Below are 57671 nucleotides of genomic sequence, written 5' to 3'. Positions count from 1 at the left end.
GCGCAGATGAGAAGGGCTACGATAAGGCAACAGGCAAGGTTCTCGTTGAAGTATCACCTGACTTCTACAGACCTACAGACGTTGTTAACCTCTGGGGCGATCCAACCAAGGCAAAAGAGCAGCTCCACTGGAATCCACAGACCACATCCTTCGAGGATCTTGTAAGGATCATGGTTGAGCACGATATGGCCAAGGTTGCTGTTGAAAGAGCTAACGAGCACGTAGAATTCAACCTTGCCGAGTTCCTCGAGAAAGGTATTGATAAGTAATAGAGGTACAAAGATATGATGGAAAAAAATGCAAAAATCTATGTTGCAGGCCACAGAGGAATGGTTGGCTCTGCCATAGTAAGAGAACTTGAAAAACAGGGATATAACAACATAATCACAAGAACTCACAAAGAGCTGGACCTCACAAGACAGGATCAGGTTGAGAACTTCTTTGCTGAGCAGAGACCCGAGTACGTATTTCTTGCAGCTGCCAAGGTTGGTGGAATCATGGGTAATTCACAGGCCCTTGCAGATTTCATGTACGAGAACATGATCCTTGAGATGAACGTAATAAACGCAGCATGGAAGAACGGATGCAAGAAGCTTGAATTCCTTGGTTCCTCCTGCATCTATCCAAGAATGGCTCCTCAGCCCATGAAGGAGGATTGCCTTCTTACTTCCGAGCTTGAGAAGACCAACGAGGCATATGCACTTGCTAAGATTTCAGGCCTTAAGTACTGCGAGTACCTCAACAAGCAGTACGGAACCGACTACATCTCAGTAATGCCCACAAACCTCTACGGACCAAACGATAACTATCACCCAACACATTCACACGTACTTCCCGCTCTTATCCGCCGTTTCCACGAGGCGAAGGAGCAGAACCTTCCATATGTAACCTGTTGGGGTGACGGAAGTCCTTTAAGAGAGTTCCTCTATGTTGATGATCTTGCTAACCTCTGTGTATTCCTTATGAATAACTATAGTGGTAACGAGACAGTTAACGCCGGCACAGGAAAAGAGCTTACGATCAAGGAACTTACCGAGAAGGTAGCCAAGATCATCGGCTACACCGGAGAGATCCGCTGGGATCCCACAAAACCCAACGGAACACCAAGAAAGCTTCTTGATGTCTCCAAGGCAAAGGCTCTTGGCTGGACATACACCACTGAGCTCGATGACGGAATAAAACTTGCTTACGAGGATTTCCTTAACAATCCTATGAGAGCAGAGAGATAACTAAATATTTAACCAATAAAAAGGCCCGCCACTTTCAAAGTAACGAGCCTTTTTATATATTCGAAACACCCCTACCTAAGGTATTTAGAATCAATTAAATTCACAGACTATATAAGTTTCTCCGTTGGCGCCTTTATAATAGGCGATTCCGACACTGGTGCAGCTCTTTCTCATTACGTTAGCCTTGTGAGTAGGACTAAGGAGCCATGCCAGAACAACATTCTCAGGAGACTGCTGCGCATCATTTACTGCGTGGGCAAGATTTTCTGCGTTAGTTGCCTGGGATACCGTATACCATGCCTTTCCGTTTGGACGGATGTGAGAAAACTTCTTGGAGCATTCTGCAGCTCTGGTCCTGGCGACATTCGTAAGAGTCTGATCCATGCTTACTTCCGCAAGACCTTGCTGGGTCCTTGCACTGTTCATCAGCGCAACAATATCATCCTCCTTAGCAGCTCTCGCTGTGACAGGTTGAAATAATATTCCAAGCATAAAGACCAGGATCACCGAAAGAATCGCTCTTCTCATAATGTATCCTCCAAGCGCAACTTGTACGCTTTTCATTAATTTATGATACATTATTTCGTCGCAAAAATCAGAGAGGTATAGTCTTTTGTCAGAAAATTTAGTTTATCTTAACAAATTGCCAAATAATTTATAATCTTTTAATCATTGGCTGGCAGCCTTAAATCCTTCTTTAATTTCTCCCCCAATAAGTTCCACTTCACCGGTTATATCATGGGTTGCAGAAGGGAATGGATCATAGCCGACCTGATCTCCCGATACGGGATAATAGAAGGTTTCATCCCCCATTTTAAAGGTATCAACTTCATAGCTGCCATAGTCCTGTTGTCTTAGCAGATACTCTGGGTTAAAGTGCCTGTTATCTTCCAGCGCAACAATCGCACATTTATAGATAAACCAGGCTAAAAAGACGATAACGAAGGCCTTCACCACAGTGTCTTTTACCTCATCCTCGAAGAGCCTGTTGTAGACGAGAATAAATGTCCTTCCCAGGATCACTGCCGGCAGGAGCCAGACGTATACGATTCCGTATCTGATAAGCGGAGCGCTCATGAACCAGAATGCAAAACATCCGATAAGAGTACCTCCGATTGTAAGAAAGTCCGCCATGCTCAGCATACTTCTGTGGCTGATCTCAAAGACCTTGGAGTCATTAAGGCCCTTTAACTTCTCGGTCTTTTCTCCGGCAAAGGCAAGCACAAAATACACAAGGTAAATAACATAGACTACTATTGAAAGCAGCGCCAGTATCAGCATTATCTTATCTAAACCCGTAATACTTGCAAACCAGTTCGGTATCCACTCAGACATTGGTGCACTTGCGTAAGTTGCAACGTCGTTGTAGCCTCTTCCAAAGGTCCTGATCTCAAGAGCATCATAGGCTGCAAGACCTTTGGGAATCTCCCAGTAAAAGCTGAAGAAATCAAGGAAGGTTACAGGATATAACAACCATCCCGACAGGATGATATTCCTTATGAGGAACGGGAGCACAATTACAAAGGCAAGCGCCACCGAAACCCAGAATGCCCTCATCTTCTGTTTTGTCCTGTTGTGGAAAAGCTTATAGATCGGAACTATTGTCAAAAGAAGCATCGGCGCTGCGGAAAGTTTGATGGTAATAGCAAATACTCCCAAAAGGGCCAGCAAAATATATGGCAGATAGGATCTCTCATGCCTTACGTTCATATCCAGCCAGTGGATGATAATGTAGAAAACAAGGCAGGAAAGGAAATAATCAGAAGCCGGAGCCATCATCTCATCATAGATGGTAAAGAGATAGTAAATTGCTGCAAGGCGTGCAAAGTCTGAGATCACAGGATGACCCCTTCTGATGAAGTTCTTGATATCAACGCACTGCCATGCAAGGAGAAGTGCAAAAAATCCGGACATGACATGGTAGGACTGTCCCCCGAGAAATCTAAAGCTGTAAAGAGCAGACAGCGGAAAAGCAGAGCTGTTATAAGCAAGTCTCACATGGAGATTGCCAAGCCCTCTTACGATTCCATATTCTTCTATCCAACGGATTGCCTGGGCGTGATAGAGATCAGAGTCGTAGTGCATATACCCGTGTGACGTCCCATAGGCCATGATCAGAAAAACTGCAAGATATACATAGAAGTTTGCGCCGGCTTTCAGCTTGCCAAGCATACTAAGAAAATCATCACTGAGCTCCTCGCGATAATAAACAGCGATAAGGACGCTGAGTGCAAGCAAAACCAAATTGGCACCTAAAGAAACCTTTGTAAATAGACTGACTATCTGCGCATAAACTGTAACCAGAACAATTCCGGTAATGATGTAGCTCTCTCTGAACTTAAAGTCGTATCTTCTGCTTTCTCTTTCGTGTTTCTTGTTCTTTTTGCCGGGAAGCATACCCGGCATATTGACCAAAGACATCAGAAAGCCGTATCCAATAAGATATGTTGTAGCTATGACATACATCCAGATAACAAGCACTGTCAGCATAGTTATTTATGCCCCCAATAGGTAAGTGATTAAAGATTGCAAACGACGATTCCTACAATTATGCCAAGAAGTGCGCCGAAGAAAACCTGCGTCGGTGAATGTCCAACGAATTCCTTGAGCTTTTCCTCCGGAGAGATATCACTGTTTTGTACAAACCAGTCCATCATGTTGTTGATGACCTTGGCCTGTTTGCCGGTCTCGCGTCTTACACCCATGGCATCATGCATGACGATGAGTGCAAGAATAGCTGTAACTGCAAATTCAAAGGTATCAGGTCCAAAGTAGAAAGCTGTAGATGTCACCATCGCCATTACTGTTGCCGAGTGTGAACTTGGCATTCCGCCATCTCCCAAAAGCCTTTCGGGATTAAAAGTCTTATTTACCGCAACATATATAATGGTCTTCAAAACCTGAGCTACCAGCCAGCCACAAAACGCAGCAATAAGTATTTTGTTGCTAAATAAACCGCTAATAAAACTCATCAAAGCATCTCCTTAAGGTAAACTTCGATTGCATCATGCCAGTCAGCAAACATAAAGTCAGATGTAAGCTTGAACATATAGTTCTCAAGAATACTGTATGCAGGTCTCGGAGCTGCCTGAGGGTTCTTCTCAGTGTATTCCTTGGTTGTTACGTGGTTAACTCTGGTTGACTTGCCGGCGATCCTGAAGATCTCCTCCGTAAAGTCTGCCCAGTTGGTGTCACCCTCACAGGTACCATGGAATACTCCGTAGTTCTCGGTTCCGAGAAGGAAGTGGATTGCCTTTGCCAGCTCTTTTGTACTGGTTGGTGTACCGAGCTGATCCTTAACAACGCTTACCTCGTCGTATTTCTCTGAAAGAGAGAGCATTGTCTTAACGAAATTCTTGCCGTCTCCGTAGAGCCATGCAGTTCTTATGATAAAGAAATCCTTGGCGAACTGCTTTACCATTTCTTCGCCGGCAAGCTTTGTCTTTCCATATACACTGACAGGTCCTGTCTTATCAAACTCGGTATAAGGTCTTGTGCCATTTCCCTCAAAGACGTAGTCGGTTGAAACATGAACAAGCTTAGCACCAACCTCAGTTGCTGCTATTGCAAGGTTTCTCGGGCCGATTGCATTTATCTTGTAAGAGAGGTCGATATCACTCTCCTGCTTATCAACAGCAGTGTAGGCTGCGCAGTTGATGATGGCGCTTGCTTTTGTCTTTCTTGCAAGGTCGACTACCGCATCGACATTAGTGATATCAAGCGGAATGATTCCTTCTCCCTGGAATACATCTGTATTGATAAGCTCATACTTATCCTTTGGAAGCTCTAAGTTGATTGCTCTTCCAAGCTGTCCGTTACATCCGGTTACAATGATTTTCTCCATTTTAATCACCTTTCAGTTTTATCTGACGAAACACTTAGCGGACGACATCTCTGCCGTCCGCCTATTATTTACATTACGTTTACAGATATCAATCTGCGTACTCTACTCCGTTAACCTTGAACTTGGAGAATGACTTACCCTTAAGCTGAACAACAAAGATCATTGTTCTACCTGTGTTGAAGGTAACCTCATTACCGTTGTCATCAAAGTATTTTGTAGGTGCGTAGTCATCTGTCTTTTCCCAGGTAACGTGGATCATCTTGCCCTTGGTGATAAAGTAACCATCGTTGGTTGTATCGTGCATCTGATAAGCAAGGTATCCGTTGTCATCACGAGTCTCGTGATATGTTCTCTGGATCACGATATTTGCAAATGAAAGCTGCTCACCTGTAAGAGCATCCTTCTGAGCTGAGCCGTAAAGAGTCTTAAGATATACGCCCTTCTCTTCATCATAAGTAAGGGTTGACTTTGTTACAGGGAAGCATCCTGACATATCGATCTCAGTTGCCTCTACAGCATCTGAGTAATCCTCAAGTGTGTTGGGATTTGTATATCCTGTAAACTTAAAGTGTGGCTCACCATTAAATGAATCTCTGTGCTCAAGTGAGAAACCGGCCTTGCTGATAGCACTTGATACGTGAGATCCGTCTGTGAAAGCTGTGTGCTCTGAAGTACTTCCCTCAGGTACTCTGAAGAATGCGCCGTAATCAGAACCCATAACACCACCGACACCGTTTAAGTTATCTACATCTGAACGTGTAAGAATTGTCTTAACATAGAGCTCAGGTCCGCCGTAGTGAACGATAACCGGATCATACTCAAGAGCAGCATATACGAAGTAATCACGGATACTACGGATATTACCGATACGCTCAAGATTCTGCCAGTCCTCAACGATACCCATCTGACGGCTCATGCTGCCTTCTTCCATGATCTCATAGAAAACTGCCACATTGCTAAGTCCGTACTGTGGCTGAGCTTCCTTGTTGATAGGGTACATAACTGCGATAGGTCTTGTATTATTAACAGCTTCATCAACCCACTGGTTTGTGAAGTAGCTTCTTACCATTCCTTCTGCAGGAGGAGCATCCTCATCGATAACCTCTTCCTCTTCAGATGTTGCCTCTGTTGCTGCAGGTGTTACATCCTGAACATCTTCAAGCTTCTCAATACTAAGTCCGACAACAGCTTCATCGCTGGCTTTTCCGCAACCAAAAAGCATTGTTACAGCAAGACCTGCAACTAATGCAGCTTTTAACTTTTTCATTTCCCAAAACTCCCTCTTTAAAATTTTAACTCATGTGATTTTAACACAAGATAGTTCACTCGCCAAGTCCTGTTTCAATGGCCTCAATAAGCGCCTGCATAGCCTCTTCTTCATCCGGGCCTTCGCATTTAAACTCCAGTTCATCGCCGCATTTGATGCATGCACCCAGGACGCTCAAAACACTCTTTGCATTGGCCGTGTTATCACCGTAATTAAAAGTAATATGCGATTTATAGTTCATCGCCACCTTGCAAAGATTGCCGGCAGGACGAAGATGTAATCCTGTAGGATTGGTAATGACAACTTTTTTCGTTACCATTAAGCATTTCCTCCTAAATTAATTCTGTTCAACTGTCACATAGACACTCACTGTTCCCTTTTCGCTGACGCCCTCGGGCAAAGCCCAATCCACATCTGCGCTGTAGGTTCCTGCTGTGAGTTCGGTAAGATCATTAGCTGCGAGTATTTCATCTACACTTACACTTCCCTGAAGAGAATTCTCTGAAATGGCATTAAGAGCAGCAGAAAGCCCCTGAAGAGTAAGTGATACGGTGTCATACTCACTGTCATCGACATAGACCTTAAAGCCCTCGGCTTCTCCGTTAACGCTTATCTTGGAAACATTCACGTCGTAAGTTCTGCTCTCGACAGGTGATACATGTATCACCACAGAAACAGATCCGTTAAAGTCTTTATCCGCCAGAGTTACTCCTGATGGAAGGAACTGGCTCAAATTATAGGTATAAGTCAGATTTGAATTAAGCCCATCAACATTTATGTTGGGATCATCAACAATGATCTCGTTTACGGATGAAAGAGTGCTGCTTCTGCCTGCTATCTGCACAGCATCAGGGGTACTCTCAATCTCTTTTGTAAAAATGTATCCGTTTGCCGGCACTCCTGTCACATTATAAGTGATCGGCACATACTTGGTCTCATAGATTACAACGTTGACTCTTACTGTCTTGATGTTCATGGAGACAAGTGAAGCATCTACAGGCTCTCCCTCGGAATCAAGCAGTACAATATCCGCATCGGTTCCTATGTTGGAGGTAAATCCTGTGACATCGACATCTACCGTGGCAGAAGCGACACGATTTACAACGGATTCAGGTCCGCTTATCCTCACCATGTTCTGCTCGGTGGAGACGTCTCCGATAACATATCCGTCAGCCAGTGAACCTGAGGTTGTTGCTCCGAGAGCAAGGGATTTTGATGCCTTTCTCTCTACGCTGAGCTTGACCATGTCGGAACTGGTGTCTATCTTCTCAATCTTGTCAAAGTACTTGTTGGTCTTAACATCGATATTAACGGTATTGAAGCTTGAAAGCTCCTGCAGATCCGCTGTTGCAATAATATTGTTAAGACTCAGGGAATCTATTATTGATCTGGGCGCATAGATTGTCACACTGCTGATGGTATCACTGCCATCAAGAATGGTGTAAACCTGGCCCTGATCGGTAATAAGATTGGTGTTTTTTAGTGTTACGGGAATATTGTTGTACCTCACCGAAGTGATGGGGTCGTTTATGTTGGTTACAAGGAACCACACAACCATCGCAAATATCAGTGAAGCAAGCTTAAGTCCCCAGTTGGCCGTCAGTCTCTTCATTTTCTCACCTTGGCCTTTCTGGCAAGGTACTTGATGGGTGCTTCTTCCTCATGCTTGTCCTGGATAACTCTCAGGCGCTCCCTTAGCCTGTCACTGTCAAGAGCTCTTTCAAGCTCTCCTTCATATGCAACGCTTATCTTACCTGTCTCCTCTGAAACTATGATAACAAAGCAGTCTGAAGCCTCAGACACACCGATTCCTGCACGGTGTCTTGTTCCCAGTTCCTTACCGATTCCCATGTTGTCGGAAAGCGGAAGATAACAGGTTGCCGAGGTGATCCTGTCACCACGGATTATTACTGCTCCGTCGTGGAGCGGTGTATTATGCTCGAAAATATTGATGAGGAGCTGACTGGTTACTATTCCGTCCACATCAATACCGGTTCTCTCATACTCAGTAAGCGGATGATTCTGCTCAATAACGATAAGCGCTCCGGTCCTGACCTTGGCCATCTCAACGCAGGCTCTTGTGATCTCATTGAGAGTCTTGTCCGAGAACCTTCCGGAACTCTTCATATCACCAAGGGACAAGACATTGGAAAAGAAATTCTTCCTTCCCAGTTCTTCCAGCGCCTTCCTGAGCTCGGGCTGGAGTATTACCACGATAGCTATGATGGCGATACTGAATACCCTCTCAACAATCCACAGGATCGTCGACATGTTTAAAAGCGCACAGAGCAAAATGAACACAAGAATAACTATGACCCCCTTTAAAAGAGACCATAGTCTAGTACTTCTTGCCCATACCAGAATGTGATATATCAGAAACGCAATGATAAAAACTTCCAATACATCAGAAAATCTGATGGTTGGCATGTGAAGGCTTGTTCTGTTGAAGTCAAAAATAAAATCTAACTGATCCATGACATTCCCCAAAAACTAATCAGTGCTGCTCTCTTGCGCGGTTAATCTTTTTTACCTTCCTTTCGGGGGTTGCGACAGTAACCTTGGGCACTGCCTTGACATAGTAATAATACTCGTCATCTTCAAACTGAACCTTCTCGGTTCTGCTGTAATCCATGTTAAACGCAAAGAACTCAACCACCAGCATCAAGAGTGCTGAGATGATAGTTCCCAAAATAACCCCGGCGATCGATATCTGTGTATCTGACATGATATCTCCGATGAGGGTAAAGATCATAAGTCCGATGGATCCTGCTGCGATGGCAATCTTCCAGCAGTGATCGATTGAAGATCTTCTGATGATGTAAACCAGTATCAGGACAATGGCAAATACAACTATCATCACCATCATCTCCTTGTTGCCGATGATTCCATTGACAATTGTAGAGAATCCGTTGGCTGCCTCCACTACTCCGTCACTGCCAAAGCTTGTGGCATTTGAAGAGAAGTAAGTGATCATGTATGAGATTACAAGTCCGAAGGAAACAGAAACTACTGACGCCGGTGTTCCCAAAAGTCCCATAGCAAGTGGCATAACATATGGGATATGCATGAAGAAAAAGATCGGTGTCAGAAGAACCGCCAATGTGTCCTTAGGCGAAAATCTGAAGTACAAAAGGAACATCAATATAAATATAACCAGTGCGATGAGCGCACACTCCATCGCAAGGGAATACAGATGTCCCAGGATAAACGCTGCTGAAACAAATACAATAAAATTAGCCGGAAGAATTGCGCACAAAAGTGAAGCCATCATGACAATGGCGATATTTGTAAGTGCGTCCATATATCCGAGCTTGCTGTTGATAACCAGGATAGACACAAGTGCCAGAAGGAATTTCCAGACGTATGTGATGTAAGTTTCATACTTGATGTAAAAGCGCTTTATATACTGTTTTAATTCCAATAGTGATGTCATGTCATTGTTCCTTTTCGTAAATTCTGGCTAATTTCTTAAGATCTGCATAATATGCCTTCATACTCTTACGCATCTTGCTGTAACGATAGGAATAAATGACATATGATACAAGGGAATACACGCCAACAAGCAGGAGGTAATACATCAAGTACCTCCTGCCGATGGCTAATAGATTTTCAGTATTGTATAAATTCGATAAAACGGTTTCAAAATTGCATAAAACATAGGTCGCGACAACTACTCCAAAGACAATTGTGGCGCTTATCAAAGATTTGAGAACATTGAATCCAATGTAGTCACTCTTAAAGTATGAATTGATTGCGTCGTTCTTCTTGCCCTCGCGATCTATGAAGGCAGCCATTTTGGTCATCAAAATGACTTTTTCTTCGTTTAACATCGCTGCTCCTTAAGTATCCAGGAAGCGCATTCCGGCCTTAGGCTCCTTCTTAACAGGCTGCTGAAGTGCAGGCTTTGGTTTTGCAAAGGTGCTGTTGAGTGTATTAGCCATGCTGGTCTTACACTTAGCACAAAATCTTCCTGTTGTTATAGGCTCTCCACAGCCCTCACAGAGAAGCTGGATTGGAGAATCCTTAGAGAACATAAGTCTCTCTTCACGAATCCACTGCTGGATCTGCTTGGTAGAAACCTGGTTTTCTTCAGAGATCATTTTCAAGCTTGCAGTAGGATTGTCTTCTATGTACTGTTTTACCTTTTGGAAATCTTCCTCGATGGCCTTCTTACAAGGGTCACATATCGGCTGACCTCCGATGTAATTAAACATCTTTCCGCATCTTGCACAATTCCGTAAGTTCATAAGCTGACCTCCATATATTTAAGTAGTTTGCCCGATAGCAAGGGTCAAACAGTAAATTTTTTGAACTCCCGCCATCCGAAACTCATGGGCGATCTCATCAATAGTACTTCCAGTTGTATAGATGTCATCGATAATAAGTACGCACTTAAATTTTACATCATTTTTGGCTATAATAAAAGCTTTTTTCAAATTATTACGGCGTCCGCGAGCGTCCAGTTCCTTCATTGGAGCTGTGTTTCTGACCCTTCTTACCAGACCCTTAAGGACGGGTATATGCAACTGTGCAGAAACTGCTTCGGCATATACTGCTGCCTGATTGTAGCCTCTCTTTCTCTCTTTTGCAGGATACATCGGTACCGGAACTATGGCTTCTATACCGAGGCCTTTAAGTTTCCTGCCCAGAATCCCAGCTGTAGCCCATCCGTAGAACTCGGCATATTCCTGCCTCCCCATGTACTTGAACCTGTATATGGATCCCGATATGGTCCTGTAGGCAAAGACAGAGTAGCCTCTGTCAAAGTTATGCTTCGTCCGTCTGCAGTCCTCACAGTACTCCTGTGTGTCATCCGAAAGAGGCTTCCCACATTTTGCACAGGTTGCGCCTTTTACATATTCAATTTTTCCAAGGCACTTTCTGTGAATAAGTCCTGCCCTTTTTATGTGCCCATCTCTGATCTCAAAGGCCGGAACTACCCCGTCGCATACCGGGCACCTTCTGGGGTATAAAAGATCCAGTGCCCGTTTAAAACTCTGATGTATCAAATATTTCTATGATCCTGTCTTTCAATCCTGTATATCTTTTGAGCTGCTCCTCGTTCTCCACCATGCTCATAAGAGTCTGGCTGCTGCCGAGGATGCATACCGTACTTCTGGCCCTTGTAACTGCCGTGTACAGAAGGTTTCTGTTGAGTAGTACTCTTGGCCCACCCAGTATCGGAAGCACAACCGCCGGGTATTCGCTTCCCTGAGACTTGTGAATGGTTATGGCATAGGCAAGCTCTATCTCATCGAGATCCGCAAACGGGTATCTGACCTGCCTTCCCTCATCAAATTCCACGATCACATCCTGTGAATAGTCGTTTATCTGCTTGATGACTCCCATGTCTCCGTTGAACACTCCGGTTCCGGAATCTATGGCGATGTTGAACTTGCCAACAACCTCCCAGGTAGCCTGATAGTTGTTTCTTATCTGCATGACCTTGTCACCCTCGCGGAAGGTGCAATCACCGTAGGTGTGCTCCTTCTTGTCAGGGGACGGAGGATTTAAATGCTCCTGAAGAATAAGGTTTAGCTGCTGCGCCCCAAGCGGTCCTTTCTTCATGGGGGTCAGCACCTGAATATCGTAAGGTCCTGCGTCCACATAGGATGGAAGCTTGTCTCTTATGAGCTGTACCATATGCTTGTAGATAACGCCTGCTTCGCTCCTCTCAAGGAAAAAGAAATCCTTGCTCTTGTTATCGAGAACCGGCTTCTCTCCGTCGTGGATCCTGTGAGCATTCATGACGATGTCGCTCTCCTCGGCCTGCCTGAATATCTTTTTCAGATAGGTGGTCGGGAATTTACCACTGTCTATAAGGTCCCTAAGAACCTGTCCCGGGCCTACGCTCGGAAGCTGTGAGCTGTCTCCGACCAGTATCAGGTGTACTCCCGGCACCAGTGCCTTGAGCAGTGCGTAAAAGAGATGAATATCCACCATAGACATCTCATCAATGATGATAGCATCCGTCTCTAAGGGGTTATCTCTGTTTCTCTCAAAGTGTACGCCGGAGGACTTCACTGACATGTCATCGGACATCTGTCCCGAAACCTCAAGCAGTCTGTGAATGGTCTTGGCTTCATACCCGGTTGCCTCGGTCATTCTCTTGGCAGCTCTTCCTGTAGGCGCTGCCAGCATGATGTCCAGCCCCATCCCGGCATAATAGCTAATGATGGTGTTGATGGTAGTGGTCTTACCTGTTCCCGGACCTCCCGTAATAATGACAACACCATTGGTAATGCTCTGCAGCACTGCATTTCTCTGAAGGTCGTCAAGCTCAATTCCCTTGCTCTCTTCAAGCTTCAATATTAGCTTTTTGTACTCCTCTTCCTGAGCAGGTGTTATGTTCTCCTGAAGATTAAGACCTTCAAGCATGGCTGCACAGCCCTGTTCCTCATAGTAGAAGCTTGCTGCGTAAACCTGATCATCGCCTTTGCAGATGAGCTTACGATCCATCATCAGATTGGATATGTGAGTCTCTATATTGTCCCTTCTGATCTCGTATCCGGGCCTTGTCTGAAGCACCTGTATGGTCCTTGCTATAAGCTCCTCCATAGGAAGATAGGTGTTTCCATCCGCAGCTGACTGAGAGAGAGCATAGAGGATTCCGCTCCTGATACGGTAGTCGGAATCAACAAGGATTCCTGCTTTCTCAGCGATCTCGTCGGCAGTCTTAAATCCGACACCGTTTATATCCTCAGAGAGCTGATAGGGATTCTCCTTGATAACGCTGTATATGCGATTCCCATAAGTGTTAAATATCTTGACCGAAAGGGCATTTCCAATGCCAAACTGCTGCAGAAAGATCATGGCATCGCGCATTTCTCTTTTGCTGGCCATCTGCATTCCGATGTCCTGGGCCTTATTAAGGCTTATGCCCTTGACCTCCGCAAGCCTCTCTGGCTCATCCTCAATGATCCTGAAAGTGTCATCTCCGAACATCTTGACAATACGGGCAGCAAGAGCTTCCCCCACGCCTCTGATGGCGCCGGAGCCCAGGTATCTCTGCATTGAAGCTGCATCATCGGGTATTGATATCTCGTAAGAAGAAGCCTTGAACTGACTTCCGTAGACCGGATGGTTGACGTATTCACCCTCTATCTCGATGGTATCGCCAACATCGACATCACGAAAAGAGCCGGTACAGATGATCTCGGTATCGGCTGTAACAAGATTTAAAACCCCATAGCCATTCTCGGCATTTTTATATAAAAAGTGTTCTATGTATCCCTTTACTTTTTCCATAGACTGAATTATAGCATAGAAAAAGTCGCCAAGACTTTAAGATTTTCTTAAGATTTGGCGACTTTTATAATTTTATTAAACCTGCTCCGGACCCTGTGTCTTTTCTGCTTCAGGAGCTGTAGGAATGTCATAATTTCTTTTCAGATTCTCGTAGAGCATCTGGGCAAAGCCATTACTCTGGGTATCTACCGAATCAGCACATATCTCCTGGAGAGTCTGATTCTTGAAGTAGTCAACCAACGTCGAGGTGGATTTGTCCTGATCGTCGGGCTTGAGAGCATCCACGGACTTCTGCATCTCTTTGTAGATCTGCTCCATAAAGTAGGCTTCAAATCCCTTACAGGCCTGCCAGAGTTCATCGTCGGTAGACTTAGCTGAAGTGTTCTCAAGCTTTTTCTGAAGAGCGATGGTGCTGGCGTTCTTGCTCTCCTGCATTGCATATTCACTTATTGCCGATGCGTTTATACCGCTGACATTAAAGCTCGCCATAACTACCCCTAACTACAGCTTATCTCTTAAGAGAGTTAGCTGTCTGCATCATCTCATCTGTTGTCTGGATCGCAGTTGAATTCATTTCATAGGCACGCTGTGCAACGATGAGGTTAACCATCTCTGTTGCTACGTTTACGTTTGATCCTTCAAGATATCCCTGAACCAGCTCGGATCTCTTAATGTTTCCGGCTGCCTGATTCTCATTGATAGCTGCTCCGCTGGCTGCCGTCTCCTGCCATGCCACGCTTCCTACTCTCTGAAGACCTTCTCTGTTAGGGAACTGCCAAAGACCTATCTGCTGTCCGCCAACTTCCTGAGGAACGCCCTGTGCATCGGGATAATAGATCTTGCCGTCTCCGCCGATGGTGATACGGCTGGCAACCATGTTTCCGTCTACCTGAATAGGCTGATCATTGATTCCAAGAACCTTGTTACCTTCTGCAGTGGTAAGAACAAGAGGTGATCCGTTTCCGCCGGAAAGAGCCCATGTGAAGTTACCGTTTCTTGTATATAATACTTCTCCGTCAGTTGCTCCCTGGTACTTGAAGAAGCCATCGCCACTAATGGCAATAGCTGCAGGATTTGCATTCTCCTGAAATGATCCCTGGGAAAAATACTGATTGATCGTAGAAGTACGAACACCAAGGCCTACCTGTGATGTGGTGGGCTTGGGTGCGCCGTTTGCTGTTGTAGTTATAGTCTGTAACTCTTGATATAAAAGAGATTTGAACTGAGCGCCCTGTGCCTTATAGCCCGTTGTGTTAACGTTGGCGAGATTGTTGGATATAGTATCCACATTCGTCTGCTGGGCGTTCATTCCTGTAGCTGCTGACCATAAACTTCTTACCATATTCAGTCACCTCCGATTCAGTAAGAGCTGTTACCATCCGTGGCTCTTTGCTGAACAATGCGTCATCCGTGACTTCAATATAGTTCTCTGTTTATTTATCGTCATACTGCGTGAGCTAAATTATTAAAAATTTATAAAATTTAACTCAGGGTTCCGATCTGGTTAACTGCCTTATCCAGAGTATCATCAATTGTGGTGATCATCCTCTGGTTAGTGTCGTAGTTTCTCTGAACTGCGATCATGTTAACCATCTCATCAACTACAGAAACATTGGACTGCTCCAAAAATCCCGCATAAACCTGGCCTGTAGCCTCTACCTGAGCAGCATCGTCCGTAGGAATAAATCCGTTCTCGCCGTAGTGCTCAAGTGTTGTATAGGTACTCATTCCATTTCTCTGAACAGTCTTTTCAAAGTCGAAGACACCTATGGTAGCAACAACCTGTCCGTCCTGAACCACCTCTCCATTGGTAGAAATCTGTACAGGAAGGTTGGGATCAAGTTCAATGTGTCCCTGATCCTGTGAAAGAACAAAGTCGCCGTCCTGAGTAACCAGAACGCCTTCACTGTTAAGAGTGAAGTTACCGTCTCTTGTATAGAGCACCATCTGCTCGTAGCCGTTATCTCTCATCTGATCAAGAGAGAGCTTGCCTGCCTTGTAGGCTGCCAGAGTCCTGTCGTTCTGATATCTTGAAAGTCTCCAGTTGTTGGTATTATTGGTACCGGTTGTATCCTCGTCCTCGTTTTCATCCTCAGCCTTCATGGCGTATTCGACTGCGAAAAATCCGCTTCCGCCGATGGCCATATCGAAGGTGTTATGAGTCTCCTTCATGGGGCCCTCGGTCCAGTCTACATAGCCCTCGCCGATCTTAACCCCGGGATTAATAATGCCCAGTCCACGAGCAGTGAACGGGGCATCAGTTATGTCTTTAATTTTGAGCGCAAGCTGATCCTTGAAAGACTGTGCAGTTGCGCCTTCCTTCTTGTAACCATTGGTATTGGCATTGGCAAGATTGTTGGTGAGCACATCCATCCTGTGCTGCTCATTGATCATCCCTGTGTAAGCAGTGTAAAGACCCTTTACCATACAAAGTACCTCATGCCATCCTGGCCATTACTACCGCTCGGTCCATGAGCAGTGCATATGTGATGATTAATCCTCGCGGTAACCGGATACAAATTCAATGTAACGGCCTGTTCCGATAGCAACGGCTGTCATTGGATCCTCAGCGGTCATTGTGTTGATACCTGTCTTTGAATAGATAAGGTCCTCAAGTCCGCGAAGAAGTGCTCCACCACCGGTAAGAACAATTCCTCTGTCAGCGATATCTGCTGCCAGCTCCGGAGGTGTATTCTCAAGGACGCTGTGGATAGCCTCAATGATCTGACTTGTAGGCTCTCTGAGCGCCTCTTCTGTCTCTTCTGATGATACTCTTACTGTCTTGGGAAGACCTGTTACAAGGTTTCTTCCTCTTACGTCCATTGTGTCATTCTCAGCTCTTGGATAAGCTGAACCGATCTTGATCTTGATATCCTCGGCTGTTCTGTCACCGATAAGAAGGTTGTGTTTCTTACGCATGTAACGAACAATTGCCTCGTCGAAGTCATCGCCTGCAACCTTAACGGATGTGCTGACAACGGTTCCTCCAAGAGAGATAACAGCGATATCTGATGTACCACCGCCTATATCAACGATCATGTTTCCACATGGCTTTGTAATGTCAATCCCAGCTCCGATAGCTGCTGCAATAGGCTCCTCGATGGTCTCAACATCTCTTGCTCCGCAGAGTCTTGTAGCATCTTCTACAGCCTTCTTCTCGACCTCTGTTGCTCCGGAAGGAACGCAAACAGCGATAAAGGGCTTTCTGTGGATCCTTCTGCCGATAGCCTTCTTGATGAAGTATCTCATCATCTGCTCGGTTATCTTGTAGTTGGAAATAACGCCCTGACGAAGAGGTCTTACAGCTACGATGTTACCCGGTGTACGACCAAGCATAAGTCTTGCATCCTCACCGATAGCCTTGATCTCTTCTGTATCTCTGTCATAAGCCACAACTGATGGCTCTTTTAAAACAACTCCCTTACCCTTGATATATACAAGTACAGAGGCTGTACCTAAATCGATTCCGATATCTGCATACTGCATAATTCTCAAATACCCCTTTCAACGCATTTATGAAAGCGCATAAACGCGGATAATAACAATAAGTCTATGATTTCATTCCACATTATAACGCAAAGGATGACAATTTAAAAGAGGGCATTCATCCTTTATATATATCGGATGCCCCCTTTCATAACTTAACCTTCATTCAAAAGATTGTATTTAAGCTCTGCCAGTTTCCAGTCAACTTCGTTATCGATGTCCTGAACCTCAAGTTCCGAGAGCTCCATTGGAAGGATATCTCCCACCATTATCCCGCGGTTCTTGAAAAAGCTCTCGCTCCTTACCACATAAAACTGCCCTGCATCGTGGAAGTGCGGCTCAAGATCCTGGCTCCTCTTGGAAAGGTTCTCAGGCTGCCTGAAGACCAGCTTTCCGTCGTGGACCTCCATAGCCCTCTGGGGCGGATAGGAGAACCTTACAACGGGGATAAGTGAGTCGGCGTCTGATTTTGCCAGCTCCTCAACAGCGTCTTTTAACCTCTTTGCTGTTATAAACGGCGCCGTAGGATAGATGCAGCAGAAGATGTCAAACTCCTCTCCTCTTTCCTTGTAGGTATTGAGCACCTCTTCGATGACATCAACCGTTGTGGCAAAGTCGTTCGCAGTCTTCTCGCTCCTGAAGAAGGGCACCTTGGCTCCGTACTTTTTGGCAATCTCTGCAATCTCCTCATCATCTGTGGAGACCATCACTTCGTCGAATACTCCTGATGCGAGCGCCGCCTCGATGGAGTATGCGATGATGGGCTTTCCGTTGAACTCCTTGATATTCTTACGGGGAATCCTCTTGCTTCCTCCCCTTGCTGTGATCATAGCCAGTGTTTTCATAGATAAATCCTCACTTATTTTTTGTTAAAAGAGCTTTTGCAATCCTTACAGCTCCTCGGCCGTCAGTAACGCCGGAAAGGGCATTCTTCATGGCCGACAGTTTTTCTTTATTCGTCAAAAGAGCTTTCACCTGATTGCAGATATTCTGCAAGGTCTCTTCTCTGTCTCCCTCTTTGGTAACATCTCCTGCAAAAGACATTCCGCCTGTTCCCTGCCAGAATGATACGTTGAACTTCTGATTGTCAGCCACCTGATAGTAGATGACAGGGAGGCAAACAGCCGCGCACTCCGTCAGCATGGTGCCTGCTGCAGCGATGGCAAGGTCGCAGCTCCTCATCAGATCTGCCATCTGCTTTACGTTCTTTAAAACTTCCACGTTTTTATATCTGCCTGCGTAGTCTTCAAGTATATCAATGCCGGATACCATGTTGCCTGCAACGACCTTGAAATTTGCCTTTGATATAAGGTCCTGCTCCTCCATGGCCTTTATCACACCGGAGAGCATTCGGTAATTGTCCGTTCCTCCGGAAGTGACAAGGATGTTGAAGGCATCGCTTTTTGTATTGATGCGATCTGTATCTGAGTAAAACTGCTCGCGAAGTGGTGCGTAAGACAGGCCAAGAAGCAGCTCTGTTGGCGCTTTCCTGTATCCGCTCTGTCCCTTGTAGAGCTCTTTATAGTTCATGCTCTCATAGTATCCGCTGTAGTTAATGAGTATATCTACCGGATAAGGCTCTTTTCCCAGATCGTCCATGTAGGCGATGGGGCAGATATCCTTAAGCTCTTCAAAATATCTGGCAGTGACCTGATAGGAATCCACAAGAAGGGCTTTAATTTTGCGCTCATCAAGTTCGCGTCTAAGTGCCGGGATCTCTTTTTCCATGTCCTGCCAGTTACTGCCAAGAACTATCGTATCGATGCCGGAAACGCCTTTCGCATATAGGTTAACAAGCTCCCCTGACTCTTCGTCCGCCACAAAAAAGGTCACAGACTCTCCCTGCTTTACTATTTCTTTTGCGATAGTAATGCAGCGCATGACGTGACCTGTTGCGATTATTCTGTTGGCATCTGCTCTAATACCGATCATCAGTCAATAAGCTCCCAGCTAAGGGGTGTGCCTTTCTCTATGTCCTGAGACGCCTTTCTGCCAAGGACTTCCTCGTAGTGCTTGGTGTGCATTCCGATTCCCGGGCGGATGGATCTCACGTTTTCTTCAGTTATGGTCTCGCCCTTCCTAATGTCTTTTACCACGAAAAGAGATCTTGAAAGGCCGCGTTCCTTGATCTGCTTGTCAGTAAGCTTGTATTCGTAGCTTCCGAGGGCTTCTTCCATGATGCGCACTTCCTTGACCATCTGGGCAAACTCAGAGGGTTCCATGGAGAAGGCATCGTCAACGCCTCCGGCTGAGCGGTTCAGAGTAAGATGTTTCTCTATCATCCTGGCGCCGAGGGCGATGCTTCCAACGGGAATTGTTCCGCCGGGTGTGTGGTCTGAGAGGCCGACAACGCAGTCGTATTTGTCCTTAAGATTCTGCATCATGCGAAGGTTCACAAGGTTGTAGGGTGTAGGATATGCGCTGACGCATTTAAGAAGGATCACCTGGTCGTTACCCTCTTCCTTGCAGGTGTTAAGAGCGAGCTCTATATCCTCCTCGTAGGCAATTCCTGTCGCGAAGATAATGGGCTTGCCGAGCCTTGCGATCTTCCTAATAAGGGGAATGTCGTTTATCTCAAAGCTTGCGATCTTGTAGGCAGGGACATTTAAGTTTTCAAGATAATCTACAGATGTGGGGTCAAAGGGTGATGAGAACGCCTCCATTCCGAGTTTTTTGGCCTCAGCAAAAAGACCTTCGTGCCACTCCCAGGGAGTGTAGGCCTCCTCGTAGAGGTTGTGAAGGGTTCTTCCGGCCCAGAGTCCGTCGCCGGGTGTCATGAACCAGGGCTTGTCGCAGTCGATGGTTATGGTATCAGCTGTATATGTCTGGAGCTTGATGGCATCCGCGCCTGCTTCCTTGGCTGCGTGGATGATCTCTATGGCTCTGTTGTAGTCACCGTTGTGATTGCCGGAAAGCTCAGCCACTATCATGGCAGGGTGGTTTTCTCCAACAGTTTTGTTTCCGATCCTGATCTCTTTATTGAACATAGTTGTTTATCACCTCAAATTTCTTTTGTGAAGCAGTAGGAATCTTCTTCCTCTGACTGGGTATAGCCGTTTGCGATAAAGCACTTGCAGGAAGCTTTGTTGCCTTTAAGGACACTGCCTTTGAGGACGGTTATCCGCTCTCCTGCCGGCGTTTCTGAAAGGGTCTTTTCAAGAAGGGCGAGAATTTTTTTGCCATAGCCCTTTCCGCGGGCTTCGGGAGCTATCATGTAGCTGATCTCGCCGGTGGTTCCCTCTATGTCTATCCTGATATTGCCGGTTTTTTTGTTGCCGTTCATGAGGATGTACATGAGCGTGTTCTCACGGCCCAGGCGCTTTCCGAACCATAGCATGTGACTCTCAAGGTCGATCTCGTCCTTGTTAAAAGAGTTTGCGCGGGTATCGGGGTCATTTCTCCAGTTAAAGACATCCTGTGCATCTTCAATTGTCGCATTACGTAAAAACAATGCCATTTTATTTTTCCTTTTGGGCAGCAGTGCTGCTCCGAGTTACTTGTCGAGATTTTCTGTCTTTCTGTGAATGGACGGATCCTCGTATTTATCAAGGAAATCCAGGCCCAGATAGACAATCTCTTTTGCAAAATAAACATTCTCCATCTGAGTGATGACGGAGATCACTTTATCAACTTTAAAGCCCTCGATGTCGCCAAGAACTTCCATTGGGAACTTGTCTCTGATGACAACGGTGTCAGGGAACTCTTTTTCATAGTCAAGGACATCCCTGGGATGGGGCTTGATGATAACGCGGTTGTCCTCCTTGTACTCATCTATGATGTCGCCAAAGAGCTTCTTGCGGACATCCATCTCGCACAGGGGCTCTGTAAGGATCATTACCTGCGGACGAGTATCGCTGCCGTCTCCGACGAGCTGTGACACTACGCTGTCTTTGTTCTCAAGGAAGATATTAACCAGGATGGCATGATCTTCCGGGGTGAGCTTCTTGTCTAGCTCTTCTCTGGGCTCCTCCACTACATTTGGCGGAAGCGAATGATTGGCGCTGATATCGTTAACTTCATAGTCTATACAATATCTGCTGTATCCACTCTCGATAAAAATAAGTCCCAGTGCTGCCATGGCGCGCTTAAGGGGCCATGCACCTCTGTTGGCGTTGCGGGCCTGATCGTCAAGCCTTCCGGAATTAAGGCCATCCTCAACAGCGTGATAGCGAATCTTCTTGTAATTCAGGTAATAGCCAATCGGGTCCGAGTCGCAGAACACATACACGTCACTGTATGCTGAGAGGTCCGTCGGAATGTGTGGTTCCTGGAGCTTGCCAAGAAGTTTGGTATAGGTGATCCTCTGAAGAAGATTGGCAACAATGTTGCCCTTGTCCCTGTGATAGCTCATGACTTCTTCGCTGGTCACATCTTCCTTCTCATCAAACATGAAGACTCTATCGAACACTCCGGCTCTCTCGAGGCGCTCTTTTAACCTTCCGAAGTCATTGGACATTGTGCTTAGCATGATGTCCGCCTTGGCGCTTGAGTCATGTCTTTTCACCAGCTCTTTTACCACAGCTATGTAGGCGTGGTAGTAGGTGTGGCATATGTAAATTCTTGTGTTATCTCTTTTACTCATATCAACAATTATATTCTAATTGCACAAAATAAAAAAGATGAGTCACTGGGGACGTTTCAGATTGACTCATTTTGAGTCAATCTGAAACGTCCCCGGTGACTCATTTTGAGACGAACTGAAACGTCCCCGGTGACTCATTAATCCTGTACGACTGCGTATTCTACTGGCTGGCCGGAGAAGTACTCGTCGAAGATTCTGGTAAGATTGGAGTCGTCCTTAACCTCTTCGGCAGTAGCTCCGTCCTTGGCGTAGTAGTAAGTAGCGTTGCCTGCTGTGTCGAAGACTTCGGATGCTTCCTCGGCTACAACGAGCTTATTATCCTTAACTGTGTACTTGAAAACCTCATGATGTCCGCCGACGTAAATGTAACCGTCATTGAGGGTAACAGGATAAGCTGTTCCGATTGAAGCTACCTGACCGATCATTACGATAGAATCATTATCATATACAAACAGTGATGAATCGATGGCATTCTTGGTGTCATTCTCTCCGTTGTAGCATGCGCTTGAAACGAAGAATACGTCTGTATCTCCGACAGGTTCATTTGCATATCCCATGCCGGGCTTGAAGTCATCGATCATCTTGGTGAAGGTTGCGTACTTACTAAGATCAACCTTTGAATAATCGATAGGAATAAGGTCTGAGATGGGCTTAAGGTCGAGATTTAAGTATCTCTCCTCAGTCATCTTAAGTCTGTCTGTGTAATCCTCCTCGGTCATGCTCTCCCAGGTCGCTCCGTCATCGTAGCTTACAAACCATGGATTCTTCTCATCTTCGTAGCCGTCATACTTAAGCGTGAACTGCTGTATAAGATTTGTTGTGCCGGGTTCGATCTCATATAAAGCCACTTCGTTTTCATTTGCACCGCCGGAAGCAACATTTGCAAATCCGCTGTACTCAAGGGCATAGCATCTGTTTCTTGAAGTTCCGCTGATAACGTGTGCCGGCTCTCTGTTTACCATGGTGTAGATGTCGTACACCACGGTAGGCTCGCTGCTATCTCCGATAACACCGATGATGAGATCGTCAACACCATCGCTTGAGATATCCCTGTAAGCATAGCCAATCTTATCAAGTGCCTTCTCGCCCTCGTTCTGGATGAGTGCACCATACTCCGGGCTAAGGCCATTCTCCTCAAACTTGGCTGCATCCCAGCCCTCTGTGCAGGCCTGAACAAATGAATCAAGTGTAACAAAGTACAGGTCCTCACCCTTGATGCCTGCACCGTACATATAGTAATAACCATCATTTGCCTGAATGGATTCGATAATGCTGTCTGTTGCCAGATAAAGCTTGTTGTAATCCTCAGCTGATTCCATATCGGGATATGTCACGTAATCCCACTGTACATCTGATGGATAGCCCTTTAAGACATCTACAGTCTGTCCCTCGGGAGTCAGGATCTCGCCAACCTTTGTGTACATTCCGCCTGCAATGTAGTTCTTGTCTACATCTGCAACTACGGAAAATGCATATCCACCAAAGCCTGCCTCGTTACTTGCCTTGTCGTAGAAGCTGATCTCGTTACCGTTTATGTATGCAAGAAATTTGCCCTTGAATTCCTCGGGCATTGTTATTGAATAAAGATCTGTTGAAAGAACCATGTCCTCAACATAAGTAATGTCCTGACCCAAATCAGCTTCTGCAGTTTCTGTCTCGGGAGCCTGCTCTGCAACCTCCTGCGCTGCCTCAGTCTCCTGTGCCTGCTCTGCAGGTGCTTCTGCTACCTGCTGTGTTCCGCAAGCTGTAAGTCCAAACATAACACCAACCATTAAAAGTGCAATTCTTCTCTTCATAATAAATCTGTCTCCTCTTCTCTCTTAAGCGACCGTTGTGGCCTATCATTTTTCTCAACAAAATGATAATAGCATTAGATTTATCACAGAATTATCACACCAATCTCAAGGTGCTTTAAAGTTCATAAACAAAAATGGTATAAGGACTGCTCTCATCCGTGTAACTGCCAACCAGATTAAGGCCGATATCTGCAGCATTACTGATTTCAAACCTTGCAAATATATATTTGCAGTCAAGACTCCTTAGCTCATCCATGTCGGCAACAAGTCTCTTGTCTACGGGATCCATAACGCGAAGTGGTGCGTAGGTGTTTTCATCATCAGCTGAGATAAGGTTGACCCTTGCTCCCCATCCGACGAAGTATGAAGCAAGCGAAGGTGAGCCTTCAAAAGCAGGCTCAATAACCTTGGTCCACTTATCCTTGTACTCCTGAGCATACATGCCGAGATATCCGTCAACGGAAGCAATACCGTTGTAGTTGAGGATAGCGGGATGGAAGCCGTAGGTAGCAGACCATTCGCCGTTATAATCAATCTCGTCCTTGATCTTTTCAAAAAGCTTAGCTGAATAGAACTCGTTGTAATTAACCGTGCTGGTCTCTTTGTGCTTAATAACCTTGTACGCCTGGTTGTAGCAGGTGTAGTAGAAATCGTTGTAAACCTGCGGAACAAACATTACAACAACCACTGCCAGGGCGACAATAACGTTTGCCAGCAGCTTAAGGTTCTTTTTCCCATAATCGTACATGCGGATGCAAACAAGAAGAAGCTCTGCGTACCACAGGAAGGTGTTAAAGTAAGCTGTACGTGCAAACTCAAAGCCTGTAAGGGGCGGAAGCAGCATTTCAAAGAGATGCCTGAAAGGTGCAAACTGATACAGACCAAAGATCAACACGTTGAAGATGATCCAGAGCATCACCAGATTAATTGGATCTGTCAGTATCTCTTTTGCCTTACCTGCTCTTACGTGGCCGATGTTGATAAGAACCATTGCAATCAGCACCACTCCCAGCACAATGTAGGTATGTGAATCCTCCGAGTGGAAGGATGCGTTCACAAATTCACTAAAGGCAGTAGCCATGGCCTGTCCGAAGGACAGATCGCCGTGGTCCATGGTGGTCCTGATGGTGACAGTATCCGTTCCGAGCATCTGCCCGAAAAGCCTGTACTCGAGAAGGATATATCCCAATGAGAGAACAACGATTGATGCGAAGGTGCTCTTTGGGAATTTCCTGTCCCTGATCCACAGGATGATAACCGCACAGACCATGTAGCTCAGGATAAAGAAGCCATGGTATGAGAAGTAGGAAATCAGCGGATAGAAGAACACTGCCACATACCACGGAAGTCTCTCTTTAAAGCTCTGCGCGAAGTAGAGCTTTCTCAGGAAAAGAACTATAAAAGGCACCGAGGTAAATGCAATACCATAGGTCGGGAAAACCGGTATCATTCCGAAAGCTGCTGCGATGACGATAACAAGGGGCTTATAGTTTTCGTAGCGCTCCTTATATATGTCTTTGGCCAGGAGGATGAAAGACAACATTCCGATGGCTATCTTGGCAGCGTAGCCGGCAAGGTACGCCCAATAGGTGGGCAGAATTATGTAAAAGAAATTGTAGAGATTAAACTCAGAACCGAAGAGGTCCCTTGGCACTCCGTGAAGAATGGGAGCGTCAACTCCGTGGGCAAACCAGAGATGCGCCTTCTTTAGCATCTCGTAGTGGCCCATAAACAAATCTAAATTATCGTGGATCTGAAAATAGCTCTCCCCACGAAATACAAGGAACACTGCCGCTTGTATAAGAAGCAGTGTTCCTGTTAAGTACATATACCAATACTTTTTTATCTTATGATTCATAGTCCTCACCAACTGTGAACTTAGGAGTCCATTTTCCGTTTACTTTCTCAAAGAGATCTCTGTTGACGTACTTATCAACAACTTCCCAGAACTCTGCCTCGGTGATAGACAGATACTTGCAGGCCTTGGCGATGTACTGCTGACCGCAGAGTCCGTCGTACTCATTTACGTACCACTTTCCGTCTTCTCTTGAGAATCGGCCCTCTCTGATGTCGTAGCAGATCTCATCTGTAGCGTATCCGAAACCGAACTTTAAGTACTTGATCATCTGGTTAGGAATCTGAAGATCGCAGTCGAGAGCTGTGTATCTTCTGTAGCGGCCAAGATCATGAAGATCTCCTGATCTTCCGGTAAGTCCTCTTGCAACAGCAAAGTCTGCGTTGCTGACCTGTGACCATTCTTTGGTGTAGTACTGAAGGAATATAGCCTTGATGCCCTTAGCCTGCATCTCCTCAACGGTAGGAATCTTGTAGAGGAAAAGATCTTTTTCAGTAATGTTGTTTGAAAGATCAACGAAGCTGTCTACGCTGGCTCCACGGATTGTCTCAAGCTGCATTACAGAGAAAGCGTTACCTGTTGCTTCCTGGTTCTTGGCAGCGCCAAGAGTAAGAGCTGCGTTCTCGCCCTGGATGATAAGAGGGATGTTGAACTTAACAGCCATGATGTATGAAGAAGCCCAGAGGCAGTACTCTGAAGCTGCGATGATATTGCCGCGCTCAAAGAATGACTTTCTTGCGAGCTTCTTGGCAACGATAGGATTTGGACGGATTGAGATGATGTCAAAACCAAGGTTGTTTAAGTTATTGATGTTCTTGCGACCGATCTCTGTGATCTCGTCAGGCATGCAGTTGATAAGAAGGGGATTAAGTCCAAGCTTCTCCTTGGCATATACTGCCTGGAAGGTTGAATCCTTACCTCCGGAAACACCGATGATACAGTCATAGATATTTCCTCTCTTCTTGGCCTCTGCCTTGGCTTCCTCAGCAAAGCCCCTGAGCTCTGCCTCTCTTGCAGCCCAGTCTATTGTAGCCTTGGATTCCTCGTATCTGCAGGCAAAACAGATCTGCTCATCATCGAATATGATGCCCGGTCTTGTATCCGGCTGAAGGCATCTCTTGCAATATCTCATCTTCATGTCTAAATCCTCCGAAAATCTTATGAATAAATTATCCCGTTAAGTATACAATTATTGTTTTCTTCTGTCTATTCCCGCAGCCTTGTAGTATTCAGCCTTATCACTGTACATCATTCTGTCCGCCACCTTCTCAAGGTCTTCTACAGAAAGTTCAGGATGATCTTTATGGGCTGCATAGCCTACGGCTATTGTAAGTACATTCTGATATTTGCCATGCCAGGATGCAGCCTCATTCTTCATATCAGTCAAAAGAGCTTTTGAGTCATCGGTATGTACAATAGCAATAAACTCATCACCGCCGGTACGATAAACCTTGCCCCTCGAGGCAACTGCCTTTAACAAACATTCAGAACAAGCCTTTATGAGCTCATCTCCTGCAGCATGACCCTTGGTATCATTGGCGGCTTTCAGTCCGTTTACATCAATTGAGAAAACAGAGAAATCGTCCTCGATCTCTTTTTCATGATACACAAGTATATCTTCCTCGTAGCATCGTCTGTTATAGAGTCTTGTGAGCTCATCCGTCATCGCTATACGAATAAGGTGCTCTTCTCGTCTCTTCTCTTCTTCTATGCTTTGGATAGTAAAGACAACGATCATCGGTCTGCCGTCATCGCCTCTTTCAGCCACAATGTACTGAGCTCTGAACCATCCGCTGTACTTGTTGATGAACTCACCGGATATGATCTTTTTGTCTCCAAGCCTGTCCTGAACAGTAGTTATATTTGTAAAATTGATAAACGCTTGTGCCTGGTCCTCTACAATATCCCCCATAATCTGGCGGGTCATATAAGTGTGGTCATACACAGCAAAGTCAAGCTTCTTCTCGTGGAGCTTGTCATCTGCATTATCGTCTCTTAAAGGGCGCTCAGTCATCTTGTAGAAGTCAATGAGGTTAACCTTGTCATAAATCTCCGCCATTGAATCCAGAATGTCGAGCTGCTCTGTCATCTGAGTTTCATGCTCTATCAGATCTTCCTGCTGGACCATTGTGTCCCGGAAATAGGTTGACGCCAGTCTTCCAAGGGCAAGACCTGCGAATGTCATGATAATGGTCTCTATGGTATATCCGCCAATTGCATTAAGAAAATACGCCAGCGTTGTCTCATAGTCTGACCTCATACCGGAAAAATAAGGCGCTACCATCCATGTAGAAAGCAGCATCAGACAGTAGTTGGATATTACAGCGAAAATATATATCCTGGTATCACAAAACAGCAGGCTAAGGAGCGGCACTAAAAACCAGGTCAGATAAACCGCGACACGTCCATAGGTCATATGAGCCAGGAGCATGTTAAAAGCCAACAGTGCAGTAATACTAGTCACCACAGAATCCGGCCACTTCTTAAGCATCAGATAATGTCCAAAGGCAAGTATCGCCACTATCACAGATATCTGAATGCATATATCATAATCCACATTCTTGAATATATCTCCTGCGACTCCAAGCGCTATTGCCGGTCCTGTAAAAATGCAGAACCACAAAACGACATTGAGGGATTTGTTTACTGCTATTCGATTTTTCCTTAAAAATTCTGCATAGGATTTTGTTTTCTGGGGGGCATTATCCATATTAGTCCTCCTGTAGTGGCTTTATATCAGATCTTTAGAACGTATCCGTCTGGTTGAGCCATCTGTGATCGTAAAAGAGCCAGCTCTTATATGGCAGTACTCTTACGCCCATCTTGTCTGCTTCTCTAAGGAAATACAAAAAGTAAAGAACGCAGAAGGCGATTACTGCAGTTGTAACTGCCTTTTTCTTTTTTGGGTTCTTTATGCTGCAGATGATATTTGGCAAAAGAAGCATCTGCGCCGTTGTCAGATAGTATGAAAATCTCGTTACCAGAGGAAGCCAGTAACAGTTCAGGTAAAGAGCAGTTCCCATGATGTTCATGTTGAAATACATGCGATTGTCGATGCGGTTTTTGATGGCATCTTCGTAGCAGATGAGGCATATCACCAGGACAAAAATGCATCCTGCTATCGGAGCTGCATAATCAATAATTGTATGAACTTCCTCGATATACACGGTATTTCTGTATGAAGGATAGAGCTTAAGTGCAATATCCATTATCTGTTTGTTAAAGAGTCCTACCACAGCAGCAAAGACTGCCAAAAGAGCTATCGCCCATTTCTTCCACTGCACCCTTGCCAGAAGGTACATAGGAATTACTACCAGCACAGACTTGTGGAAGGTTGCTGCAAACAGTATCAGTACAAAGAACTTGATGATACCCTGCCAGTCTATATCCACCAGATAGCGCAGTGCAAAGGTGGCGATGGCCAGCGCAAAGTAATACCTGACAGTATTAAAGCTCTTGTAGTAAAGGCCAAATGTCATGAATATGAAAAAACCCCAGGCAAAGCTGTCGCTCTGATCCCTGATCACTTTCAGGAAAACAGCTACTATGGCGGCTCCGAAAACTCCGAACATCAGAAGATAATCTTCCTTGCCTGAGAGTGTGTATAGTATCCTCACAGCCAGATTAAATCCGGGTTCGGTAACAACATATCCCCTCTGGAATATCTCATGGCAGGTAACCACGTAGGTTCCGTAGTCATTGCCAACCTCGTGGCGAAGAGCTGCAAGGGTTGTAAGTATCACAAACACAGAAACAAGACACAGAGCATTAAGAGCTCTCTGCCTTGTAGTATATCCCATCAATATTTCACCATGCGCTTTAGAAACTGTCTGAACATGGCAAGCCAGCACGATGGTGATGGCAGCTATCAGCACGTAAAGAACCATTTACTCCATCACTCCGACTATTTTTATATCCTGCTTCCTAAGGGTATAGACCACCTTGTCCATAACCTCTGTCTTATCTTTTCCGGATCTGAGCTTAAGGATAACTCCGTCCGCTGCTCTCATTCTGTCGAATTCATCAAGATCATATCTGAACTGATCTGTGGCAAGCTCTATATAGTTGCCATCATACTGCAAAAGATGTGATCTGTTGGCGTTGTACTCGTCGGTATCTCTTTTGCCAAGGTAAGGGATCTGTGGGTATCTGATGACCCAGTCTCTCTCGGTGTAGATGGCATCGTCAAAAATTCCGTATAAAAGAACTGCAAACAGACTTACGAAAAGACCTATGAGAGCACCTAAAAATGCTGCATTGCCCTCTCTGGTATACTCGTCATACTCCTCAATCTCCGCATCTGTCCAAAGATCGATTGATGCTATCATGTCCAATACATCTGCAAATGCAGGAAGTGCAACCTTGTAGGCATCAGAAATGCTCTGTATCATCTCCTTGTCTGTACCTGTAACAACAACGGTGAGAATCCTGTAATCTCCGAGGATCTCTCCCTTGACGGACTCAAGTATCTGAGCCTTGGTAATGCCGGGGGCAACTTCCAGTACCTTGTTCACAACAGGGTCATCTCTTAATATTCCGTCCCAAGTATAGGCATTGAAATAATCCGGTCCCTGAGGAAATGCCTCGTAATCAAAGTTTATATAATAGTCGTTTCTTATGCGGTAAACTGTATTGCCACTCTTTACATTGCTATAGATCACATAGCTGACAAATCCCAGCAGCGCACCGAGTGCTGTTACTGCAATGACAATCCAGAATCTCTTTACAAACTGTCTAAAGAACCTTTTAAGGTCTATAGGTCTTGTATCAAAGTCCTTTGTGGACATGTTTTCCCTCCCCCGGATGGCAAAATTTACTCTATTTTAATAATAAGAATTGAGCCGTCCCAATGCAACAACCTATTTACTTAAGGAGTCTCTTTATGTATGCGCCTGTATAGGACTTTTTGCACTTTGCAACTTCTTCAGGAGTTCCGGCAACAACCACTGTACCGCCCTTGGAACCTCCCTCGGGGCCCATATCTATGATATAGTCTCCGGTCTTGATAACGTCCAGGTTGTGTTCAATGACAACAACGGTGTTTCCCTGATCAACAAGAGTGTGCATGATCTTAACAAGCTTCTGGACATCTGCAAAATGAAGACCTGTTGTGGGCTCATCCAGGATATAAACGGTCTTGCCTGTTCCAACCTTGGAAAGCTCAGTTGCAAGTTTGATCCTCTGAGCCTCACCACCGGAGAGCTCTGTGCTGGGCTGACCCAGCTTCACATAACCAAGTCCTACATCGTAGAGAGTCTGGATCTTGCGCTTGATGGTCTTAACATTCTCAAAGAACTTGAGAGCCTCCTCTACTGTCATATCCAGGACATCGTATATGTTCTTGCCCTTGTATCTGACTTCCAGAGTCTCGTGGTTGTATCTCTTACCTCCGCAGACTTCACAGGGCACATAAACATCAGGAAGGAAGTGCATCTCGATCTTGATGATACCGTCTCCTCCGCAGGCTTCGCATCGTCCGCCCTTAACGTTAAAGGAGAATCTTCCCTTCTTGTAACCCCTTGCCTTAGCGTCGGGAGTTCCCGCAAAGAGATCTCTAATCATGTCAAATACGCCGGTATAGGTTGCAGGGTTTGAACGTGGTGTTCTTCCGATAGGCGACTGATCTATGGCAATTACCTTATCAACCTGCTCAAGTCCCTCAATGGCCTTGTGCTTGCCGGGGATAACTCTTGCCCTGTTTAGATCTCTTGCCAGGTGCTTGTAGAGGATCTCGTTGACAAAAGAGCTCTTGCCTGACCCGGATACACCGGTAACAATGGTCATTACTCCAACCGGAACATCTATGTCGATGTTCTTAAGGTTATTTTCCTGTGCACCTTTTATCTTGAGCCAGCCCTTTGGCTGTCTTCTGGTAGCAGGAACTTCTATCTTGAGTTTTCCGGACAGGTACTGGCCTGTCACAGACTCTTTTACCTTCATGATATCCTCGGCAGTTCCGCAGGCAACGATCTTGCCTCCGTGTGAGCCGGCTCCGGGACCAACGTCAACGATGTAATCCGCAGCTCTCATGGTATCTTCATCGTGCTCAACCACGATAAGGGTATTGCCAAGGTCTCGCAGGTTCTTAAGTGTATTAAGGAGCTTGTCATTGTCCCTCTGATGGAGACCGATACTGGGCTCATCTAGGATGTAACATACTCCGCAGAGGCCTGAGCCAATCTGGGTTGCAAGCCTTATTCTCTGAGCTTCTCCGCCGGAAAGAGTTCCCGTTGCTCTCGAGAGAGACAGATAGTCCAGTCCCACATCTACAAGGAATCCAACTCGTGCCTTGATCTCCTTGAGTACCTGGGCTCCTATCATCTCCTGCTGAGTTGTGAGCTTCATGTTCTCGAGATAGCTTTGAAGCTCATCTATGGACATGGAAGTGATCTCGTAAATATTCTTGTCATCTATGGTTACAGCAAGCGACTCCTTCTTAAGTCTCTGACCGCCACAAAGCTGGCAGGGAGTAATTCTCATAAACTCCTCATACTCTGCCTTCATAGCTTCAGAGAAAGTCTCTCTGTAACGCTGTTCTACGTTCTTGATAAGGCCGTCAAATTTGATGGGGTAATCACCTTCGCCCCTCTGACCCTTATAGTGAACCTTAACGGTTCTGTCAGAACCGTAAATTATCATATTCTGAACTTCTTCAGACAGATCCTCGAAAGGTGTATCAAGGCTGAATTTGTATTCCTTGGCAAGTGTTCGGAGTACGGCGTTACTAAAGCTTGAGTCCTTGTTGGCTGACTGCCATCCCATTACAACGATACATCCGTCATTGATGGACAGACTCTTATCGGGGATCATGAGATCGGCATCAAATTCCATCTTGTAGCCAAGTCCCACACAATCAGGGCATGCGCCGAAAGGATTGTTGAAAGAAAAGCTTCTGGGCTCGATCTCAGGGATACTGATTCCGCAGTCAGGACACGCAAAGCTCTGACTAAAGCTCAGTTCCTGTCCGTCAACTACGTCCACAAGAAGAAGTCCCTCTGTAAGCTGAAGGGCATTCTCTATGGAATCGGTAAGTCTGCGGCGAAGATTCTCATTGTCATCTCTGACCACGATTCTGTCTACGATGATCTCGATGTTGTGCTTGATATTCTTGTCCAGCTTGATCTCTTCTTCGGAAATGTCGTACTGGCTGCCATCAATCCTGGCTCTTACATAACCTGCACGCTTAGCTCTGTCCAGGGTCTTCTGGTGTTCACCCTTTTTACCTCTGACAACAGGTGCAAGGATCTGGAGCTTGGTTCCGTCACCCAGGGCCATGATCTGATCGCACATCTCATCCACTGTCTGTCGGCGGATCTCTCTTCCGCAATTGGGGCAGTGAGGAATACCAATCCTCGCGTAGAGAAGCCTGAAATGATCGTAGATCTCAGTAACTGTTCCAACGGTAGATCTGGGGTTCTTGTTGGTGGATTTCTGGTCGATGGATATTGTGGGGGAAAGTCCCTCGATTGCCTCAACATTGGGCTTGTCCATCTGTCCCAGGAACATTCTGGCGTAGGATGAAAGAGACTCCATGTAGCGTCTCTGACCCTCTGCAAAGATGGTCTCAAAAGCAAGAGACGACTTACCTGAACCTGACACACCGGTCAGGACTGTAAGAGTCTCCCTCGGGATCTTTACATTTACATGTTTTAAGTTATGTTCACTGGCACCACGAACCCTGATATAGTCGTGTATATCAGAGGGAAGAATCCTCTTGGTGGTATTCTTTTTGGTCATTCTGTTATCTGACATTTATATCTCCTAAACTCTTGAATGCTCACAGCCCTTGCGTAATCTCTGTGTGCACCTTCTTAAGATCGATGAGCTGATCACGCAGCATTGCAGCCGTCTCGAAATCCAGCTCTGTAGCGGCCCTTTTCATCTTCTTCTGAACCTGGGCGATGAGCTTCTCCAGTTCGTCTCTGTCCATGGATTCCGGGTCCTTCTCAAACTTAACTTCTTCCTTGGCAACTGCCTTGGTAACTGCAATGAGGTCACGAACTGCCTTCTTGATGGTCTGAGGTGTTATGCCATGTTCCTCGTTATATTTCTGCTGAATTGCGCGACGTCTCTTGGTCTCATCTATAGCCTTCTTCATGGAATCGGTCATGTTGTCGGCATACATTATTACGTGGCCTTCAGAGTTTCTGGCTGCACGTCCGATGGTCTGAATGAGAGAAGTCTCAGAACGAAGGAATCCCTCTTTATCCGCATCTATTATGGCAACCAGGGATATCTCCGGAATATCAAGCCCCTCCCTTAAAAGGTTGATACCCACAAGAACGTCAAAGACATCAAGTCTCATATCCCTGATGATCTCAGCTCTCTCCAGAGTATCAATATCCGAGTGCAGATACTTGACCCTGATCCCTGACTCTGCAAGGTACTGGGTCAGATCCTCTGCCATGCGCTTGGTTAGCGTGGTTACAAGGACCTTGTTCTTGTTGTCTATCTCTTTCCTGATCTCACCTATAAGATCATCTATCTGTCCCTCAACAGGGCGTACGTCGACCTCCGGGTCCAAAAGACCTGTCGGCCTTATTACCTGCTCTGCACGAAGAAGCTCATGTTCCTCTTCATACTTACCCGGAGTTGCCGAGCAGAACAGCATCTGATCGATGTGCTGCTCAAACTCCTCAAAATTAAGAGGTCTGTTATCAAGAGCAGATGGCAGTCTGAAGCCATAGTCCACCAGTGTAAGTTTCCTGCTCCTGTCGCCGTTGTACATGGCTCCGACCTGAGGAATGGTCATATGGGACTCATCTACGATGATCAAAAAGTCATCGTCAAAGAAGTCAAGAAGTGTCAGCGGAGGCTCGCCGGGTTTGGCAAAATTAAGGTGCCTTGAGTAGTTCTCAATTCCGGAACAGAACCCCGTCTCCCTCATCATCTCAACATCAAAGTTGGTGCGCTCAGCAATTCTCTGAGCCTCTATAAGTCTGTCCTCACCCTTAAAGAACCTGACCTGTTCCTCAAGCTCTTTCTCAATGTTGTCACAGGCTGCGTTGATCTTCTCCTGAGGTACAACATAGTGCGAAGCAGGGTAGATCATGACATGAGTCAGTTCGCTCTTGACCTTGGAAGTTACAGGTTCCACCTCACAGATCCTGTCTATCTCATCTCCGAAGAACTCAATCCTAATGAGGTAATCATCAGCGTTAGCGGGGAAAACCTCAACCGTATCTCCCCGAACCCTGAAGCTGCATCTTCCAAGTTCCATGTCATTTCTGTCGTACTGGATCGCCACCAGGTCCTTGATCAGTTCATCTCTGTCCTTGGTCATGCCGGGGCGCAGAGATACTGACATGCCCTTAAATTCCTCAGGGCTTCCAAGGCCGTAGATGCAGGACACACTGGCAACAACGATCACATCCTTCCTCTCTGCAAGGGATGCTGTTGCAGAAAGTCTTAGCTTGTCTATCTCGTCGTTGATCGCAGAATCCTTGGCAATATAAGTATCAGTCTGTGGCACATAGGCCTCAGGCTGGTAATAGTCGTAGTAGGACACAAAGTACTCTACAGCATTCTCCGGGAAGAACTCCTTCATCTCTCCGTAGAGCTGTCCTGCAAGAGTCTTGTTGTGGCTGATGATAAGTGTGGGCTTATTGAGCGCAGCAATGACATTGGCCATGGTAAAGGTCTTACCAGAGCCCGTTACACCCAGCAGCGTTTCAAACTGATTGCCCTCTTTAAAACCATCAACTAATTTCTTGATTGCCTGGGGCTGATCACCCGTCGGCTTATATTCCGAATGTAATTTGAAGTCCATGTTTTACCCTCAAATTTATGTCCACGAACAATAAGTGCATATACGTTGTCAGTATATCATTTCCGATGTACATTGTCTATGTTTTTTAGAACATTTGTTCGTGCTATTGCCTGTTGGCCTGGAGAAAATATAAGCAGGGTTTTCTCGCACGATATTTATAAAAACCCCTAAAGTCATCTAAGATAATACTGCGCGAAATCTGTCAGGGCCCTCACATCAATTCGGTAGAGGATATCGCAGAAGCTTCGCAGGTAGATATAGAGGAACAGCACTCCGGTGATAATAAACACCGCCCTGATCTTCCCTCTTTTAGAAAGCGCCACAAACAGCGGAAACAGAATGCAGCAGACAAGGGCAAAGACAATTATAGCAGTCCCGAGGTTCGAGATTACGTCCTTCGTTACAGACACTCCCGTCATGTCAAAGCAAATATTCATGGACATAAGGGAATGAACATAGCAATCGATTCCCTTCATTGCCTGGGCAATCGCCGCGATAAAGAAGGCCGACAAAAGTATCATAACCGCCCAAACACAGCCTGACATTCGAAGCAGCATCTTCCTGACACAAATGTCACCACATTCCCCATAGCCGCCATTATTCCCAATTTCTCTACAATTCCCTATTTCATCAGGATTCCCATCATCACCGCGGCTCCCATCTCCACCACTGACAGAAAGCCTGGCCAGGGCATATAAGCCTGCGAACAGCATCAAAGGCAGCGTGCTTTCCAGGTAGCGCCCAAACACCAGGTGGTCACACCTCTCCACAGCTATGCCCTGCCAGTAGTCATACAAGGTCTCGAAGAAGAACAGTACGCCCAGAAGAAGCGCGCCCACATAAAGGATTACTCCAAGCAGGCAGATGGTTCTGAACTTGTCCGGAAACGCCACATTCACCTTCTTAAAGCCCAGGGCACAGGCAAAAGAGATAAGGATCCCCAGTAAGCTGATCCCCAGCCCGGAAAAAGAGCTGTTAAAAAACCACCCAAGCACAGTGCGAAGCACCACCTTAAGCCCAAGCGGGGAAAAGAGCTTTTGGTAGATCTCAATGTGCAGAAAGGCACTCAGAAGGTTATGCTTTAATTCTGCGCCATGATAGACATAGAGCTTTTGCCACGCATCAAGGCCCCTGTCCAGGATCAAAGCCACCACAAGATTTGCGCCAAATACGAATGGACTGACCAGAGGCTTCTTATCCTTCACAGCCCGAATGATCAGGAAAAGAACTGTTCCCAGCACCACAATTATCCCGCGCTGGTGCGCCATAAAGGCAAAAGCGCAGCTCCAGGCCAAAAGCGCACTCAGAAGGCGTTTGCGCCCGGTGGCGCCAGCACCATTTCTAACGCTTTCAAGCTCCAGCAGCATGTACAGAACCACCCAGGGCACCAGAAACAGCGACGGCTCTGCCCAGGTAAGCTTGCCATAGAGCAAGGCTGCCGGCATGCATCCGGAGATAAGGGCTATACAGGCCGCATCGAATGAAGGCATAGCAAGATGCCTTTCACCTATCCTGTAGGCCAAGACCGGACCAAAAGCCATAAGTGCACTGTTAACCAGCAAAAGAGCCTTATACCTCACCACAGGATCGTGGACACATAAAAATACAGGCAGATAGAACAGACTCTGCCCGTATTTGTAATAAAAGCCTTTTTCAACAAGGAAATCACCCCAGTCATGACCAGTAAGGAAAGCAGCTGCGCCCATGGTTCCAAGAGAATCCTCCACAAAGGGAGCCGACAGGAACAAAGCCGGAATAGCAGAGAGAAGAAATGCAAGCGCATACAAACAAACGCCCATATTCACTTTACGTCCCAAATCACCAGCCTTCATTCCTTACTCCCCGATGCTGTTGATCGTAAGCTGCATCGATGTGACTTCGTCGCCCATGACACCTGCTGTCACGCCCTCATCAACGTACTCGTAGCCATCAGCAACCTCAATATCCCTGATTTCATATTTTGAACCGCAAGGTACGCCATCGCAGAAATCATTCAAATCCGAATCCACTCTTCTGCCATCAACGTAAACAGAGAAGGTTGCCACATCGCCAAGATTCCCCTTCAAATTCCCATCAATAAGGCCGTTTACATCAAGCACAGGATAGAAATACCTGTAGAGCACAGTGTTATTCCCCTCTACGGTTGTCTCACCGGAGGCACCAACATAATCATAAACATCACTGTAGGACTTTCTCTCTTCATCGTTTCCAAAAAGCGCCGGATCCAGAACATCCCCTGACTGCGCCCGGATTATCCTTGGCTGAAGGGTGTAGCCCTTGCTACTCTTACCGGCAGTCAGGTACGCATCGGTTTCATCCGTGATCTGGCGGATCCTGTTATCATGGGCATCCACCAGCCAATCCTCTATGGTCACATAGCTGTCACCCTCCCTTGGCACGAACTTAAGCCTCATGGTGCGGGCGTAGCTTCCCATAGTCAGCTCATCGGCCACAGAGGGCTTATATTCGCAGGACCAGTCATCATAACCTGACATCTCAACCCTGTACCGGGCCTGTGCGGGGATCCCCTGCCTGAAATCATAAACATCTTCAGCTTCCAGCTTGCCGTTCACATAGAGATTAAACCTGCCAAGGCCCTTGGTGTTGTCAGCCTGGTTCCCGTTCACATCGGCAGCAATGTCCAGAACCGGATAGAAATATCTGTACACCGTCATGTTATCCCTATTGACCGTAATCTCATCCGAGCAGGATACGTACATGAAGTCCTCAGAGTATGCATTATATGAAGGATCGCACCCCCAATCGGCGGCGCTTACCACATCTCCCTTGGAGGCAGCAAGCTCCCTGTTCACCACCGGGTATTTCCTTCCGCTCTTCCCGGCACTTAGGTAGCTGTCAATCTTATCCGTTATCTCAAGCTTTCGGTCACCCTTTTCATCAATGACCCAGTCTTCACACCTGACAGTATATTCCCCCTGTCTTGTGGCAAAAGAAATATCCACATTATTACGGGTACTCCCCATAACTCCAGAAAGTTCCGCCTCCTCATCATACTTATAGGCAGGATTGGTATTCTTGGGAACCACTTCATATTTCGACCCAAAGGGCACACCACCGCAAAAATCCCAGGCTTCCGCAGTGACAAGCTTATCATCAACATAGAGGTCAAAGCGTCCAACATCCCCGTCAGCAATTTCATTCTCAGATGGACTTACGCCATCAAGACGATAGTTCACATCAAGCACAGGATAGAAATACCTGTATACTACCATCTCATCTTCCGTTACCGTTATCTCCCCAGAATTACCCACATACATGTAATCCGAGTGATAAACCTTGTATGCCTTGTCATCTCCCCATCTGGAAGGATTTATCTTATCTCCGTTTTTAACCTGTACAGTCCTTTCCTGGGCCTTATAATTCTTGGTACTCTTCCCATCCTTAAGGAATTTATCGATATCCGAAGTTATCTCCTGCACAGGAGTCCCTTTGGCATCCACGATCCAGTCCTGGCAAGTGACATTGAGCTGATCTGACCAGTTGGCAGTAAAGCTTAAGTTCCCAAGGCGGCCGTTTCCAACAGTAACGTTCCTTGACGGCTTATCACCATTTGACCCGGTCCAGCCCACAAACCTGAAGCCCTCCCTTGTGGGTATACCCAGATCAATAGCCCCGGAGTTTATGTTATAGGTCTCCACCATGGGCTCCGACTCATCCCCCAGATCCAGAGTAATGGTATAAGTGCTAAACAGGATCACCGCAGAACCAATAAGCATGAAAAGAACTATCACCACAATTACAAAAAGAAGAAGTGTGACGTGAAAGGTCCTGCTGTTTATCAGTTTTTTTAACTTGTTTTCCTTTTTCTTTTCCCCGTTCATAAAAATCCCAACAACCTTCTTACCAGTTATGTATTGCCTTATTAAAGTAAAGCCCGCTGTATCCCATGCCTTTTATAGCCTCCACGAAACCACCATCCGCATTGATGGTAAGAGGTGATTCTCCCTGGGGTACATAGATGCTGAAATAGCGCTTCTGGTTCTTGCCGCTTCCCTGGTAGTAATCCCCATACCCTGTCATCTCCTTCACATTGCCCTCACCGTCGGTGACGGTCATTGTTCCCTGAAGCACACCGGCGCTCCAGATGGATATTGACCTGTTGTGATCAGTCCACTGAACAGAATAGGAGGCAGGAGTTTTTGGCTTTTCTTCCTTCTTGGACTCTTCGGCGGGCGCTTCTGCAGGTGCTTCCTGCCCCTCGGCGACTTCCTCTTCGCCGGCAGCATCACCCTCAGCCTCTGCCTCTTCACCTTCAGGAACAACTTCCAGATATTCCGATACGGCGTAGAGTGTCCTTCCGTTATATATAACTCTTGACCAGCCGTTTTGGCCGATAGCAATGCGCCTTACCGTCTCTCCCTCTTCAAGGGCATGGATCACCCTGGAGCCGTTGCCGGTGCTTGGGATTGAGCGAAGGTTTACCATGCCTCCCCGCCCGGAAACCGTCTCTTCTACACTGTCATATGAAGCCTTGGGATCATATATCCTGTAATCGCCGTGACTTACGCCGGCTTCCGGCTCCGAAGGCTCTTCTTCCTCTTCAGCCTCAGCCTCCTCATCGTCAGCCTCAGGCTCCTGAGCTTCAGCTTCTTCCTCCCCAGCTTCCGCGTCCTCTGATTCCTTCGTAGCTTCCTCTTTGGCTTCAGCTGCAGCTTCTTCCAAAGGCTCTTTTGAGGCCTCAGCGTTCGCAACCAGAGCCTGCGCTTCCTTTGCAGAAGCTTCTTCTACCGACTCATCAGCTGCAAGATCCAGGCTGTTTTCGGCAGCTTCAGCCTCAGCCTTTGCTGCCAGCTGCTCCTGTCTGTGGGTAACAGCCACCTGTACCAGGGACTCTTCTGAGCCTGCATTGCCCACAGGCATGAATACGCGATAGAGTGCAAAAGCAACCATTATAAGAAGTGAAGCTGCAAAAACCGCCGCAAGAAGTTCGCAGGCCTGAGGAGCAAAAGCTCTTGCCAGGGCAGCAGCCTTTGACGGTTCTTCTTTTCCATTATTTCTATGCTCTGCCCTGATAGCCTCCTTTACCCGCTGCGGAACCCAAATAACCTGAAGGTCGCTTTCTTCCTTAGCCTCAGGGGCATCCTCTTCCACAAGAGTCATTGAAGCAGCAATGGCAAAGCCCAGGAATATCAGATACGTTGGGGTGGATTCAGAGGAGAATGGGTAAAAGAGACTCTGAGCCATGAACATGACAGCAATCAGGATATAGCCCCTTGAAACTTCCCCCTGTCCGGGATTGGGCCATCCCTTATAAAGAACGCCAAGCACCACAAGTCCCAGCATGAGCATGATCCCGGCACCGATCACTCCGTAAACAGCCAGCACATGCCAGATCTCTCCGCTTGATGAGTTAACTGCATTCCAGAGACCTCCAGAAAAGCCTGCAATAGCCTTTCCGCCAATTGTATCCTTGAGGCTGTTTCCTCTGCTGCCAAAGATGAAGGTGATGGCAAGAAGAGTGAGGACCACAGGGATAGCTCTTTTAAACCAGGCAGAAAGCCCCGTCATAAGGGTCTGATCCCCATCCTTGTCCTTGGGAACCTTGTCCCAGTAGCTGGTGATAATAAGTCCCGCTACGGCAATGACGATGTCGATATAGATGCTATATTCCAGGTCGAACTGCCTGGTATAGCCTTTTATGCCAAAATAGGTCAGCAGCGGAGTATTTGATGCACAGAAGGCAAAGGCAAAGAGCAGGATAAAGTTCTTTTTCAAAAAGCCTGCTGTGGGCTTTCCAAGGAACTGCAGACACATCAGATACAGGAACAGGAGCATGAAGGCAGCCATGTCGCCGTACATGAAAAGAGCTACAGTCCCCACCACGAAGTAGCCCAGATATACATTCTGAGCCCTTTGCACCTTCTCCGTGATATAGAGAAAAGAGCTAACAGCGCAGCAAAGCAGCATGGAAGGAATGATCTTCGACGGGCTTCCCAGGAGCTTCTCTATGCCAAGAAGTGTCGGGGTTCCGGTGATGACAAATCTGATGATGCTGAGATAAACAAAAGTGTAGGAGGCAAGAAAGATGTGCATGTAGTACCTGCTCTCCTGATCTATAAAGCTCACACAGAAAGGAAGCAGGAAAAATCCGATATACAGATAGGTGTGCCCCAGTTCACCGCTGAACTTTGACATCTGCACTGCAAACAGGATAAGTACCAGCACAAATGTGCCAAAGACAAAGAGCATCCCTCTCCCCAAAGACAGCTTCGAGGCTCCGCCTTTGAAAAGGAGCTTTAGGATACACCAAAGGCTCATTATCAGGATGAGGATGCCAAAAAGCATATCCTTCATGGATATGCTAAGAAATGCTGTTTCTTCAAATATAAGCAGCGGGAACAGGAATAAAAGAACTCTTGTCATGTAGTCAACAAGCCTGTCAGAGCCCTTTTTAGGCTCCGGGTTGACTTTCTTAAGAATGCTCTTTAATGTTTTTCCCCCTGATACTTTTTTCTTTTCTTTTTTGGGCTTTGAGGCCTTCATTCTTTTGCGCTTTCTCCCTTGTCAGATGAATTGTGCCTGATGCTGGTGACCACGATGGCTACAACCGCAACCACGATGATGCATATAATGGCGATCCTCCATATCCTGGCGCTCCTTGCAGCCTTCATCTGGGCTACATAGGATTCGATCCAGGCTTTATCAGTCTGGGAACGCTTCTCCAGCTCCTGTGCCGCTGCCTCATCAGCAAGACCGCCAAGGGCATCGCTGTCAGATTCCGGGACATAAAGGTCACTTCCCTGGTACATGATATGGAACCAGCCGTTTTCCTGGCCTTCCACCAACACCATCTCTCCGGCGCCGATTTGGGTCTGCCCTGCTGAAGTATCTGCACTGTCGTAGGCTGTAAGCTCACGGGTTGTGGTCTGGAAGGTTCCTGTCAGCTGATCGGAAGCACAGGCGCTGGTCTTAAGATAAAAAAGCCCGCACACCATAAGGGTAAGTCCCAGTATTGTTCTGATGATTCTGTCTTTATTTCTTTTCATTATCTTCTGCCTCTTTGTAATCTCTTTTTATATTAAGGTCAGAGCTGTCCCTGCCGTATTCAATACTCTTAACATGGAACTGGATGTCCTGTATAATGCGCCGGTTGGCTGCTATGGTATCTGCCAGTAGTCCGATGATAAAAATAAGAAATCCAATGATTATAAGGGTGCAGCCCAGTATCAGGGACTGGACGTGTCCGCCGCTGGTGCCGCGGGACATGAAATACAGGAACCTGACCCCGATGCCTACACCAAAGAATATAAAGGGTATACTTATCAGGGTGAAGGCCTTCAGAGGCTTATACATAACATATGCCCTAAGGATCGTAAGCATGGACTTCTTTACATATCCCCAGATGCTCTTAAAGAGCCTGGATGGTCTCAGTTCCGCGTTAGTCCTTATAGGCACGCTCATCATGGGAATGTTTTCTCTTCCGGCCTGAACAATGGTCTCCAGGGTATAGGTATAATCGTTAACAACGTTGAGCCTCATGGCAGCTTCACGAGAGAGAGCCCTAAAGCCACTGGGAGCATCAGGAATATTGGTCTTGGAAGCCCTTCGAACTGTCCAGCTTCCAAGGTGCTGGAGCTTCTTCTTGATATAAGAAAAATGTTCTGTCTCATCAATGGGTCTTGCGCCGATGACGATATCAGCCTCACCGTTTAAGATGGGCCGTACTATCTTCTCAATGTCTTCGCCCTTGTACTGATCATCAGCATCAGTATTGACGATGATGTCTGCTCCGCACCGAAGGCACCCGTCAAGCCCTGCAATAAATCCCTTGGCAAGGCCCTGGTTCTGCTTGAAGTTGACGATGTGGTCAACGCCCCAGTTCCTGGCAACCTCCACGGTGTTGTCCTTACTTCCGTCGTTGATGATAAGATATTCTATCTCATCTACCCCGTCGATATGTTTCGGCAGGTCATTAAGTGCCACCTCCAGAGTTTCTGCCTCATTGTAACAAGGTATCTGGATAATAAGTTTCATCAGTTTCTCCCCCCGGCATCGTTATAGTATAGATCAAAATGGCCTGACTCCCAGGAATGGTCATACCTGTCAGCAAGCTCCAAATTCAGTTCACTCTCAAAATCCACAAGAACAAGGTCATCGGCGCGGATATCCTCAAGCGCCGTTAAGTCATCTGCATATACCACCCGGATATGTTCATCCCGAAGCCTTAGCTGTATGGTATCTATATATTCCAGTCCGCCCTCATAGAGCAGAACTATGTCTCCCTCGTGTCCGGACTCTCTCAGGTCCCTGATCTCATCCGCCACCTGTATGTCCCCATAGATATAGACCTGTCCGATATAGATGAAATGGTTACAGGCGTGGTAGGAAAGGCCGATCAGAAACAGATGGACCAGGCATAGAACAAAGACATTTCCCCTCTTCTTGTAAAAAGAAACTAATACAATAATTATACACGTTATAAGCAGCGAAAACACAATATTTGCAATAATTGTCTGCATGGGCCTTACATTTTCTTCATCGAGGAAGTAGCTCATACCGATCATCAGCATACCGTGGGGATCTGTAAAGTATCCAAGGTTCCTACGGGCAACCAGACAGGACACAACACCGCTAAGGGCAATGATAATGTCAGAAGCTGCTATTTTCCTGATATATCCGTCGCAACTCACCAGCTCGTATATCCCGATAACAGCAAGCAGGGGAACCACGAAGTCGAAATATCTGCCGTGTAGAAAGAGATCAAACCTCTCTGCCCCCGGATCTGCGCTGGCAATAAGATATATACACATAACCAGGAACTGGGCAAGGGATGATAAGAGGATGAACAGTGCGCTTAAATCTCTTTTCACAGCTCTTTTTATAAGGTGGTATATCCCGATATAGGCAGTTCCGAAGGTGGCGCAGCCAAGATAGAGAATCTTGCCACACATACTTATAAGGAACCGTCCCATCCCCTTTGGGGAAAGCAGGTCTTTGAACTTGTAGGTCTGCCCGGAGTAATCGTTTATTGCAGTCAGATTATCTTTTCCGACAGAATAGAGAGAATCAATTACTGCAGCCTTGATGTGGAGGCATAAAAGAAATCCAAGAAGAAGGAATACTATCGCCAAGGCAGCAGAAAAGAAGCGATTACCGGATTTATAGTCTTCATCCTCTACTCCATCGTACCTTACAAAGAGGCTGATCACCACCGTTATGGCTACTGCCGCCACTATCCCCACTGCTCTCATATGGACCGAATAGGTATAAATAGTAGCCAGGGCCAGAAGGATCCCCCGTATGGGCGAGGGCTTTTCCAGGAAGCAGAGCATGGCATAGACCACGACAGTATATATGAAAAAGAGGAGTGCCTCTGACATGGTCATCTGGACATAGAAGACCCATGAAGGGTAAAGCACTGCCATCCCTGCCAGCAGGACCTTCAGAAGTCTGTCAGCAGCTTTAAATAACTTGTCCAATATCTTAATCAGGAGGAAAAAAGCTGCTACCTGGAGGCACATGTTGATAATGACCGCTGCCCGGTATGCAGTTATGGAGTCGGAAAAGAACTTTATGATAGGGGTAAGGATCAAAGAATATCCGAAGGAATAAAAAGAACCAATAGATGTTATCTCACTGAAATCGTAGCCCAGGATCCCTGCAGCCACGGCCCAGTAGCCAAATTCATCCGGAAACAGGGAAAAGCCGTAGATTCCCCGGATCCCGTACATGCACAGACAGACAAGTGAAAAAACAATAACCACCTTGATTAATATGCAGTTATATTTGCTCACTTCTCTCCCCATGCAATGCTCCCCAACATCCATATACTAAAAGCGGGAAATGACTCCAAGGAGCCATTTCCCCGCCTATTATTCATATAAAAGCAATTCTGCTATCCAATGCAATTACTTGCAAAGAAGTCCATAGCCTGCAAGTCCGCCTGTGATATTGAATGTGATCTTGCCATTCTCAACAGTTACGGGAACCATCTCGATTGCTCCGCCAGGAAGAACCTTAACTACATAGTATGTACGGTTAGGATCAAAGTTCTTGATGCCCATTGTAAATGGAACAGAAACGCCTGCCGGAAGCTCTGTGAACTTGCCACCTGTGAGCTTACCAAGGTCTACATTAATACCACCAAGTGTTGTAGCGCCAACAGAAGCAGCAGCAGCGTCAAAGCTTGCATATACAGCGGTGCTCTTCTTACGATCAACAGTGTAAGCTGATACGAAAGGTGTCTCATTAGCTGCAAGACCAGCTTCCTGCTTAATCTGAGCTGGAGTCTCTTTTACAGCAACGCCACTGATAGGTGCGTCAGCCTTGATCTCGAAAGCTCCGGGAAGTTCGTTCTTAACAACCTCGCCGCCTGCAACTACCTGGCTTGTAGACTTAACCTCTTCTACAACAGGTGTAGACTCGCTGCTGGATGAGCTAGCTGAATCTGTAGCACCGACAGTAAGAGGCATAACAAGCATTGATGCTGCCATTGTTACAGCCAGTACCTTCTTAAGTGATTTAATACTCATAACTTTTGTCTCCCTTCATGAAGAAATTTGTTATTGATTTTTCATATAAAAATCTGCCACATTCCTATTATACCTCTATTTACCCAACAATCAAACACCAAAAACACTCTTTGTGTTTTTTTATATTCAATTTTCCAAACTACAACATATTGTATGACTTTTCGGAGAGGCCACTATTTTTTTGTCGCAGTTAGCCAATTTTTTGGACGAAAAAATAAAAAAAGAATAAACTGAATTGTGTGGCATCTGGTGCCCAGAAGGTTGGTAGGTTGCTTGGAAACAGCTTCATGGACCTCCATGTCAATCCTGGAAGAAAAGTTGCTGTTGACCGCATTACCAATCAGGTATTCAATCAAATCCTTATAATCCTCCAGCACAGCCTTTTTGTCACCTCCGGCGCAGATAAATACACGGACCGTGCCATCCTCTAGCTTGAAACACGTAATAAAATGCATGTACATACACAGTAGCGATAAAGTGCAAACGATATAATGGTAAAATAACATAAGTTACAAAAAGGAATGCAATACAAATGTGGAGAAAGAGACATTTTGGTTGCGTACAGCTGTTCACAGTTTCTACATGGTGACAAGCACCAATGATAGTCGGAAATCCTATGAAGAATGAGGCTACAGCTTGTTTATATCATTTTTTGAGCTTTCCGTTTTGCAATGGCATAATCCTTTTTAAGGAGCGATTGTTTCCTAAATAATGTGTTAATTATTGGAGCACAAGCTACAGTTAAGTATAGTTGCCAGGGGCTTATTTTTTTATCGGAAATAATATGAAGACCGTTAGTTCCTACATAGTGCTTGCTATATTTTGCTGCAATAATCTCAAGTGTCCGCTTCGAATAAAAACTTACATGCTGTCCATGTTCTGGAGCAAAGTATTCCCAATCTTCAACTTTTTTGATTTTTTTTCGCATTGGAATTGTAGAAGTAGTAAATATCAAAGTATCAGTCATTCTGAAAATATTTGATATTTCTCGCATGGGTGATGGTAAATGTTCAAACACTTCTAAAGCGGTAATGATGTCATATTTTTCACTAGTCTTTTCATGATATTGAGCAAAAAGATTATTACAATATTTATCATACCATTCAAAGTTGTGACCATTGTCACGCATGATTCGAACGAACATTCCGTAGCCAGCACCATAGTCTAGGCAATTCTTGGTATTAGGGAAAAAAGTATTGATTAAGGCAGAGATTCTTTTACCATATTTAATATTTCTTTCGACTAGATAAATATCTAAATTAGTTATTGCCGAAGAATAAGCTTCATCTAGCCAATAGGGAGTTTCAGTAGCAATGAATCCGCAGGTTGGACATCTGTAATATATTGCATCATATTTATTAAGTATCTTCGCTTTATCGAAATAGACCATTTTATCTGTGCAAATCTGACAATTTGGCATAGGCAATCATTCCCCTTTTTATTGTTTTTCTATCAATTAGTACAGCAGAAAATGAATAAACAGCTAGGTTAATAACAAATATCTGTAAACTTTGAATCAACCAATTAGACCATGAATCAGATATTTGTATCTTTCTCTCAAATAGAATAATCAAGAGTAAAGTCATTGAATATATAAAAAAACGATAAAGCGTGTGTCGCTGTACACCATGCACTACGTTGTGATCTATATTACTCACAATTAAAAATAAGGCAGTTATATGTGATATGGCTGTAGCAATTAGCGCTCCATTCATTCCAAGTAAAGGAATAAGTATGATAGTACAGATAATGTTTATTATTGATTCAAGAATGAATGGCATTTTTGTTTTCTCAAATTCGCCAGTTGCATTAATCAAAGTTACATAATGGTCTTTTCCTGATGCCAAAATGCCATTAATTCCAAATAATAAAGCAAGTATTGGGCGAACATAATCAACATCTGTGGTTGTTGATGTAAAGCACTTTGAAAAACCTGAAGCAAGGATGATATAACAAGAGAATAGAAAAAAAACTGATGGCAAATACAAGCTTTCAAATAAGTCAAAATGAGAATTAATATCTTTGTTATCGGCAATCAGTTTGCCAAATACACTTTGCATACCGTCAATCATAACCTTACATAACCGAGTAACCATTGACAAAGCTAACGAATAAACAGAATAAACGCTTATTTCTAACAATGAATTTGGCAAGAGAAATGTCATGAGTACTATGTCAGTGTTGTAGGTAAGAAACGAGCAAATTTGATGAATAAATGCTCCAGTGACTTGAGGGATAATTAAGTTCGCATTATAACAAAGAGATACATGTGGATATTCTCTCTTAATTATTAGTAGAAGAAAGAATGATCCTATCAGGTGTAGTAATGGAATTAACATTTTTACTAATGAAAGCGAACTGTTTGCATTAATGAACCATAAGCTAATTATGAGAAGAACAATGGTCTCAACCGAAACTATATTATTGTAAATATATAGTTTCCGATCAGCAAGTAATAATACCTTATATTTATCTGCAATGAAAAAATCGATTAAAGACTTTGATGAAAGAATAATAAACATAATGAATGTGTATAAAGAGCTGATCTGGTTTTTCATAAATATAGAATAAAAACTGCCAGCACAAACGCATAACATAAGATATAACAAGCCATTCTTTAAGTATAATCTAGAAGCAGAACCCAATACTTCATTAACCATGTTAATATCTTTGCGTTTTATAGGATCAAAAAGAAGTGGAATGGCAGCGTTACTAATGCCCGCTTCTAATAGGATTACATAAGAAAGAATCTGATCTATTGAACTAATCATGCCATTTTGCATGGAGCCGTAATTAGCCAAGAGAAATCTTGGAACAAGTAATCCATATAGTGCAGTAATAACTTGCAAAGCAAGATTACTAATCAATGTTTGTTTTATATCGTTTTTCATATATAGTTATTATTCCTATTTTTACTACTCTATCAACAGAAGCAACGATAGCTGTCGCTACCACTACAGTTATAGAAAAGAAACTATACTTTATGCCATGTATATCCCAATAGTTTCTTAGTGCTTTAATTATAGGAAATTGATATATGTATATCCCTGATGAGATACTATTCAAATAGAATAATAGCTTACTATTTATAACTGTATCATTATTGTTTCTAATTACCATGAATAAAAATAAGCAAAACGAAACTACAACTATATTTTTCCCAATTGCAGCGATGATACTCCTTTGTGGAAAAGATAATCCAACCATGGAGGCCAATAGGCCGCTTACTAAAACAAGTATATAAGGAATAATACTATCATCACGAATAGACAGTAATTTGTCCCCATGCTTATAAATTGAAACACCTAACGCAAAGCCGCAGCATGAAAAATAGTATTGTGGCGGGATATCTGTGAGCGGTAGAAAGATAATCATACTAAAACATGTTATCCATGTTAATAATTCTATTTGTTTAAAATAGAATTTGAATAAAATAAAAAACAATATATAAAAAAAATAAAGTTCTAATAAGTACCAATTAATTGAATACAGATAATCTAATATAGGTTCAGTAGAAAGAGGCTTGATGTCCAAAAAGAAAAAAATCAATGCTTGAAAAATATAAACTGGCAACGTAAGTGAAATAAAACTCAAGGCCTTGTTTATCAGAAACTTATCATCATATAATGGCTTATTTGCAAAAGAATAAGAAAGTCCATAGCCAGATAAAAAAAAGAAATATCCAACACTTACCAACATAATTTTAGCTATAATTTGCAGAAATAAAGAGTCTCCCATATACCTTGTGTGTCCAATAACAATAAGGATCGAAAGAAAGAAGCGAAAAATATTGATGACTTGCATTATTTTATTGGTACGAAAATTAAGTGAATGTTCACTGGTCATAGCTTAATAAAGTGAAATGTTCTCCTGTGATATTTGAATTGAGGCCATATTGTTTTTTTAATACATTCAAAACTGTGCTGCCAGAATAAGTGATTACGTATTTATATTTTTCTATATCATCAGTCAATGAATTGTAATTTAAGTCAATTAGATCTATTTTCCCTTCATTGATCATTACTTGAAGACTTGTATACGTCATATCCTGGTGTCCTTCAGGCTGGTCATCAATAAAAAGTATTGAATTGTCATTATTATTTGCGTTGATGTAATTAAATATTTGACTATCAATTAAGAAGTTTGTTCTGCTGTGATTTATTATGCTTACACCATGCTGCCCAGCAATAAGAAAGACAACCAATAGAGCAATAGTGATAGCCTTTTTTTTCTTTAGTAACACCAAAATAAACATGAATATGGTTGCAAATAGTAGCTCTAAAGCAAGCAAAGTTGCCCAACTATATGAATTTGGCTCAAACAGCGCAAAAGAAGATATTCTCGCTGTATCAATATGCATTGTCATGTGTAAATCCATCAATTCATCTAACCACAATAAAGACAAGCGCCCAATCAATATAATGAATAGACTAAGAATCAACATATTATGCGGACGTATTTTTTCTGTTATGTAAATATATGTCCCAAGACATATCAACAAAGGAATTGTATACATATAATACCTGTCGTAGATTAAATACGGAATATTTTCCGGCAGATAGCCAAAAGTATGGGCTAATACTGTTAGCGCTGCTGATATGGAAATAAAGTAGACCACCATATCCTTATCCTGTACCCTATTCTTACTCTTTATCCGTTTAATTACGGAGTAATAAGGAAAACAACACACTCCAAAAGTCGCAAAAATGCAGTATATAGTTTTACTGACTAATGCAAGCAAATACTTCTTAAGATTAACTATTGAAAAAAGCGATTGTAGTCTATCAATTATAAATTCATTAGTTATCAAATTGCCTCCAGAGTATGTTTCTCCACGTATAAGATGGTACATATAAGTCTGATAACTAAGTATTTGCTGTTTCAAAAAAAACAACAAAACATAGGATACACTAAAGGCAAATAAGGTGATTATTGCCTCTTTTAAGCTTATTATCCTTGACCTAAACGCTATAAAAAGCATCAGAAAAAAAGAAAACACAATAATTAACGTTCGAGTATGTATAAAAGGCATATAAGATAATACAATACCAAGAAATATCCAAAAAAATGTATATCGCTTGTTTAACGAATGAATCAATAATAAAGTTATTGCACCTAGCATCATCGGCAAGAAAGTCTCACAATTAACCTTTATTGCATTTACTCTTAAACACGGTAGTAAACAAGAAGCGAATGCCACAAGACACCAATATGGATTATTGCTTTTATTATCAAGATAATCAATGATTGCAGCATAAATCCAAAAAGTAGCGATTATACAAATCATGTTTACAATATATGAAAGTTTTACTATTAAGTACCCTGTTTCAGATATTAAAACCACAGGAATCAATAATACAGAATATCCATATCCGTAATACATGCCTGTTTGGGCTATTAAATCCCATGGAATTCCAATAAACCATGCTGCATTCCATAAATATCCCGTTTCGTCAGGCAACTCCCATAATACTGCTGTGTCAGGAATGCTCAAATAATAAATCAATAATAACGCAATGGTCAAAGCAATGTTGCAAACCAACCATCTTATTCTTGAACTGTAATAAGCATCAACCACGTTCAAGAACTCCTTTCATTAGTTTTTTAAATTCACTATATCGCGAATTATACTCGTATTTTTCCAAAAAAAGTTGTCGGTTTGTCTCGCTCACGGGAAAAGTAGATCTTTGGAACAACTCCGACAAACAACTAACAAATTCCTCCGAAGTATTGCATCTAAATATATCTTGTGAATCAGAAACATCATAGCCTACTAACGCTTCGTCGGTTGCAACTATTATTTTCCCAAACATCAATGCTTCAGCAGTTTTGACTTTCATCCCGTCACCACAGAGAATTGGCATAACTATTATAGGAAAACTTTGATAGTATAGCGTTAGGTCGTTGACAGAACCAATTACTATAACATTTTCTCGTTCAAGTTGCCTTTTCTTGGTCTCAAATCCTTTTCCCACAATTGTTAATACTATATCTGGAATCTTTGGCATCACATTTTCAACAAACCATGTTACCCCTTGGTAATTTGGTGGAAATAGAGAACCAATAAAAAGAATGTTTTTTTTATGAACTCTCTCTCTAACCCCTTTTCTAGCAAAAAACTTGTACTCATCCTTAAATGTTACAGGAAGAATCAAGTTCGGTTTGATTTTATATAGCTCTTCAGCACGCGATGAATCCCTTTCTGTAATGCAAATAATATAATTTGAACACTTCATCACTAGTCTCTCGTTATATGATGAAGAAAAGAATGCAGGTAAATATTTTATTCCTTCAAGCTGAACCTTCCGGAGAGAATAGTCATGCTCTATGTTATGCATATAAATAATAATCGGTATTTTCCGTAGTTGGCGAATTTTCCTCGCTAAAGCTCCATACAGAGATGAATCCATAAAAACCACATCAATATCATTAATTATGCTTTTTACATAGCTGAGAATGTGCTTTTCTGTTGATAGAAGATAACTTTTACGCAAAGAGAGATTTGCGATAACGGACTCAAACACACTGGAGACTCGTAAAAAGCTTTTACCCAAGCATCCAACTTGACGGATAGCCAAATCTGAAGCCGTTATATTATCTGCAATTTGAATGATATAGACATTAGATGGACCAAGGCATTTACACAGATAATCAAGATTTCTTTTGCCAACGCGGGCTCCACCGTTCTGTATTTCGTTTAATATATCTTTATCAGTAATAAACAATCCTTTTTTCACACTATGCTGGTCTACGTCGTTGCACGTAGCCTTTTGCCTCCATACTTAGAAATAATTTGCAAGCCCGAAATAACATTTCATTAGTCGCTACTACACCGATAAGGGCTAAAATGCGATTTGATATGCTCGCACATTTGTTTTTTAATACCAAATACTTGGAATTATCAATAAAACTGACAAGCTCATTTTTAAAACTTTCACAGTCTTCGTTTTCGATTCTTAAGTATAAATCTATCGCCCAGATAAATTCTCTTACTGTGTAGGCATTAAAAATTAATTCGTCATGAGAAACCATTGGTTCAATATGCTTATGCATATATGTCCAAGAGTATTCAAAATCTGCAGCTTTCAGCTTACCATGAGTTGCACTTTCAGGGTTTTGATAATACAGATATAGATTACGCCCCCCATAAACAATTGTTTTGCATTTTCTGATAACTTGAAATGTGAATACTTCATCTTCTGCAGATTTCATACTAGTAACGAAAGAGACTTCTTTTGCGTAATCCTTTTTTATGAGTTTCAGAAAAGGGTACCCTATTAGATGTCTTCTATAAAAGAAGTCTTCTGTTGCAGAACGGCTATCATATAATATGCGTTTATCTGCGCGATTATCGAGACTATCAAAGGTCCTGGAATTAAGTTTCAATACTGCACAGCAGCTCATGTCCGCGTCATAGATATTTATTAGCTCGTAAAGATATGAGATGTAGTCGGGGTGTATATAATCATCACAGTCAATCATACAAATGTATTCTCCGACGGAAGCCTCTATTCCCACATTTCTAGCAGCGGACACCCCCATATTAGGTTGAGTCAGCACGGAAAAACGATCATCATTTCGAGCAAATTTGGTTAATATATCTAATGAATCATCTGTAGATCCATCATCTATGAAAATGCATTCCCAATCATGAAAGGTCTGATTTTCCATCATTGTGTACACGTCAAATAAAAAGGATGCTCCATTAAATACTGGAATAATGACCGAAACAATAACCTTGCTTTTCAACGCACTTTCTCCCCGGCTTTTCTCAACTGTTGTTCATTAAAATCATCATGTATTCGTTTACTCTGCCTACATAAATAAGTCCAGAAGATTTTATGAAATAAATCATTTCTGTTAAATCGTTCATAACAAATATCCATAATCCCAAAAAATCTATAAAAGAAACTCTTTACTGGTTTCTTAAAGAAGATTCTTCTTCGCATATTCATGATTTCTTCAGAAAACTTCCTATAAGCCCGACACTCACAGGATAAACATGTTTTAGGTACTCGATTAAGATCAACTGTCATCTTATTTGCCTTATCCATGATAAATGCTTCAGATGTAATTATATCCGCAAGATCTGTATCATTGACATTTCCAAGAGAATATCTGACTAAATCATGATTGTTTGCACACGAGAAGACTTCACCATTCGCGTTTACTTTCATAGGAGAGTTCATGCAATGACAACGAATAACTTTAAGCTTCTTTATATCTTTAATAGGATGGCGTTTAAAGTCCCAAAGTGCCGTAACAAAAATTTCATCAACCCCACTATTCTTCCAATATTTCACATAATCCTTAAAATGCTGATAACTTCCAAGTTCCCGTGACCTTATATATCTCAGCCTTATATATGTTTCCTTGTGCATTTCATTGCGCAAGCGCAAAAGTGTATGAACATTCTCCATGACAGTTTTGAGCTGCGTTACGCATTTGTCGTAAGGTATCCCCGATCCTTGAAAATGCTGATATACTTCAGGAATAATTCCAGTAAGCGAGATTTCAATCATGTCAATATCTGTTGCAAGAAGGGTACGTATTCTTTCTTCTGTTAAAAGAGACCCATTTGTAACAAATTCTGCCATAGGAAATCTCTTTCTAGCTTCTACGATAATTTCATCAAGGCGCGGATACAACAATGCTTCTCCACTGCCGTTAAATTGAACAGAGTTCAAATAAATGCCATGTACAGTATGATCCTTCATTACATCCATGCATCTGATTGCTATATCGTAGTCAAGTGTAGCTTTGTTTTGCCTTCGCACACTTTTGCAAAACGCACAATTGAAGTTACAGCAGTCTGTAAGTTCTAAATGAAAAACAGTTCTAATTGCCATTATCTTTTTTCCTTTTCGCAAAAATGAAATATGTTTAACCAGAAATACAATTCCAAATGACGTTTTCAATAAAACTTCCAACAAAATGAAAAAACGTTCTAAGCCGCTTAATATCGATATACATGCCTTGTTAACGATATGATCCTCTTGATTTTTTTACTTCTATATCACCAAATCTTTGTTGCCGAAACATTCGTTGTATCTCATCTATCGTAGCTCCACATTTTGGTCCAAGCCACACGTTCCTGATCAATTGACCTCCAGCTTTGTCACAGTATTTCTTAAACCCGAGGTCAACATAAGAAGAAATCCCATTATTCTTTAAAAAGAACTTAAATGGATATAATACTGCAAATTTATTTATCTCTTCTTCATATTCTTTCAATTCTAAATATAATGTTCCACCAATCACTTCTGGTCCCGACCGCAAAGGTCTACTTTTTTCAATTCTTGAATTATTAACTAAAAAGCATAGCCTCATCTCTTTTTCTTCATGAAAAAAGGAATTTTTCATTTCTATGGCCAATTTAAAAACTTCATTAAAACTTTTATCAAACAATTCAACCATTTTTTGTTTTAATGGGATTGCCTCACCACCGCGATAAATTGATTTAATATACTCTTTAATACCTTTTATCAATAAGTCAGCCTGATCACGCACTTTACCTCTTTGAATTCTTTCATTATATTCAACTTCAACCACCTTGATTGGCGGATAATTATTTATTAGCTTTTCCAAAGCCTCTTTATCAAAGCCTATTGCAACTCCTCTTCCATCATCAGCATATCCCCTCCACTGACTCAACAAATCTTCTGCTTTAGAAAAACAGCAGACATAATAAGAGAATCCATTATGATCGTTTTCAAACCATTTCTTTTTTGCACCGGCAACTTGCTTTTGCCATTCTTCTGCCGATACATTTTCTATGAATATCTTAGCCGTTTCAGCATTATAAGCAGCTTGATAAATGTCATCGATATAACTACTAATAAGAGATATCTCCTTGCTATCATTAGATTTTGTTATATCTGACAACCTGATAGTCTTATTCTGTAAAATAGCTTGTAGCGTCTCTAAACTTGTATAATGATACAAGATACTAGGCGTAGTTCTTGGCATACTTTTCTCTCCAACTTGATGAATATGTTTCAATCACAAAAATCCCAACACAAAGCAATTTCATATCTCATTTTTGCTCTACATTGGGATTTGTTAGTCCTTATTAAGTTAGATATAGGAGTATTTCAAAATCATACAAGCTCTTTTTCGTTGGTGAGCTGGTCATAAATCTTTTCAGCGTCGTAGTCCGGAGCGAATGAGGCTGCTATTTCGCAGATTGACCGGATATGGGATTCATCTTCAACAAGATCCTCAGCTATCTGGCCTGGAGCCTGACCCATGCTCAGCTTTTTGCACACCAGCTTGATCAACTTAAGTTCCTCACCGATATCTATGCCGATTTCTTTACCCTTTTTCCTTTCAGCCTGAACATCGAATCCCTTAAATTCTTCAAAAAGTCCCACGTGATCCTTCCTCTCTATCTTGTCTACAAGATCTTGAATCTCGTCTTCAGGAACATTCTTTTTTCTTAGAATTACTGCGATCATCCTGCTGATGATCTTTAGAACATCTGCCGGCGTCTTCTCAAGTAAGCTATCCAGATAGTCCGGTGACAAATTCAGACTCTTAAAATCCTCATCAGATTTAATCCTGTTTATCAGCATAACGAGCGATAATGCATCTTTCTTCAGGATAAGTTCTTCTTTGTCATAACCGTTAAGACTAATGAGGTAATACTTGAAGTCAGGTATAAACTCCTCAAACACTTCACTTAGCGCTATCCTGTCAGATAACATCTTGGATGCAACCCACTTCTTACTGCCTTCGTAATAAACTATAGGCAGGACAGGAGGGTACATAAACTTCTTCGTTTTGGAGATACCTCTTTTCAGCTTCTCCTGCTGTTTCTCATAGTCCTCCCAGATGTAAACCATATAACGCAGTATCTGCATAACTACATTATAGTCTACAGATGCTTTGTGTTCAATTAGAGCAATGCTAGCTGCTTCTGTATGCTGCTTCTGTAAAGCAAAAATCAGATATGAAATTGTCAAGGTGCAAACCTATCTATTTATCTCCTGTCAGAAATGGCTTGGGCTGAGTAGCAACGACTTTTCATCTTGCCATTTCTTGATCAAAGCATAACGTACTAATATTTTCAACCATCCTGTCCCAGGAGAATCTGTAATTCTCGTCTTTCACACCGGGTGCAAAATGCTCTTCGCCTCCGGATTCAAAGAACCTGATAACAGCTTCTGAAATAGCTTGTGGATTCTCGGATTCTACAAGGTATCCTGTCTTTCCATCAGTTACGACATCAGGCAGTCCGCCAACATTGGTAGCTATTACAGGCTTATCAAAGCCATAAGCTATCTGCACGATTCCGCTTTGCGTAGCACTAACATACGGAAGTACTACTACATCACAAGCAGCAAAGAACTTCTCAACTTCTTTATCAGGGATATAGCCGTCGTATATATCAATGACATCCGAGACTTTATTCCGGTCAATCAGCTGCAGATATTCTTCTTTATCGTCACCAAAATCACCCACCACAAGAAGTTTGCAGTCGGATAAAGCTCTTTTCACCTCAGGCATAGCCTTGATCAGGTAATCAAGCCCCTTATACTTGCGGACAAATCCAAAAAACAGAAGGACCTTCTCATCATCAGATATCCCCAGGCGCTTTCTCGCTTCTTCTTTGGAAAGATTCTGCATTTTGAAAGCATTATAGGTGGGATGTACAGCCCTCACATAATTAGCATCCGGAATAATGCTCTTTAAATCTTCTTCGTCCTGCCGTGACTGAACAATGAAGCAGTCACCTTTTGTCAGCGTCTTACGCGTAAGCAGCTTATCCATAGGAAATCGCTCATGCGGGAAAACATTATGGCAAACAAAAAGGATCTTCGTATTCTTCAGATGCCCGGCTATTGTCTGATAACACGGGGCAAAATATGGATGCCACCACTGAATGATCACAAGGTCAGGATTCATCTTATTGATCTGTCTGGCAGAGCTTAACCAATTCAGTGGATTTGCTGTATTGATCAGATACTCAACCTTATCCGGTTTGAAGGTATCGTTGGAATAGTCTTTCTGCTCTTTTTTATACAAAAGCTTTGGGTATTGGAAAGAATAAGAGATCATTGTGACATCATACTTTTGAGACAGTGCCCTGTACATCAGGCC

The 57671-nt window shown here is 43.9% G+C and carries 49 protein-coding genes (2 of these 49 only partly in view); 2 read left to right on the top strand and 47 right to left on the bottom strand.

The features are described 5' to 3' along the window. A protein-coding gene (gene gmd / locus G633_RS18310) for a GDP-mannose 4,6-dehydratase (protein ID WP_051200179.1) crosses the window boundary here: on the top strand, nucleotides 1–269 show its 3' end. It extends 823 nt beyond the left edge of the window; the window shows 269 of its 1092 coding nt (coding positions 824–1092); its start codon lies off the left edge, out of view; it ends in the stop codon at nucleotides 267–269. A gap of 18 nt (nucleotides 270–287) precedes the next feature. Further along, nucleotides 288–1229 carry a GDP-L-fucose synthase family protein gene (locus G633_RS0112340; RefSeq protein WP_334290993.1) on the top strand — a complete coding sequence of 314 codons (942 nt, stop codon included), beginning with the start codon at nucleotides 288–290 and terminating at the stop codon, nucleotides 1227–1229. Between the two features lie 90 nt (nucleotides 1230–1319). Here the strand turns inward: G633_RS0112340 and G633_RS0112335 are convergent, their stop codons facing one another. The 47 genes from G633_RS0112335 to G633_RS18270 form a co-directional block, all read right to left on the bottom strand. Further along, nucleotides 1320–1757, bottom strand: coding sequence for a CAP domain-containing protein (locus G633_RS0112335; RefSeq protein ID WP_026520090.1), 438 nt, complete (start codon nucleotides 1755–1757; stop codon nucleotides 1320–1322). 141 nt (nucleotides 1758–1898) lie between these two features. Beyond that, the gene (locus tag G633_RS0112330) at nucleotides 1899–3719 is read right to left on the bottom strand and encodes an LIC_10190 family membrane protein (protein ID WP_026520089.1); all 1821 of its coding nucleotides are present in this window, start codon (nucleotides 3717–3719) and stop codon (nucleotides 1899–1901) included. A gap of 29 nt (nucleotides 3720–3748) precedes the next feature. After that, nucleotides 3749–4201, bottom strand: coding sequence for a divergent PAP2 family protein (locus G633_RS0112325; protein WP_022768088.1), 453 nt, complete (start codon nucleotides 4199–4201; stop codon nucleotides 3749–3751). Continuing rightward, nucleotides 4201–5073 carry a dTDP-4-dehydrorhamnose reductase gene (rfbD, locus tag G633_RS0112320; RefSeq protein WP_022768087.1) on the bottom strand — a complete coding sequence of 291 codons (873 nt, stop codon included), beginning with the start codon at nucleotides 5071–5073 and terminating at the stop codon, nucleotides 4201–4203. Before rfbD ends, G633_RS0112325 begins: the two co-directional genes overlap by 1 nt. Nucleotides 5074–5161: 88 nt before the next feature. Continuing rightward, a complete protein-coding gene (locus G633_RS18305) occupies nucleotides 5162–6340 on the bottom strand; it encodes a DUF3048 domain-containing protein (RefSeq protein WP_022768086.1) in 1179 nt (392 codons plus the stop codon). Nucleotides 6341–6395: 55 nt separating this feature from the next. Continuing rightward, nucleotides 6396–6659: an HPr family phosphocarrier protein gene (locus tag G633_RS0112310; RefSeq protein WP_022768085.1), complete on the bottom strand. Its 264-nt coding sequence runs from the start codon at nucleotides 6657–6659 to the stop codon at nucleotides 6396–6398. Between the two features lie 18 nt (nucleotides 6660–6677). Then, nucleotides 6678–7952, bottom strand: coding sequence for a CdaR family protein (locus G633_RS0112305; protein ID WP_022768084.1), 1275 nt, complete (start codon nucleotides 7950–7952; stop codon nucleotides 6678–6680). Continuing rightward, the gene (gene cdaA, locus G633_RS0112300) at nucleotides 7949–8815 is read right to left on the bottom strand and encodes a diadenylate cyclase CdaA (RefSeq protein WP_022768083.1); all 867 of its coding nucleotides are present in this window, start codon (nucleotides 8813–8815) and stop codon (nucleotides 7949–7951) included. The genes G633_RS0112305 and cdaA overlap by 4 nt, the downstream gene beginning before the upstream one ends. A gap of 19 nt (nucleotides 8816–8834) precedes the next feature. Beyond that, nucleotides 8835–9773 carry a hypothetical protein gene (locus G633_RS0112295; RefSeq protein ID WP_022768082.1) on the bottom strand — a complete coding sequence of 313 codons (939 nt, stop codon included), beginning with the start codon at nucleotides 9771–9773 and terminating at the stop codon, nucleotides 8835–8837. 1 nt (nucleotide 9774) lies between these two features. Continuing rightward, the gene (locus G633_RS0112290) at nucleotides 9775–10170 is read right to left on the bottom strand and encodes a hypothetical protein (protein ID WP_022768081.1); all 396 of its coding nucleotides are present in this window, start codon (nucleotides 10168–10170) and stop codon (nucleotides 9775–9777) included. 9 nt (nucleotides 10171–10179) lie between these two features. Then, complete coding sequence (locus G633_RS0112285; RefSeq protein ID WP_022768080.1) at nucleotides 10180–10587, bottom strand: hypothetical protein; 408 nt, start codon at nucleotides 10585–10587, stop codon at nucleotides 10180–10182. 18 nt (nucleotides 10588–10605) lie between these two features. Beyond that, entirely contained in the window at nucleotides 10606–11349 is a 744-nt protein-coding gene (locus tag G633_RS0112280) for a ComF family protein (protein WP_026520088.1), read from the bottom strand. After that, nucleotides 11330–13588, bottom strand: coding sequence for an SF1B family DNA helicase RecD2 (gene recD2, locus G633_RS0112275; RefSeq protein ID WP_026520087.1), 2259 nt, complete (start codon nucleotides 13586–13588; stop codon nucleotides 11330–11332). The genes G633_RS0112280 and recD2 overlap by 20 nt, the downstream gene beginning before the upstream one ends. Before the next feature lie 75 nt (nucleotides 13589–13663). Further along, complete coding sequence (locus G633_RS0112270) at nucleotides 13664–14077, bottom strand: hypothetical protein (RefSeq protein ID WP_022768077.1); 414 nt, start codon at nucleotides 14075–14077, stop codon at nucleotides 13664–13666. A gap of 19 nt (nucleotides 14078–14096) precedes the next feature. Further along, a complete protein-coding gene (locus G633_RS0112265) occupies nucleotides 14097–14930 on the bottom strand; it encodes a flagellar hook-basal body protein (protein WP_026520086.1) in 834 nt (277 codons plus the stop codon). A 140-nt stretch (nucleotides 14931–15070) separates the two neighbouring features. Then, a complete protein-coding gene (locus G633_RS0112260) occupies nucleotides 15071–16015 on the bottom strand; it encodes a flagellar hook-basal body protein (RefSeq protein ID WP_022768075.1) in 945 nt (314 codons plus the stop codon). Between the two features lie 66 nt (nucleotides 16016–16081). Continuing rightward, nucleotides 16082–17074, bottom strand: a complete 993-nt coding sequence (locus G633_RS0112255) for a rod shape-determining protein (RefSeq protein WP_022768074.1) — start codon at nucleotides 17072–17074, stop codon at nucleotides 16082–16084. Between the two features lie 155 nt (nucleotides 17075–17229). Next, nucleotides 17230–17919: a pseudaminic acid cytidylyltransferase gene (gene pseF, locus G633_RS0112250; protein ID WP_026520085.1), complete on the bottom strand. Its 690-nt coding sequence runs from the start codon at nucleotides 17917–17919 to the stop codon at nucleotides 17230–17232. Between the two features lie 10 nt (nucleotides 17920–17929). Beyond that, nucleotides 17930–19006: a UDP-2,4-diacetamido-2,4,6-trideoxy-beta-L-altropyranose hydrolase gene (gene pseG, locus G633_RS0112245; protein WP_026520084.1), complete on the bottom strand. Its 1077-nt coding sequence runs from the start codon at nucleotides 19004–19006 to the stop codon at nucleotides 17930–17932. Continuing rightward, complete coding sequence (gene pseI, locus G633_RS0112240; protein WP_022768071.1) at nucleotides 19006–20061, bottom strand: pseudaminic acid synthase; 1056 nt, start codon at nucleotides 20059–20061, stop codon at nucleotides 19006–19008. Before pseI ends, pseG begins: the two co-directional genes overlap by 1 nt. Nucleotides 20062–20075: 14 nt before the next feature. Then, nucleotides 20076–20531, bottom strand: coding sequence for a GNAT family N-acetyltransferase (locus G633_RS18300; RefSeq protein ID WP_051200177.1), 456 nt, complete (start codon nucleotides 20529–20531; stop codon nucleotides 20076–20078). Between the two features lie 36 nt (nucleotides 20532–20567). Next, nucleotides 20568–21656: a glycosyltransferase family 52 gene (locus G633_RS0112230; RefSeq protein WP_035771366.1), complete on the bottom strand. Its 1089-nt coding sequence runs from the start codon at nucleotides 21654–21656 to the stop codon at nucleotides 20568–20570. A gap of 137 nt (nucleotides 21657–21793) precedes the next feature. Beyond that, nucleotides 21794–23452 carry a hypothetical protein gene (locus G633_RS0112225; RefSeq protein ID WP_022768068.1) on the bottom strand — a complete coding sequence of 553 codons (1659 nt, stop codon included), beginning with the start codon at nucleotides 23450–23452 and terminating at the stop codon, nucleotides 21794–21796. A 115-nt stretch (nucleotides 23453–23567) separates the two neighbouring features. Then, a complete protein-coding gene (locus tag G633_RS0112220) occupies nucleotides 23568–25310 on the bottom strand; it encodes a DUF6044 family protein (protein WP_026520082.1) in 1743 nt (580 codons plus the stop codon). Beyond that, nucleotides 25300–26445, bottom strand: a complete 1146-nt coding sequence (locus G633_RS18295) for an N-acetyl sugar amidotransferase (protein ID WP_022768066.1) — start codon at nucleotides 26443–26445, stop codon at nucleotides 25300–25302. The genes G633_RS0112220 and G633_RS18295 overlap by 11 nt, the downstream gene beginning before the upstream one ends. A gap of 51 nt (nucleotides 26446–26496) precedes the next feature. Then, nucleotides 26497–28017 (bottom strand): sensor domain-containing diguanylate cyclase, encoded by a 1521-nt coding sequence (locus G633_RS19380; protein ID WP_022768065.1) that lies wholly within the window; start codon nucleotides 28015–28017, stop codon nucleotides 26497–26499. A gap of 34 nt (nucleotides 28018–28051) precedes the next feature. Beyond that, nucleotides 28052–29194 carry an EpsG family protein gene (locus G633_RS0112205; RefSeq protein WP_022768064.1) on the bottom strand — a complete coding sequence of 381 codons (1143 nt, stop codon included), beginning with the start codon at nucleotides 29192–29194 and terminating at the stop codon, nucleotides 28052–28054. Continuing rightward, a complete protein-coding gene (locus G633_RS0112200; RefSeq protein ID WP_022768063.1) occupies nucleotides 29195–30094 on the bottom strand; it encodes a hypothetical protein in 900 nt (299 codons plus the stop codon). 76 nt (nucleotides 30095–30170) lie between these two features. Then, nucleotides 30171–33044 carry an excinuclease ABC subunit UvrA gene (gene uvrA, locus G633_RS0112195; RefSeq protein ID WP_051154880.1) on the bottom strand — a complete coding sequence of 958 codons (2874 nt, stop codon included), beginning with the start codon at nucleotides 33042–33044 and terminating at the stop codon, nucleotides 30171–30173. A gap of 40 nt (nucleotides 33045–33084) precedes the next feature. Beyond that, nucleotides 33085–35076: an excinuclease ABC subunit UvrB gene (gene uvrB / locus G633_RS0112190; RefSeq protein ID WP_026520081.1), complete on the bottom strand. Its 1992-nt coding sequence runs from the start codon at nucleotides 35074–35076 to the stop codon at nucleotides 33085–33087. 173 nt (nucleotides 35077–35249) lie between these two features. Then, on the bottom strand, nucleotides 35250–36908 hold the full coding sequence (locus G633_RS0112185) for a hypothetical protein (protein WP_026520080.1): 1659 nt from the start codon (nucleotides 36906–36908) through the stop codon (nucleotides 35250–35252). Nucleotides 36909–36911: 3 nt separating this feature from the next. Then, nucleotides 36912–38918, bottom strand: coding sequence for a hypothetical protein (locus G633_RS0112180; RefSeq protein WP_026520079.1), 2007 nt, complete (start codon nucleotides 38916–38918; stop codon nucleotides 36912–36914). A 19-nt stretch (nucleotides 38919–38937) separates the two neighbouring features. After that, nucleotides 38938–41580 (bottom strand): SH3 domain-containing protein, encoded by a 2643-nt coding sequence (locus G633_RS0112175; protein ID WP_026520078.1) that lies wholly within the window; start codon nucleotides 41578–41580, stop codon nucleotides 38938–38940. Continuing rightward, entirely contained in the window at nucleotides 41577–42083 is a 507-nt protein-coding gene (locus G633_RS0112170; RefSeq protein ID WP_026520077.1) for a hypothetical protein, read from the bottom strand. The genes G633_RS0112175 and G633_RS0112170 overlap by 4 nt, the downstream gene beginning before the upstream one ends. After that, nucleotides 42070–43071 carry a glycosyltransferase family 2 protein gene (locus tag G633_RS18285; protein ID WP_035771362.1) on the bottom strand — a complete coding sequence of 334 codons (1002 nt, stop codon included), beginning with the start codon at nucleotides 43069–43071 and terminating at the stop codon, nucleotides 42070–42072. The genes G633_RS0112170 and G633_RS18285 overlap by 14 nt, the downstream gene beginning before the upstream one ends. Then, nucleotides 43071–44768, bottom strand: a complete 1698-nt coding sequence (locus tag G633_RS0112160; RefSeq protein ID WP_207638110.1) for a hypothetical protein — start codon at nucleotides 44766–44768, stop codon at nucleotides 43071–43073. The genes G633_RS18285 and G633_RS0112160 overlap by 1 nt, the downstream gene beginning before the upstream one ends. 177 nt (nucleotides 44769–44945) lie before the next feature. Next, nucleotides 44946–45569 carry a hypothetical protein gene (locus G633_RS0112155; protein WP_026520075.1) on the bottom strand — a complete coding sequence of 208 codons (624 nt, stop codon included), beginning with the start codon at nucleotides 45567–45569 and terminating at the stop codon, nucleotides 44946–44948. Between the two features lie 640 nt (nucleotides 45570–46209). After that, nucleotides 46210–46989: a class I SAM-dependent methyltransferase gene (locus tag G633_RS0112145; RefSeq protein ID WP_026520074.1), complete on the bottom strand. Its 780-nt coding sequence runs from the start codon at nucleotides 46987–46989 to the stop codon at nucleotides 46210–46212. Further along, the gene (locus G633_RS0112140; RefSeq protein ID WP_026520073.1) at nucleotides 46961–48460 is read right to left on the bottom strand and encodes a polysaccharide biosynthesis C-terminal domain-containing protein; all 1500 of its coding nucleotides are present in this window, start codon (nucleotides 48458–48460) and stop codon (nucleotides 46961–46963) included. Before G633_RS0112140 ends, G633_RS0112145 begins: the two co-directional genes overlap by 29 nt. After that, nucleotides 48429–49373, bottom strand: a complete 945-nt coding sequence (locus tag G633_RS0112135) for an acyltransferase family protein (RefSeq protein ID WP_255346144.1) — start codon at nucleotides 49371–49373, stop codon at nucleotides 48429–48431. Before G633_RS0112135 ends, G633_RS0112140 begins: the two co-directional genes overlap by 32 nt. 31 nt (nucleotides 49374–49404) lie before the next feature. Next, nucleotides 49405–51147, bottom strand: a complete 1743-nt coding sequence (locus tag G633_RS0112130) for a hypothetical protein (protein WP_026520071.1) — start codon at nucleotides 51145–51147, stop codon at nucleotides 49405–49407. Next, on the bottom strand, nucleotides 51140–52306 hold the full coding sequence (locus G633_RS0112125) for a glycosyltransferase (RefSeq protein WP_035771359.1): 1167 nt from the start codon (nucleotides 52304–52306) through the stop codon (nucleotides 51140–51142). Before G633_RS0112125 ends, G633_RS0112130 begins: the two co-directional genes overlap by 8 nt. Before the next feature lies 1 nt (nucleotide 52307). Continuing rightward, nucleotides 52308–53318, bottom strand: a complete 1011-nt coding sequence (locus G633_RS19375) for a glycosyltransferase family 2 protein (RefSeq protein ID WP_026520069.1) — start codon at nucleotides 53316–53318, stop codon at nucleotides 52308–52310. After that, nucleotides 53315–54418, bottom strand: coding sequence for a radical SAM protein (locus G633_RS0112115; protein WP_026520068.1), 1104 nt, complete (start codon nucleotides 54416–54418; stop codon nucleotides 53315–53317). The genes G633_RS19375 and G633_RS0112115 overlap by 4 nt, the downstream gene beginning before the upstream one ends. A 130-nt stretch (nucleotides 54419–54548) precedes the next feature. Next, nucleotides 54549–55538, bottom strand: coding sequence for a DUF2971 domain-containing protein (locus G633_RS0112110; RefSeq protein ID WP_026520067.1), 990 nt, complete (start codon nucleotides 55536–55538; stop codon nucleotides 54549–54551). Between the two features lie 131 nt (nucleotides 55539–55669). Next, a complete protein-coding gene (locus G633_RS18275) occupies nucleotides 55670–56533 on the bottom strand; it encodes an Rpn family recombination-promoting nuclease/putative transposase (protein WP_051200175.1) in 864 nt (287 codons plus the stop codon). A gap of 61 nt (nucleotides 56534–56594) precedes the next feature. Beyond that, a protein-coding gene (locus G633_RS18270; RefSeq protein WP_242838865.1) for a glycosyltransferase crosses the window boundary here: on the bottom strand, nucleotides 56595–57671 show its 3' portion. The gene runs 75 nt beyond the window's last position; the window shows 1077 of its 1152 coding nt (coding positions 76–1152); its start codon lies beyond the right edge, outside the window; the stop codon is at nucleotides 56595–56597.

It is taken from the genome of Butyrivibrio sp. FCS006, from assembly GCF_000424525.1.
GTDB lineage: Bacteria > Bacillota > Clostridia > Lachnospirales > Lachnospiraceae > Butyrivibrio.
The sequence above is the reverse complement of the archived record's forward strand: the minus strand, read 5'-3'. Positions and strand labels throughout refer to the sequence as shown.

Excerpts from the sequence above, each read along its gene's own strand:
- G633_RS0112220 (WP_026520082.1), bottom strand. The coding sequence starts at position 25,310 with ATGAATCATAAGATAAAAAAGTATTGGTATATGTACTTAACAGGAACA.
- uvrA (WP_051154880.1), bottom strand. The coding sequence starts at position 33,044 with ATGACCAAAAAGAATACCACCAAGAGGATTCTTCCCTCTGATATACAC.
- G633_RS0112145 (WP_026520074.1), bottom strand. The coding sequence starts at position 46,989 with ATGCCAAATTGTCAGATTTGCACAGATAAAATGGTCTATTTCGATAAA.
- G633_RS19380 (WP_022768065.1), bottom strand. The coding sequence starts at position 28,017 with ATGGATAATGCCCCCCAGAAAACAAAATCCTATGCAGAATTTTTAAGG.
- G633_RS0112170 (WP_026520077.1), bottom strand. The coding sequence starts at position 42,083 with ATGAAAAGAAATAAAGACAGAATCATCAGAACAATACTGGGACTTACC.
- G633_RS0112115 (WP_026520068.1), bottom strand. The coding sequence starts at position 54,418 with ATGGCAATTAGAACTGTTTTTCATTTAGAACTTACAGACTGCTGTAAC.
- pseI (WP_022768071.1), bottom strand. The coding sequence starts at position 20,061 with ATGTTCAATAAAGAGATCAGGATCGGAAACAAAACTGTTGGAGAAAAC.
- G633_RS18295 (WP_022768066.1), bottom strand. The coding sequence starts at position 26,445 with ATGAAGATGAGATATTGCAAGAGATGCCTTCAGCCGGATACAAGACCG.
- rfbD (WP_022768087.1), bottom strand. The coding sequence starts at position 5,073 with ATGGAGAAAATCATTGTAACCGGATGTAACGGACAGCTTGGAAGAGCA.
- G633_RS0112185 (WP_026520080.1), bottom strand. The coding sequence starts at position 36,908 with ATGAAGGCTGGTGATTTGGGACGTAAAGTGAATATGGGCGTTTGTTTG.
- G633_RS0112305 (WP_022768084.1), bottom strand. The coding sequence starts at position 7,952 with ATGAAGAGACTGACGGCCAACTGGGGACTTAAGCTTGCTTCACTGATA.
- G633_RS0112260 (WP_022768075.1), bottom strand. The coding sequence starts at position 16,015 with ATGGTAAAGGGTCTTTACACTGCTTACACAGGGATGATCAATGAGCAG.
- uvrB (WP_026520081.1), bottom strand. The coding sequence starts at position 35,076 with ATGGACTTCAAATTACATTCGGAATATAAGCCGACGGGTGATCAGCCC.
- G633_RS0112205 (WP_022768064.1), bottom strand. The coding sequence starts at position 29,194 with ATGGTTCTTTACGTGCTGATAGCTGCCATCACCATCGTGCTGGCTTGC.
- cdaA (WP_022768083.1), bottom strand. The coding sequence starts at position 8,815 with ATGGATCAGTTAGATTTTATTTTTGACTTCAACAGAACAAGCCTTCAC.
- recD2 (WP_026520087.1), bottom strand. The coding sequence starts at position 13,588 with ATGGAAAAAGTAAAGGGATACATAGAACACTTTTTATATAAAAATGCC.
- G633_RS0112200 (WP_022768063.1), bottom strand. The coding sequence starts at position 30,094 with ATGTCCACAAAGGACTTTGATACAAGACCTATAGACCTTAAAAGGTTC.
- G633_RS0112180 (WP_026520079.1), bottom strand. The coding sequence starts at position 38,918 with ATGAACGGGGAAAAGAAAAAGGAAAACAAGTTAAAAAAACTGATAAAC.
- G633_RS0112225 (WP_022768068.1), bottom strand. The coding sequence starts at position 23,452 with ATGAAGAGAAGAATTGCACTTTTAATGGTTGGTGTTATGTTTGGACTT.
- G633_RS0112255 (WP_022768074.1), bottom strand. The coding sequence starts at position 17,074 with ATGCAGTATGCAGATATCGGAATCGATTTAGGTACAGCCTCTGTACTT.
- G633_RS0112155 (WP_026520075.1), bottom strand. The coding sequence starts at position 45,569 with ATGAGTATTAAATCACTTAAGAAGGTACTGGCTGTAACAATGGCAGCA.
- G633_RS0112295 (WP_022768082.1), bottom strand. The coding sequence starts at position 9,773 with ATGACATCACTATTGGAATTAAAACAGTATATAAAGCGCTTTTACATC.
- G633_RS18285 (WP_035771362.1), bottom strand. The coding sequence starts at position 43,071 with ATGAAACTTATTATCCAGATACCTTGTTACAATGAGGCAGAAACTCTG.
- G633_RS0112325 (WP_022768088.1), bottom strand. The coding sequence starts at position 4,201 with ATGAGTTTTATTAGCGGTTTATTTAGCAACAAAATACTTATTGCTGCG.
- G633_RS0112175 (WP_026520078.1), bottom strand. The coding sequence starts at position 41,580 with ATGAAGGCCTCAAAGCCCAAAAAAGAAAAGAAAAAAGTATCAGGGGGA.
- G633_RS0112310 (WP_022768085.1), bottom strand. The coding sequence starts at position 6,659 with ATGGTAACGAAAAAAGTTGTCATTACCAATCCTACAGGATTACATCTT.
- pseF (WP_026520085.1), bottom strand. The coding sequence starts at position 17,919 with ATGAAAACACTGGCTATGATCACAGCAAGGGGAGGAAGCAAGAGGATT.
- G633_RS0112160 (WP_207638110.1), bottom strand. The coding sequence starts at position 44,768 with ATGTACGGGATCCGGGGAATCTACGGCTTTTCCCTGTTTCCGGATGAA.
- pseG (WP_026520084.1), bottom strand. The coding sequence starts at position 19,006 with ATGATCGGTATTAGAGCAGATGCCAACAGAATAATCGCAACAGGTCAC.
- G633_RS0112140 (WP_026520073.1), bottom strand. The coding sequence starts at position 48,460 with ATGAAAAACGATATAAAACAAACATTGATTAGTAATCTTGCTTTGCAA.
- G633_RS0112135 (WP_255346144.1), bottom strand. The coding sequence starts at position 49,373 with ATGCAAGTCATCAATATTTTTCGCTTCTTTCTTTCGATCCTTATTGTT.
- G633_RS0112110 (WP_026520067.1), bottom strand. The coding sequence starts at position 55,538 with ATGCCAAGAACTACGCCTAGTATCTTGTATCATTATACAAGTTTAGAG.
- G633_RS0112230 (WP_035771366.1), bottom strand. The coding sequence starts at position 21,656 with ATGAGTAAAAGAGATAACACAAGAATTTACATATGCCACACCTACTAC.
- G633_RS0112265 (WP_026520086.1), bottom strand. The coding sequence starts at position 14,930 with ATGGTAAGAAGTTTATGGTCAGCAGCTACAGGAATGAACGCCCAGCAG.
- G633_RS18300 (WP_051200177.1), bottom strand. The coding sequence starts at position 20,531 with ATGGCATTGTTTTTACGTAATGCGACAATTGAAGATGCACAGGATGTC.
- G633_RS0112285 (WP_022768080.1), bottom strand. The coding sequence starts at position 10,587 with ATGAACTTACGGAATTGTGCAAGATGCGGAAAGATGTTTAATTACATC.
- G633_RS0112330 (WP_026520089.1), bottom strand. The coding sequence starts at position 3,719 with ATGCTGACAGTGCTTGTTATCTGGATGTATGTCATAGCTACAACATAT.
- G633_RS0112340 (WP_334290993.1), top strand. The coding sequence starts at position 288 with ATGGAAAAAAATGCAAAAATCTATGTTGCAGGCCACAGAGGAATGGTT.
- G633_RS18305 (WP_022768086.1), bottom strand. The coding sequence starts at position 6,340 with ATGAAAAAGTTAAAAGCTGCATTAGTTGCAGGTCTTGCTGTAACAATG.
- G633_RS0112290 (WP_022768081.1), bottom strand. The coding sequence starts at position 10,170 with ATGTTAAACGAAGAAAAAGTCATTTTGATGACCAAAATGGCTGCCTTC.
- G633_RS0112335 (WP_026520090.1), bottom strand. The coding sequence starts at position 1,757 with ATGAGAAGAGCGATTCTTTCGGTGATCCTGGTCTTTATGCTTGGAATA.
- G633_RS0112270 (WP_022768077.1), bottom strand. The coding sequence starts at position 14,077 with ATGGCGAGCTTTAATGTCAGCGGTATAAACGCATCGGCAATAAGTGAA.